We start from the raw sequence: 55,857 nt of genomic DNA, 5'->3' as shown, positions 1-55,857 counted from the left end.
CAGCGCGGCCCGGGCGCCGGGTGCGCCGCCGCCCGGATGCGGCGGGTTGCACCTGCGGGCGACGAATTCGGCCCGAACCCGATCGCGTGAAGTAAACTATGCGGCTACGACGCACAGACCCGCCTAAAGCGTCGCGTTCCACGCGACGCTTTTGCATTTCTGCGGCAACCTTATTGACGCTTCCAACCGCGAATCCAGACCGCGCCCGCGCGCGGCGATAGAGCCAACGATGTCCCGAATTTCCTTGTTTCCGCGTCAGTCCCGTCTGTCACGCGCCGTGTGTGGTGCGCTGACGATCCTGGCGCTCGGCGCAACCGCATCGACCTGGGCGGCCGGCGCCGGCGAGCAGCCGGCGTCCGCCGCGGGCGGCGCCGCGCCGCTTACCGTGACGGTCCAGCCGGGCCAGTCGCTGAACGACATCGCGAAAGCGGTCACGCAATCGCACGATCCGGTCGTGCTTGCACGCGCCGGCCGCGCGCTGTTCGACGCCAATCCGCAGGCGTTCATGAAGCGCGACGCGAGTCGCCTGAGGGTCGGCGCGACGCTGGCCGTGCCCGCGCTCGACGCGACGGGCGCGGCGCTCGTGCCGGTGGCGGCGTCCGGCGCGTCGGGTACGGCGGCCGCCGCCGCACCCGCTGCCGCGTCGGGCGGTGCGGCGAGCGCGCAGCATGGCGCATCCGCCGCACACCCGGGGTCGGCCGTGCAAGCCGCGCCGGTGGCGCCGGCCGCGCATGCGGCGCCGGTGAGCGGGGCGAGCGTTGCACAGGTCGCCGGTGCGATGGCGCCGGTCGGCGCGTCGGCCGCGCATGGCGCGTCGGTTGTCGAAAGCGGGCAGCCGGCGGCGTCCGTCGGCGGGGCAAGCGGTCCGCACGTGTGGAGCGGCGCGATCCAGTCGGGGCCGTCGTCCGCGAGCGAGGCCGCGATCGCGCCCGCGGCGGGCAGCCCGGTCCCGGGCGCACACGAACCGGCGACCGCGGCCCCCGTCGCGGGTGCGTCGCAGCCGCGGCCTTCGAGCCTGCAGCAACTGCTGGCGCTGAAGAACCGCGTGCTGATGGAGTTGCAGGCGCACGGCATCGGCAAGCCGGCCGCGAAGAACGACGTCGCGCCGACGCCCGTCGCGCCGCGTCCGGCCGGGAGCGACGCGGGTGCGTCCGCCGTCGCGCCGACGCCGGGCGAAGCCGCATCCGGCGTGGCGGCCAGCGCGGTGCAGCCGGCGCCGGCGCCCGCGCAGACGGTCGCGCCTGCACGCAGTGCCGGGCAGATGGACTGGCGTCCGGTCGCGGTCGCCGGCGCGGCCGTGATCGCGCTTGCGGCCGGTTTTGCATGGCGCAGGCGCCGGAATGGCCGGCGCACGGACGATACGGGTACGACGGCCGCCGCAGGGGCGGCGGGCGGTGACGCGGCGGCTGAAACCGAGGCGGCGCCGTCCGTCGAGCAGGATCTGCCGATCCGGCCCGAAATGCCGGTCGCACGCGACGCGGCTTCCGACATGAACCTTGCTGCGGCGACTGCCGCGGCGGCGGAGACGGTCGAGACGCACGATGCGGATACGGCGCGGACGCCGGAAGTGACGAAGCCGCATGACGCGCAGCCGGAATTGCCGCCCGTTCACGCCGCAGCGTCGCGCGCGATGGGGGCGGCTCCGGTGCAGCTCGAAGCCGAGTCGACCGAGGAAGCGGCAACCGGAAAGCCGGGTGATACGCAGGCAGGGATGTCGATCGAAACGCCGGTCGAGGCGCGGGCTGAAGCTCAGGCTGAAGCCGTGGCCAAAGCTTCGGGCGAGACGTCGACCAAGGCGCCGATCGAAGCCCTGACCGAGACCCCGACTGAGATCCCGGTCGAGACGTCGACCAAGATCTCGACCGAAGCCTCGACCGAAGCCTCGACCGAAGCCTCGACCGAAGCCTCGACCGACACCCCGGCCGACACCCCGGCTGACACCTTGGCCAAGGCGCCGACCGAGACTCTGGCCGAGACTCCGACTGAAACCTCGGCCGATATCTCGACCACGATCCCGGCCGAAGCCTCGACCGAGCCCCTGACTGCGGCACCGGCCGCAGCACCAGCCGCACCAGCCGCACCGGCCGCAACCGAAGCGCAGCACGCGGCGTTGATGCAGAACGCGATCAGCGCGCTTAGCAGCCTCGACATGCCGTTGCCGCCGCGCACGGCGGATGAGCCGTTGTCGGCGGCGGGCGAGCCGGTCGCGCAGGCCGCACAGTCGGGCGCGGATAAATTCGCAACTAACGGTCAAGTCGCCTCGCACCCGCCGATGGGCGCGCCGGACCTGGCCCCGGAACATCCGGCCGGCCAGGGCGACGAGTTCGACTGGGACCCGGACCTGGATCTGGACGCGGCGCCTCCCGCCGGCCGCGCCGGCGGCCCGTTTGCGACGTCGTCGCTGCCGCCGCTCGGCGGCGCGCAGTTCGGCGCATTGAAGCTCGATTTCGATCTCGACCTGCCGGCCGCGCCGGGCGCCGAGCTGCCCGCGCTGACGCCGGGCGAGCTGGCCCGCATCGCGCGCAACAAGCTCGATCTCGCGTCCGAGTATGTCGAGCTGGGCGACCTGTCCGGCGCGCGGACGCTGCTGCAGGAAGTGGTCGACGCGAACGACGCCGCGACGCGCGACCCTGCGCGCGCGCTGCTCGCGAAACTGGCGGAAGAGGCGTGATGCGGATCGCGCTGGGCGTCCAGTACGACGGCGCCGCGTTCTGCGGCTGGCAGGCGCAGCCGCACGGCAAGACCGTGCAGGACAGGCTCGAGCGTGCGCTGGCCGAGTTCGCGCGGGTGCCGCTGCACACGACGGTCGCCGGCCGGACCGATACGGGCGTGCACGGGCTCGGGCAGGTCGTGCACTTCGACACCGGGCTCGAACGCGAGGTATTCTCGTGGGTGCGCGGCACCAACGCGTTCCTGCCGCCGACCGTGTCGGTGCAGTGGGCGAAGCCGATGCCGGACACGTTCCATGCGCGCTTCTCGGCGTTCGAGCGCACCTATTACTACGCGCTGTACGTGCATCCCGTGCGTTCGCCGATGCTGGCCGGACGCGCGGGCTGGATCCACACGCCGCTCGACGACGACGCGATGCGCGCCGCCGCCGCGCACCTGATCGGCGAGCACGACTTCTCGTCGTTCCGGTCGTCGGAATGCCAGTCGAAGACGCCGGTCAAGCACCTGTACCAGATCGACGTGCGGCGCGCGGGGCATTTCATCCATTTCCGCTTCCGCGCGAACGCGTTCCTGCACCACATGGTGCGCAACCTGATGGGCTGCCTCGTCGCGGTCGGGCGCGGCCGCTACCCGGCCGACTGGCTGGCCGACGTGCTGGCCGGGCGCGACCGCAACCTCGCGGCGCCCACGTTCATGGCCGACGGGCTGTATCTCGCCCATGTCGGCTACCCGGCGGAATTCGCCGTCCCGCCCGCGCAGCTCGGCAGCGTGCCGTGGAGCAGCGTCTGGGCCGATCTGGACCCTCAATCATGACGGATCACGCCGTGTCTTCCCCGACTTCCGCCGCCGGCCTGTCGCCGCGCACGCGCGTCAAGCTGTGCGGGCTGTCGCGTCCCGAGGACGTGCTGCACGCGGCGGCGCTCGGCGCCGATGCGATCGGCCTGGTGTTCTACCCGAAAAGCCCGCGCGCGGTGACGATCGCGCAGGCGGCCGAGCTGGCAAGCCTGGCCCCGCCGTTCGTGTCGGTGGTCGGGCTGTTCGTGAATGCGTCCGAAGCCGAGATCGAGGCCGTCGCGCGGGAGGTGCCGCTCACGCTGCTGCAGTTCCACGGCGACGAGACGCCCGAACAGTGCGAGTCGCTCGGTCGCGCGGCGCGTCTGCCGTGGCTGCGCGCGCTGCGCGTCGGCCCCTCGACGCAATCGGCCGATTTGGTAGAATCGGGTCTTCATTATTCGAAAGCGCGCGGCCTCCTGTTCGACACCCTGGTGCCGGACTACGGCGGTAGCGGCAAGGTCTTCGATTGGTCTCTTATTCCCGCAGAGCTCGCGCATCGGGCCGTTTTGAGTGGTGGCTTGAGCGCGCAAAACGTCGGTGATGCGATCCGCCAGTTGCGCCCGTTTGCTGTCGATGTCTCGAGTGGCATCGAAGTGGAGGGCGCGAAGGGCGTGAAGGATCACGCCCGGATGGCGGCGTTCGTACGCGCGGTGCGCGAGGCGGACGCCGGGTGATGCAAGCCGGTGCGGCTCCGAAAGCGGGGCGCATCGACCGATCGAGAGAGACACCATGTACAACCTTCCTGATGATCGCGGCCACTTCGGCCCTTACGGCGGCCTGTTCGTCGCCGAGACGCTGATTCACGCGCTCGACGAGCTGCGCGCGGCGTATGAAAAATTCCAGAACGAACCCGGCTTCGTCGCTGAATTCGAGCGCGAGCTGAAGCATTTCGTCGGCCGTCCGTCGCCGATCTACCACGCGCAGCGCTGGAGCGAGACGCTCGGCGGCGCGCAGATCTACCTGAAGCGCGAGGACCTGAACCACACCGGCGCGCACAAGATCAACAACGTGATCGGCCAGGCGCTGCTCGCGAAGCGGATGGGCAAGAAGCGCGTGATCGCGGAGACGGGCGCCGGCCAGCACGGCGTCGCGACCGCGACGATCTGCGCGCGCTTCGGGATGGAGTGCGTCGTCTACATGGGCTCCGAGGACGTGCGCCGCCAGGCCGCGAACGTCTACCGGATGAAGCTGCTCGGCGCGACGGTCGTGCCGGTCGAATCGGGTTCGCGCACGCTGAAGGACGCGCTGAACGAAGCGATGCGCGACTGGGTCACGAACATCGAGAACACGTTCTACATCATCGGCACGGTCGCGGGCCCGCACCCGTATCCGATGATGGTGCGCGACTTCCAGCGCGTGATCGGCGACGAGTGCAAGGTGCAGATGCCCGAGCTCGCGGGGCGGCAGCCCGACGCGGTGATCGCCTGCGTCGGCGGCGGCTCGAACGCGATGGGCATCTTCTACCCGTACATCGACGACGCGTCGGTCCAGCTGATCGGCGTCGAGGCGGCGGGCGACGGCCTCGATACGGGCCGTCACGCGGCGTCGCTGATCGCCGGCAGCCCGGGCGTGCTGCATGGCAACCGCACCTACCTGCTGCAGGACGACAACGGCCAGATCATCGAGACGCATTCGGTGTCGGCGGGGCTCGACTATCCGGGCGTCGGCCCCGAGCATGCATGGCTGAAGGACAGCGGCCGCGCGCAGTACGTCGGCATCACCGACGAGGAAGCGCTGAAGGCGTTCCACGACTGCTGCCGGATCGAGGGGATCATCCCCGCGCTCGAGTCGAGCCACGCGATCGCGTACGGCGTGAAGCTCGCGCCGACGTTGCCGAAGGACAGGATCCTGCTGGTCAACCTGTCGGGCCGAGGCGACAAGGACATGCACACGGTCGCCGAGCGATCGGGCATCGAGCTCTGACCCGACCGATGCGTGACCTGATCGAAGAGCCGGGCGGCGGTGCCGCGAGCGGGGCGGAGGCGGTTCAGCCCGCCGCCGCGCCGCGCGCGCTGCCGTCCGGTATCGAACTGCATAACCGCGATTTCCTGACCGATGCCGCTCATCTGCCGGATGCGTCGATCGACCTGATCGTCGCCGATCCGCCGTACGGGCTCGGCAAGGACTACGGCAACGACTCGGACAAGCGTTCGGGCGACGACTTCCTCGCGTGGACGCGCGAGTGGCTCGAGCTCGCGATTCCGAAGCTGAAGCCGAGCGGGTCGATGTACATCTTCTGCACCTGGCAGTACGCGCCCGAAATCTTCAGTTTCCTGAAGACGAAGCTCACGATGGTCAACGAGATCATCTGGGACCGGCGCGTGCCGAGCATGGGCGGCACGACGCGCCGTTTCACGTCGGTGCACGACAACATCGGCTTTTTCGCGGTTTCCAGGGCGTATTACTTCGATCTCGATCCGGTCCGCATCCCGTACGACGCCGATACGAAGAAGGCCCGCTCGCGCAAGCTGTTCGAAGGCAGCAAGTGGCTGGAGATGGGCTACAACCCGAAGGACGTCTGGTCGGTCTCGCGCCTGCACCGGCAGCACGCGGAGCGCGTCGATCATCCGACCCAGAAGCCGCTGGAAATCATCGAGCGGATGGTGCTCGCAAGCTGCCCGCCGGGCGGCCGCGTGCTCGATCCGTTCATGGGCAGCGGCACGACCGCGGTGGCCTGCGCACGGCAGGGGCGCGACTTCGTCGGCTACGAGATCAACGAAAGCTATTGTGCGATCGCGCACGAGCGCGTGAGCGCGCTCGCCGCGCCGGCGTGCGCGTGATTCGCGCCGCCGCATCGCCGAACGCATACTTTGTATGAGACCGGGGCGGGCACTGAAGCGCCCGCTCCGGATCGACACAGGAAAATTGCCATGTCCCGTATTCAGCAGACCTTCGCCGCGCTCGCCGAACAAGGCCGTAAGGGCCTGATCCCGTTCATCACGGCCGGCGATCCCGATCCCGCCCGGACCGTCGAATTCATGCACGCGCTCGCCGCCGGCGGCGCGGACGTGATCGAGCTCGGCGTGCCGTTCTCGGACCCGATGGCCGACGGCCCCGTGATCCAGCGCTCGTCGGAGCGCGCGCTGGCGCGCGGCGTCACGCTGAAAAGCGTGCTCGCCGACGTGAAGCGCTTTCGCGAAACCGACCCCAAAACCCCCGTCGTGCTGATGGGCTATGCGAACCCGATCGAACGGATGGGGGTCGACGCGTTCGCGGCCGAAGCCCGTGCGGCCGGCGTCGACGGCGTGCTCGTCGTCGACTATCCGCCGGAAGAGGCCGGCGTGTTCGCCGAGAAGATGCGCGCCGCGCAGATCGATCCGATCTTCCTGCTCGCGCCCACGTCGACCGACGAACGCATCGCCGACGTCGGCAAGATCGCGAGCGGCTACGTGTATTACGTGTCGCTCAAGGGCGTGACCGGCGCGGGAAATCTGGATGTTTCGAGCATTGCGGGTAAAATCCCGGCCATCAAGTCGCGCGTGCCGGTTCCGGTCGGCGTCGGCTTCGGTATCCGCGACGCCGAAACGGCGCGCGCGGTGGCCGAGGTGTCCGACGCCGTCGTGATCGGCAGCCGTCTCGTGCAACTGCTCGAAAGCGCTGCGCCGGAAGGCGCGGCCGCCGCGCTGAAGGCTTTCATCGCCGAGCTGCGCGCCGCCCTGGACGGCGCGGGCACGACGGCGCGATAAACCCAACACAGGAAGCGGGCGGGCCATGCGGCCCGGCCCGCCACGGAACAGGAAACCATACGATGAGCTGGCTCGACAAACTGTTGCCGCCGAAGATCAAGCAGACCGACCCGAAAAGCCGCAAGGGCATTCCGGAAGGCCTGTGGGTCAAGTGCCCGTCCTGCGAGGCCGTGCTGTACCGCAACGACGTGGATGCGAACCTGCACGTGTGCCCGAAGTGCGACCACCACATGCGCATCGGCGCGCGCGAGCGCCTCGACGGGCTGCTCGATCCGGAAGGCCGCTACGAAATCGGCCAGGAAATCGTGCCGGTCGACACGCTGAAGTTCAAGGACAGCCGCAAGTATCCCGATCGTCTGAAGGAAGCGATGGACGACACGGGCGAGACCGACGCGATGGTCGTGATGGGCGGTGCGATCCACACGCTGCCGGTGGTCGCGGCCTGCTTCGAGTTCTCGTTCATGGGCGGCTCGATGGGTTCGGTCGTCGGCGAGCGCTTCGCGCGCGGCGCGCAGAACGCGCTCGAGCAGCAGGTGCCGTTCATCTGCTTCACCGCCTCGGGCGGCGCGCGGATGCAGGAAAGCCTGCTGTCGCTGATGCAGATGGCGAAAACCACCGCGATGCTGACCAAGCTGGCCGAAGCGAAGCTGCCGTTCATCTCGGTGCTGACCGACCCGACGATGGGCGGCGTGTCGGCCAGCTTCGCGTTCCTCGGCGACGTCGTGATCGCCGAGCCGAAGGCGCTGATCGGCTTTGCCGGCCCGCGCGTGATCGAGCAGACGGTGCGCGAGAAGCTGCCGGAAGGCTTCCAGCGCGCCGAGTTCCTGCTGAAGACGGGCGCGATCGACATGATCGTCGACCGTCGCAAGCTGCGCGACGAGATCGCCCAGCTGCTCGCGCTGCTGCAGCGACAGCCGGCCGACGCGCTGGCCTGACCGGCGCGAGGGTAGGCGTACTGCGCGTCGCCCGGTGTCAGCGCCGGGCGGCGCGCTTCGTTTTTTTGGCGTAGTGGCGGTCCCGATCCAGATTTGATCCGATGAGCACTTTTCCCACTCTCGACGCGTGGCTTTCGCATCTCGAACGCGCGCACCCGGTCGGCATCGACATGGGCCTGACCCGCATCGGGCAGGTCAAGGCGGCGCTGCAGCTCGAATTCGCGTGCCCCGTCATCACGGTCGGCGGCACGAACGGCAAGGGCTCGACCTGCGCGTTCCTCGAGACGATCCTCGTGCGCGCCGGCTACAAGGTCGGCTGCCATACGTCGCCGCACCTGCTCGAATTCAACGAGCGCGCGCGCGTGAACGGGCAGAACGTCGCCGACGACGAACTGCTGCCGCACTTCGAGGCGGTCGAGGCCGCGCGCACGTCGCTGCCCCAGCCCGTGTCGCTCACGTATTTCGAATTCACGACGCTCGCGATCCTGCATCTGTTCGCGTCGCGCGGGCTCGACGCGGTGATCCTCGAAGTCGGCCTCGGCGGCCGGCTCGACGCGGTCAACATCATCGATACCGATTGCGCGATCGTCACGAGCATCGACATCGACCATACCGAGTATCTCGGCGACACCCGCGAGAAGATCGCGTTCGAGAAGGCCGGGATCTTCCGCGCCGGCAAGCCGGCGATCTGCGGCGATCCGGCCGCGCCGCAGACGTTGATCGACCACGCCGAAGCGATCGGCGCCGACCTGTGGCTCGTCGGCCGCGATTTCCGCTACGAGGCGCAGGCAGGCGCGGAGCGCCAGCAGTGGAGCTACCTCGGCCGCGAGAAACGCTATCCGGCGCTGGCCTATCCGGCGCTGCGCGGCGCGAACCAGCTGATCAATGCGTCGGCCGCGCTCGCCGCGCTCGAAGCGCTGCGCCCGGTGCTGCCGGTGTCCGCGCAGGACATCCGGCTCGGGCTCGCGAACGTCGAGCTGCCGGGGCGCTTCCAGGTGCTGCCGGGCAAGCCGGCGATCGTGCTCGACGTCGCGCACAACCCGCATGCGTCGGCCGTGCTCGAGCAGAACCTCGGCAACATGGGCTTCTTCCCGTACACGTACGCGGTGTTCGGCGCGATGCGCGACAAGGACATCGACGGCGTGCTGCAGCACCTGAAGGGCGAGATCGACCACTGGTGCGTGACCGACCTGCCGCTGCCGCGCGCGGCTTCCGCGGAGCAGCTCGAAGCGGCGCTGCGCAAGGCGGGCGTGGAGGACGGGCCCGATTCGAGCGTGACGCGCTACGCGTCGCCCGCCGAAGCGTTTCGCGATGCACTAAAAAGAGCATCCGAGAATGATAGAATCGTGGTTTTCGGCAGTTTCCATACGGTTGCCGGCGTGCTGGCCTACCGTAAATCGCAGCAACACTGACTGACGGGCAGTTTCGGACTCAGCCATTCATGGGAATTTTCTCGTTCGGCAAAAAAGACGACGACGCGCCCCCGCGGCGCGGCGGTCGTACCGGGGCCTCCCGGAACGTGCGCACGGAGCGCACTGAACGCGTCGAGCGACGCTCACGCCGCACCGAGCGTCCGGAATCGGACACACTGCTCCTCGATCCGACCCTTCCAGAAAAGCAACGCGCGCGCCGTCGCCTCGTCGGCGCGATCGCGCTCGTCGTCGCCGCCGTGATCGTGCTGCCGATGGTGCTCGATTCGCACCCGAAGCCGGTGACGGACGATATCGCGATCGACATTCCGAACCGGCCCGCGCATCAGGCGGCCGCACCGCGTGACGACGACGCGTCCGACGTGCAGGCAGGCGTCGCGCACGACGAGCCGCCGGCTTCCGACACCACCGTCGCGGCCGCTCCGGCGCCCGCGCCGCAGGACGCCGTCCAGCCGGCCGCGAAGCCCGATACGACGACCACGGCAAGCGTTGCGCCGCCGAAGCCCGCGGCGAAGCCGGCCGCACCCGCGGCAAAACCGGCCGCGCCGAAGCCGGCGCCCGCGACCGTCGCGAACGCCGACACCGCGAGCCCGGACGACGGCGATGCGTCGTCGCCGGCGTCGCCGGCCGGTGCGCGCTTCGCGGTGCAGCTCGGGTCGTTCAAGGACGACGCGACGGCCCGCTCGTGGGCCACCAAGTTGAAATCGGCGGGCGTGCCCGCATATGTCGAGCATCGCAAGCAGGCGGACGGCAGCACGGCTACACTGTTGCGGGCCGGCCCGTTCGCGGATCGCGCGGCGGCCTCCGCCGCGATCGCGAAGGTGCGCGAAGCCGGTCTGACGCAATAACGCACGATGCTGACGGCTTTCGACTACGCTGTATTGGCGGTGATTGCGTTGTCGGCGCTGCGCGGGGCGTGGCGCGGCTTCGTCTCGGAGATTTTCGGGCTGATCGGCTGGATCGCGGCGATCGTGATCGCGGGCCGCTACGTCGGGCTGGTCGTGCCGTACATTCCGGCGAACTGGCCGGGCGGCGCGCTGACGCAGTGGGTGATCGCCTTCGCGGTGCTCGTGATCGGCGTCGTGCTGGTCGCCGGCGTCGCAAACGCGCTGCTGTCGCGGATCGCGCAGGCGAGCGGCCTGGGCGGCGTCGACCGCTCGCTGGGCATGATGTTCGGGCTCGTCCGCGGCTGCGTGCTGGTAGTGCTGCTGGTCGCGGCGGCCGGGCTGACCGAGCTGCCCAAACAGGATTTCTGGCGCAATGCGCTATTGCGTCCTATTGCCGAGCAGGGCGTGCACGAGCTGAAGCAGCTCCTGCCCGACGGCATGGCCCAGTACGTACGCGTGTGACGACGCGGCCGGGCAGGACGGAACCGATTTTGTCATTCTGAAGGACATGCCATGTGCGGCATCGTAGGCGTTATCTCCCAATCCCCGGTCAACCAGCTGATCTATGACAGCCTGCTGCTGCTGCAGCATCGCGGTCAGGACGCGGCGGGCATCGCGACGGCGGACGGCAGCAATTTCCACATGTACAAGGCGAACGGCATGGTGCGCGACGTGTTCCGCACGCGCAACATGCGCAGCCTGCCCGGCACCTACGGCATCGGCCAGGTGCGCTACCCGACGGCCGGCTCGGCGTCGAGCGAGGCCGAGGCGCAGCCGTTCTACGTGAACGCGCCGTTCGGGATCATCCTTGCGCACAACGGCAACCTGACGAACTGGGAGCAACTGAAGGACGAGATGTTCCGGATCGACCGCCGGCACATCAACACCAATTCCGACAGCGAAGTGCTGCTCAACGTGTTCGCGCACGAGCTGCAACTGTCGACCACGGGCCTCGAACTCGATCCGGCCTCGGTGTTCAAGGCGGTGTCGGGCGTGCACCGCCGCCTGCAGGGCTCGTACGCGATCGTGTCGCTGATCGCCGGCTACGGCCTGCTCGCGTTCCGCGACCCGTTCGGCATCCGCCCGCTCTGCATCGGCAAGCTCGAGACCGAGCACGGCACCGAATGGATGGTCGCATCGGAATCGGTGGCCGTCGAAGGCATCGGCTTCGAGTTCGTCCGCGACGTGCAGCCGGGCGAGGCGATCTTCATCGACAAGGCCGGCAACTTCCACAGCCAGCAATGCGCGGAGCAGCCGACGCTGAACCCGTGCATGTTCGAATACGTGTATCTCGCGCGTCCGGATTCGTGCCTCGACGGCGTGCCGGTCTACAACGTGCGCCTGCGCATGGGCGACTATCTCGCCGAGAAGATCAAGCGCGAACTGCCGAACGTGCCGATCGACGTCGTGATGCCGATTCCCGATTCGTCGCGCCCGGCCGCGATGCAGGTCGCCGCGAAGCTCGGCGTCGAGTATCGCGAGGGCTTCTTCAAGAACCGCTACGTCGGCCGCACGTTCATCATGCCGGGGCAGGCCGTGCGCAAGAAGTCGGTGCGCCAGAAGCTCAACGCGATGAGCATCGAGTTCAAGGACAAGAACGTGCTGATCGTCGACGACTCGATCGTGCGCGGCACGACCTCGCATGAAATCGTGCAGATGGCGCGCGATGCGGGCGCGAAGTCGGTGATCTTCGCGTCGGCGGCGCCGCCCGTGAAGTTCCCGAACGTGTACGGCATCGACATGCCGACGCGCGGCGAACTCGTCGCGCACGGCCGCACCGACGACGAAGTCGCGAAGATCATCGGCGCCGACCACCTGATCTACCAGGACGTCGACGACCTGCGCCGCGCGGTGCGCGACATCAACCCGAAGCTCGAAGGCTTCGAGGCGTCGTGCTTCGACGGCAACTACATCACCGGCGCCGTGACGCCCGAGTATCTCGATGCGATCGAACGCGCGCGCCTCGCCCCGGCGTCGCAGGCCGATCGCGACACGGCAGGCGACACCGAGCGTTCGCAGATGAACCTGCAGCTGTCGGTCGAGTGACCCCGGCGCACGCGTTTGCCGAAGCGTGATAGGATGTGGCCTTGCGTCGATTTGATATCAGCTTGCGGACGCGGGGCGACTTCCCAAAACAGCTAAAGCGAAGGCCGGCGGCAGCCGGCCCGAGTCGATCGCTGTCGTACCGCACCGAAGCCCGCTGATGCCGACGCATAGCGGGCTTTTTGTTTTGGCCTGGTTTTGACCGGGTCCGCGCGAGATGCGCGGCCATCGCATACGGAAAACGGAACATGGACGACTCCCTCAACTTCGACACGCTTGCCGTGCGCGCGGGCACGCTGCGCAGCGACTTCAACGAACACTCGGAAGCGCTGTTCCTCACGTCGAGCTTCTGTTTCTCGAGCGCCGCCGAAGCGGCCGAGCGCTTCGCGAATTCGGAAGACTATTTCACCTATTCGCGCTTCACGAACCCGACCGTCACCATGTTCCAGGAGCGTCTCGCCGCGCTCGAGGGCGGCGAGGCGTGCATCGCGACGGCATCGGGGATGGCCGCGATCATGTCGGTCGTGATGGCCGCGCTGCAGGCGGGCGACCACCTCGTCAGCTCGCGCAGCCTGTTCGGCTCGACGCTCGGGATGTTCTCGCAGATCTTCAACAAGTTCGGAATCACGACGACCTTCGTCGATCCGACCGACCTGAATGCATGGCAGGAAGCCGTGCGGCCCGAGACGAAGATGTTCTTCCTCGAGACGCCGTCGAACCCGCTGACCGAACTCGCCGACATCGAGGCGATCGGCCGGATCGCAAAGGCCGCGAACGCGCTGTTCGTCGTCGACAACTGTTTCTGCAGCCCGGTGCTGCAGCAGCCGCTGAAGCTCGGCGCGGATGTCGTGATGCACTCGGCGACGAAATTCCTCGACGGGCAGGGCCGCGTGCTCGGCGGCGCGCTGGTCGGCTCGAAGGAATTCATCGTGGGCAAGGTGTTCCCGTTCGTGCGCAGCGCGGGCCCGACGCTGTCGGCGTTCAACGCGTGGGTGCTGCTGAAGGGGATGGAGACGCTGTCGCTGCGCGTCGAGAAGCAATCGGCGAACGCGCTGGAGATCGCGCGCTGGCTCGATGCGCATCCGGCGGTCGCGCGGGTGTTTCATCCGGGCCTCGAATCGCATCCGCAGCACGCGCTCGCGAAGCGCCAGCAGAAGGCGGGCGGTGCGATCCTGTCGTTCGAGCTGAAGGGCGACACGCCCGAACAGCAGCGTGCGAATGCGTGGCGCGTGATCGACAACACGAAGCTGATCTCGATCACCGGCAATCTCGGCGATACGCGTACGACCATTACGCATCCGGCAACGACCACGCACGGCCGCATCACGCCGGAAGCGCGCGCGGCAGCGGGAATCAGCGAAGGGCTGATCCGGCTGTCGGTCGGCCTGGAGGACGCGGGCGACCTGCGCAAGGATCTCGCGCGCGGCCTCGAGGGCTGAGCGGGACGACCGGTTTCAGCACCGGCATGACGACGGGCCGCTCGATGGAGCGGCCCGTTTTTCGTTCCGCGGCAGGGAAACCGTTCCGCGCCCGCCATCGTGCGCGCTGCCGGATTCAGCCGGCATGCCCGGGTGGCGCGTCGCGCATCGCGTCCATCATCCACCGCAGCGTTGCTTCGAGCGGCGTGACCGGCTGCTCGCCCACCACGTGCCGCAGCTTGTCGCGCGACCCGCTCAGGGTCCTGACTTCGTTGTGCCGCACGAAGCGCGGATCGACCGTCACGTCGATCACGTAGCCGGCGATGCGCGACAGCATCGCCAGCACCTCCTTCAGCGAATACGCGCGCTCCGAGCAGACGTTGAACGTCTCGCCGGCCGGCGCGGCCTCGAGCAGCTTCAGATACGCGGCAGTCACGTCGCGCACGTCGGAGAAATCGCGGCGCACGTCGAGGTTGCCGAGCGAGATCCGCGGTGCGTTGCGCGCATAGTGCGCGACGAGCTTCGGCAGCAGATACGCGTCGCCCTGGCCGACGCCCGTGTAGTTGAACGGTCGCGCGATCACGATCGGCAGCCGGTCGGCCCATAGCCGCGCCGCATATTCCATCGCGAGCTTGCTGACCGCATAGTCGTTCGCCGGGGCGGGCGCGGCGGTTTCGTCGAGCACGCCGGCCGTCGAGTTGCCGTAGACGTTCGCGCTGCTGGCGAGCAGCACGGCGGACGGGCGGCGGTCGAGGCCCGCGAGCGCGGCCAGCAGGTTGCGCGTGCCGACGATGTTGACCGCATAGGTCTGCGACGGCGCGTCCTGCGCGACATGCGCGCGCGCGGCCAGATGCACGACCGCGTCGGGCCGCGCATCGGCCACGGCGGCGCGCATCGTTTCGGCGTCGAGCAAGTCGACGGGCAGCAGCGTGCAGAGCGCGAACGCCGGATCGTCGGGGCGCGCGGCGCCGGGCGCGATCGTGCCCCAGACATCGTAGCCGGCCGCCTGCAGGCGTTCGGCCATGTAGCGGCCGGTGAAGCCCGTCAGGCCCGTGACGAACGCCCGGCGCGACGCGCGCCCGCTGTCAGAACGTGTCATGGCGCCGATTCCGCGTCAGGTCCGCCTCGACCATCATCTGGCAAAGCTGTTCGAGCGTCGTCTTCGGCACCCAGCCGAGCTTGGCCCTGGCCTTGTCCGCGCAGCCGATCAGCAGGTCGACCTCGGCAGGGCGGTAGAACTTCGGGTTCACTTCGACGAGCACGTTGCCGTTCGACGCGTCGAGGCCGCGCTCCTGCTCGCCCTTGCCGGTCCATTCGATCTGGTAGCCGGCGGCCGCGAACGCCATCCGCACGAAGTCGCGCACGGTCTCGGTGCGATGGGTCGCGAGCACGTAGGTGTCGGGCTCGTCGGCCTGCAGCATGCGCCACATGCCTTCGACGTATTCGAGCGCGAAACCCCAGTCGCGCTTCGCGTCGAGGTTGCCGAGTTCGAGGCGGGTCGCCTTGCCCAGCGCGATCTTCGCGACGGTGTCGGTGATCTTGCGCGTGACGAATTCGCGGCCGCGCAGCGGCGATTCATGGTTGAACAGGATCCCGCTGCTGCCGAACAGCCCGTACGACTCGCGGTAGTTCACCGTCATCCAGTGTGCGTACAGCTTCGCTACGCCGTACGGGCTGCGCGGATAGAACGAGGTCGCCTCCGTCTGCGGAACCGACTGCACCTTGCCGAACATCTCGGACGTCGACGCCTGGTAGAAGCGCGTCTTCGGGCTCACGACGCGGATCGCCTCGAGCAGGTTCAGCGGGCCGATGCCGGTCACGTCGGCAGTTGTCGCCGGCTGGTCGAACGACACGCCGACGAAGCTCTGCGCGGCCAGGTTGTACAGCTCGTCGGGCTGCGTGCGCTCGAGCAGGCGGAGGCTCGAGCCGGGGTCCGTCAGGTCGTGCTCGACGAGCGCGAGGTTCGGGTGCGTATCGCAGCCAAGCTCGGCGATGCGCCAGAAATTCACCGAGCTGGTGCGGCGATAGGTGCCCGTGACCTCGTAGCCCTTGTCGAGCAGCAGCTTGGTCAGGTACGCGCCGTCCTGTCCCGAGATCCCGGTAATGACGGCCTTCTTGCGTGTCTGGCTCATGGCGATGTCCTGGTCGAAACGATGGAGGGTGGAATTCAGGCGGCCGTCCCGGCGGCGGCCGGCAGCGCGCGGCGCGCGGGGCCGCGTGTCAGGCGCCGTTCGAAGCCGTACCAGCTCAGGGTTGCGTACGCGAGCGTGAGCGCGAGGGCGAGCGCGGCCGTGACGAGGCGGTTCAGGTGCAGCGGCCACAGCGCATACAGCACGCTCAGGTGGATCAGGTACACGGTGTAGCTCACGGTGCCCACGTAGACGAGCACCGGGTTGGCCAGCACGCGCTGCACGACGCCGCGGCCGCGCAGCGCGATCACGACGATCGACGTGCACAGCAGCAGCGAGAGGCTGTAGAGCGCCGCATTCGACAGCGGCGTGTTGGCGGCGCGAAAGCGCGGAAACGACAGGTGCAGCCAGCCGAGGATCGCGAGCGACACGAGCACGCCGGCGATCGCGAGCGGGTAGAGCGGCTCCAGCGCGCGGCGGTCGCGGCGCAGCACGATCGCGAGCAGCGCGCCGGCCGCGAGCAGGTCCATCCGGAACGGCGTCAGGTAGTAGATCGGCCAGAACGAGTCGAACCACGGTGTCGCGATCGCGCGCAGCACCGGCGCGGCGACGATCAGCGCGACGGCGACCCACGGCAGCGCGCGCTCGGAACACCACAGCACGACGAACGGCCAGAAGATGTAGAACTGCTCCTCGACCGCGAGCGACCACAGCACGTTCAGGCTGTCGTGTCCGATGCTGCCGAGCGACAGCCCGATATTGGTCGAGAAAAACGCGAACCACGGCCAGTGCGGCAGCCAGCCCGCGCCGAACAGGAGCGTCGACGCCGCCAGCAGCAGCACGTACGGCGGCAGGATGCGGCGCGCGCGGCGTGCGTAGAAGTGGCCGAAGTACGACTGCCCGCGCGCCTTGCGATCGAGCAGGATGCCGGTGATCAGCAGGCCGCTCAGCACGAAGAACAGGTCGACGCCCATCCACAGCGGCGCTTTCAGCGCGTGCTGCAGGAATACGGCGCCCACCGCGATCGCGCGCAGCCCGTCGAGCTGCACGATGCGGCCGGGTTGCGGCGGGGCGAGATGCCCGGGGCGCGGGACGGCCGTCATCGCGCCGCTCCGTGGCGACCCGCGGCGGGTCGCATGTCCGATGCGTGTACGTAATGCATGCGTTTAAATGAAATATCGAATCGGAATCGATTCTAGGGAAAAGAAATCGGCAAAAAAACGCGCGTCGTTTATCCGGCGGAAAACGGGCAAATGCCGGTTATTCCGGCCGTGGCGTGAAAGACCTGGCGTCCGGCCGGCCTTGAACGGCGGCGCGGAGCGGCATTTTCTACAGGGCGGCGAGAGAAAGACGGTCGTTGTTGCCGTATTCGAGTGCCGTTCGTCATTCGTTCCGGTTCGATATTTCGTGCGGAAACATCCGCAAATATTTCCAAATTTCTTGTGATTATTTTTGCTTGTAACCTGCATCGCGACGTTTGAAACCCATTTCGCGACCGGGTGCGCCGGCGGTAGTCTGCGGCAGCGCCGGTCGCGTCCGCATCGAGTCTGGAGAAGCGCATTGCGACGTCTGATTCTGGCAGGCATCACGGCAGGCGCGGCGCTGGTGGCGAGCACCGCGCCGGCCGAGACGGTGTTGCCGGCGACCACCTCGTGGATCGGCAACACGTTCGGCTATGGCGACGGCAGCTGGACGCAGATCGACATCCGCGCGATCGCGGTCACGCCGGAAGGCAAGGTGTATACGAATGCGCCGTGGGACGAGAGCGGGGCCGAGGCGAGCGTCTACCAGGACGGCAGGATGCTCGGCTTCGCGGGCGGCACGCATGGCTGGGGCAACCTCGGCGGCAGCGCGATCGCGGTAAATGCCAAGTACGCGTACGTCGCGATCGGCGTCGGCAACGAGCGCGGCCACCTGCAGTCGCCGGGCATCTGGCCGGACAAGGGCAAGCAGTGGTTCGGCATTTCGCGTCGCACGATCGGCGACATGAAGCAGCCCGCGCCGTTTCGCGCGGCGCCGCAGGCCGCGCCGGGCGGCCGCGCCGACGCCGGTCGCGCGCGGATGGCCGCGAGCTTCATGATGGTCAACGAGGTGCCGGCCCCCGCGCGGTCGGACGTGGGCGAGCAGCGGGCGGAGGTCGGCGGCCTCGCGGCCGACGACCGTACGCTGTTCGCGACGAATCCGGCGCGCGACGCGGTGGACGTCTACGACGCCGAGACGATGCAGCAGAAGGGCACGTGGAGCGCACACGAGCCGGGCCGCATCGCACTCGCGGGCGACGGCACGCTGTGGCTGCTGACGGACACGATTGGCGGGCCCGCACGCCTCGTGCACGTGCGCGCGGACGGCAGCAGGCTCGCCGACGCCCCTGCGCTGCCCGACGATACCGACGCGGTGGACGTGGCCGTCGACGCGAAAGGGCGCGTGTTCGTGGCGGACAACGGGCCGCGCCAGCAGATCCTGATCTTCTCGAAAGGCGGCAAGGGCTATGCGCAGTCGGGCACGCTCGGCGAGCGCGGCGGCATCTTCGCGGGCCCGGTGCCGGGGCGGCCGGGGCCGCGGCGTTTCAACGGGCTGACGGGCGTCGGCGTCGACCGCGCGGGCAACGTGTATGTCTCGATGAACGGCGTCGGGCCGCGTCACGACACGATCGGCGCGGGGCTCGGCGCGGTGCTCGAAAGCTACACGCCGGACGGCAAGCCGCGCTGGCAGGTGCAGGGGCTCTTGTTCGTCGACGGCGCGTGGCTCGACCCGGCGCGGCCGAACAGCGTGTACACGGGCAACAAACGCTTCGAGCTCGACCTGTCGAAGCCGCCGGGCCAGGACTGGAAATACGTCGGCTTCCTGTCGAACCGCTTCAGGTACCCGGACGATCCGGTGTTCCACACGGACCAGTGGCCGGGCCTGCCGATCGCGCGCCGCGTCGACGGCCGCACGTTCCTGTACCTGACCGACATGTACGCCGATCATCTGAAAATCTACCGCTTCGACGCGAAGCGCGACGGCGAAGTCGCGATTCCGTCCGGGCTGATCGCGGGCCGGGCGCGGCCGGTCGACAAGGTGCCGAACAAGCCGCCCGGCGGCGACTGGCTGTGGCGCGACGCGAACGGCAACGGCCGCCTCGACGCGGACGAGTTCGAGCTCAACACGACCGGCAACGCGAAGGCGGGCGGCTGGGGCTGGTGGGTCGACACGAAGGGCGACATCTGGCGCACGAGCGACGTGCGCGGCATCCACCGCTTCCGGTACGGCGGCGTCGACAAGGCCGGCAACCCGATCTACGCGTACGACAAGGTCACGACCTATCCGATGCCGCAGCCGTTCACGCAGCTGCGCCGCGCGATCTACGACGCGCAGGCGGACACGCTGTACGTGACCGGCTACACGGCCGACGCGCCGCCGCAGGCGGGCATCAACAAGGAAGTCGGCCGCGTGCTGGTGCGCTTCGACAAGTGGTCGACCGGCTCGCCGGCGGTGCGCTACCAGGTCGCGCTGCCGTGGCAGCTCGACGCGAAGCCGATCTTCGACCTGATCGGCATCACGGTCGAGGGCCGCTATCTCTTCGCGGTGGAGCCGGTCGGCAAGATCCACGTGTACGACAAGGAAACCGGCAAGGAAGCCGGCGTGATGAGCCCCGGCGCGGAAGTCGGCAAGGCGTCGGGCTGGGTCGACGTGCCGTTCGGCATCAGCGCGTTCCGGCGCGAGAACGGCGAGTACCTCGTGTTCGTCGAGGAAGACGCGCGCGGCAAGGTCTTGATGTATCGCTGGAAACCGTGACGGGCGGGCGCATGGACAAGGGCATTCTCAAGAACGTATCGATCAACTTCATCGGGCTGATCCTGCCGACCTTCGTGTCGCTGGTGACCGTGCCCGCGTATATCCACGCGCTCGGCGTCGAACGCTACGGCGTCGTCAGCCTCGTGTGGACGCTGATCGGCTATTTCGGAATCCTCGATCTCGGGATGAGCATGGCCGCGCAGAACCACATCTCGAAGGCGCTCGCGAGCGGCGACGCGGACGAAAGCGCGCGCGTGTTCTGGAGCGCGTTCTGGCTGAACCTCGGCACCGGCGTCGTGGGCGGGCTGCTGATCTATTTCGGCGCGTTCGTCTACACCGCGTATTTCACGAAGGTGTCGGTCGCGATGCAGCACGAGGTGTATCGCGCGCTGCCGTGGCTCGCGCTCGCGATTCCGCTGGCGAACGTGTCGTGGGTGTTCGCCGGCGCGATCAACGGCGCGGAGCGATTCGGCGTGTTCAACACCAACCAGACGATCGGCACGTTCCTGTTCCAGTTGCTGCCGCTCGGCGCCGCGTGGTGGATCGCGCCGAACCTGCAGACGGTGCTTGCCGCGGCGGTCGTCGCGCGCCTGATCGCGGCGGCGATGCTCGGCCACGCGAGCATCAGGGTGCTCGGGATCCGGCGCATCGATCCGCCGCAGTGGGGCACCGCGAAGGGGCTGTTCAACTTCGGCGGCTGGATGCTGATCGCGAGCACGACCGGCATGATCGCCGACACCCTCGACCGCGTGATGCTCGGCGCCGGCATGGGCGCGAAGTTCGTGACCTACTACACGGTGCCGCAGAACCTCGTCACGCGCCTGAACATGCTGCCGAATGCGCTCGTGCGCACGCTGTTCCCGCGCCTGTCGGCGGTCGGCCGCGATCATGCGGACACGCTTGCGCGCCAGTCGCTGGAGTTCCTGAACGGCGTCTTCACGCCGGTCGGCATCGTCGCGATCTTCGCGCTCGCGCCGTTCCTCACGCTGTGGGTCGGCGCCGATCTCGCCGCGCATTCGGCGCCGGTCGGCCGCGTGCTGGTGATCAGCGTCTGGCTCGTCGGCCAGGCGAGCGTCATGCGGATCCTGATCCAGTCGCAGGTCAACCCGGCCCGCGCGGCATTCGCCGGACTCGTCGAGATGCCGTTCTTCGTCGGCGGACTGTGGTTCGGCATCCATCACTTCGGGCTGACCGGCGCGGCCGTGGTCGTCGCGGCGCGCGCGCTCGTGGACTACGGCGTGCTGCTGGCCTTGTCGGCGATCCGGATGCGCGCGATCGTGCTCGACATGCTCGCGCACCTGGCCTTCCTGCTCGCGAGCCTGTTGCTGGCGCAGGCGTGGCCGGAGCTGGTCCGGTCGATCGGCCTGTGCGCGGTCGTGCTGGTGCTGAACGTCGCGTGGTCGCTTGCGATGACGCCGGGGCTGCGCGCGCTCGCGCTCGACCTGCTTGTCCGTCTCAATCCGAGGAAAACAGCATGAATCGCGATCTGGCGGAACACGCCGTATTGAATCTCGCCGCCGCCGACGCGGCCGTGGCCGAAGCGGGCGAGGCCGCCGCGCTGCGCCGTGCCGCGCCGGCCGGGCGGGCCGGCGCATATCAGCCGGCCCGCACGCCGCGCGTGGCGATCGTCCACGACTGGCTCGTCACCTATGCCGGCGCCGAGCGCGTGCTCGAACAGATCGTCGCGTGCTTTCCCGACGCCGACCTGTTCAGCCTCGTCGATTTCCTCGACGACCGTGCGTTCGTGCGCGGCAAGCCGGTCACGACGTCGTTCATCCAGAAGCTGCCGTTCGCGCGCACCCGGTACCGCAGCTACCTGCCGCTGATGCCGCTGGCGATCGAGCAGCTCGACGTGTCGGACTACGACCTGGTGATCTCGAGCAGCCACGCGGTCGCGAAGGGCGTGCTGACCGGGCCGGACCAGGTGCACATCAGCTACGTGCATTCGCCGATCCGCTATGCGTGGGACCTGCAGCATCAGTATCTGGCGCAGTCGAACCTCGCGCACGGGCCGAAATCGCTGCTCGCGCGGATGATCCTGCATTACATCCGCAACTGGGATACGCGCACCGCGAACGCGGTGGACGCCTTCGTCGCGAATTCCGCGTTCATCGCGCGGCGCATCAGGAAGGTCTATCACCGCGACGCGGCGGTGATCTTCCCGCCGGTCGACGTCGATGCGTTTTCGCTGAACGTCGAGAAGGAGGATTTCTACCTGACCGCGTCGCGGATGGTGCCGTACAAGAAGATCGACCTGATCGTCGACGCGTTCTCGCGCACGCCCGGGCGCCGGCTCGTCGTGATCGGCGACGGCCCCGAGATGCAGAAGATCCGCGCGAAGGCTGGCCCGAACGTCGAGATCATGGGCTACCAGCCGTTCGCGGTGCTGCACGACCGGATGCGGCGCGCCAGGGCGTTCGTGTTCGCCGCCGAGGAGGATTTCGGCATCTCGGTGGTCGAGGCGCAGGCGTGCGGCACGCCCGTGATCGCCTACGGCAAGGGCGGCGCGCTCGAAACCGTGCTCGATCCGCAATCGACCGCGGCCCCGACCGGGCTGTTCTTCGACGAACAGACGCCGCATGCGATCGTCGCGGCCGTCGACGATTTCGAGCGCGCGCCGCAACGTTTCACGCCGGCCGCGTGCCGGGCGAACGCCGAACGGTTTTCCGCCGATACGTTCCGGCAGCGCTTTCTCGACTATGTCGAAGCCGTGCTGCCCGGCTCGACCGCGCGGCGCGGTGCGGCCGCCGCGCCATTGCCGGCCCCGCGCGGACCGGCGACCCTCGTGCTCGACCAGAGCGGCGTGCTCGGCGGCGCCGAGCTGTCGTTGCTCGAGATCATGAAGCACATGCACGCGCACGCCGACGTGCTGCTGTTCGACGACGGCCCGTTCCGCGCGGCGCTCGACGAGATCGGCGCGCGGGTCGACGTGGTGGACCAGGGCGCGCTCGCGGGCGTGCGCAAGCAGGGCGGCGTGTCGGCCGGCGCGTTGCGGCAGCTCGTGCGGCTGGTGCGCGACGTCGCGCGGCGCGCGCGCCGCGCCGAGGTGATCTACGCGAACACGCAGCGTGCGATGGTGGTCGCCGCGCTGGCCGGGCGGCTCGCGCGCAAGCCGGTGGTCTGGCATCTGCGCGACATCGTCAGCACCGACCATTTCGGCGGCAAGCAACTGCTGGCGATCAAGTACTGCGCGCGACTGGGCGTCACGCGCGTGATCGCGAATTCCGACGCGTCCGCACAGGCGTTCCGCGCGCTGACGGGCTTCACGCCGCAGCATGTCGACGTCGTGTTCAACGGCATTTCGGCCGAGCCGTTCGATGCGCTGGACGGTGTCGGCCAGGCCGCGCTGCGCGCGCGCCTCGGGTTGCCCGCGGAGGCATGGCTCGTCGGCTCGTTCAGCCGTCTCGCGCGCTGGAAGGGGCAGCACGTGCTGCTGGAGGCCGCCGCGCGGCACCCCGACATGCACGTGGTGCTGGTCGGCGCACCCTTGTTCGGCGAGGACGCGTACGCGGCGCAACTGCATGAAATCGTCGCGCGGCACGGGATGGCCGCGCGCGTGCATTTCCTCGGCTTCCAGCGCGACGTGGCCGCCTGCATGACGGCGGTCGACGTCGTCGCGCACACGTCGATCACGCCCGAGCCGTTCGGGCGCGTGATCGTCGAGGGGATGCTCGCGCGCCGGCCGGTCGTCGCGGCCCGCGCGGGCGGCGTCGTCGAGATCGTCGAGCACGGGGACAACGGCCTGCTGTGCGAGCCGGGCGATGTCGCCGCGCTGGCCGATGCGCTGCATGCGCTGAAACGCGACGGCGCGCTGCGCGAGCGGCTCGTCGCGAGCGGGCGTGCGACGGCGGTGCGCCGGTTCGGAACCGAAACCTGCGTGGAGCGGGTCGGGAAGATCCTCGCGGATACGGCGAAGGCCGCGAAGGCGAGGAAGCGGTAGGCGGCGCGCACCGGCCGGCGTCGAGCCCCCATGCGGCGTTGCGCTGCATGGGGGCTGTGTCTTTTCGGCGCGTGAGTCCGTCCGGCGAGTGGCGGGCGGGTTGCCGCACGTCGTGTCGCGCCTTGACCGGCCGTCGCCGCGATCCGGCGCACACGCCGGTCGAGCGCGAAGGCGGCGCCCCTCGGCTTGTGCGTGAAGAAAAACGATCAGGAGCGGCCTGTGCGGGCCGTGGCGCGGCCGGGCACGGGCGGGATGCCCGTCTGCGTCAGCCGGGTGTCGCGGCGCGCTCACGGCGGCGGGAAGCCCCCGTGCGGCGGGATGCCGCCCGGAGGCGCCGCAGGCGGATCGGCCGGATCACGCGGCCCGCTCCGGTGCCGGCGCGACCGCGCGGGCGGAGCGCGTCGGCCTGAAGCTGGCCGACCACGTCATCGCGGGCCGCTCGAACAGCCGGTAGAACACGTACGCAACCGGGATCGCGGCGGCCATGAACGCGAACGACGGCCAGATCGACAACTGCAGCCGGGAATGGAACAGCACCGAGCCGAGGCAGACGAACAGCGGCAGGTGGATCAGGTAGAGCGAGTAGCTGAAGTCGCCGAACCAGCCGAGCACGCGCAACGGCGGCGTCGGGCGTGGCGGACGGGCAAGCGCGCGGTACAGGAAGCATGCGAAGCCGGCCGACCAGAGCTGGAACGCGCCGTACTGGCCGACATGGAACGCGCCGCAGCCGGCGGCCAGCAGCACGGCGGCCGCACCGTACCACGCGCGCGACGGCACGACGGCCGCGCCGCGCGCCTGCTGCGCGCGCACGTCGGCGATCCACGCGCCGATCGTCCAGGACAGCCAGTACGACGTGAAGAACTGCAGGTCGTGGCGTTCGAGCAGCCAGGCGGACGCGACGTTGACGAGCGCGACCGCGGCCACGACGGCCGGCATGCCGATGCGCCGGCGCAGCGCGAACAGCAGCGGGTAGATCGCGTAGAACTGCACCTCGAGCGACAGCGTCCACAGCGCGCCGTTCGATCCGTACGTGTAGCCGGCGACACCCTGCAGCGAGAACAGGTTCACGAGGAAGGCCGCGGCGCCGATGTCGCGGATCTTGTGGCTGACGGGCTCGATCTGCAGGCTGAGCGCGTCGAGCGCGAGCGTGAACAGCAACGCGGCGAGCAGCACCGGGTAGATGCGCGCGAACCGGCGCGCCCAGAAGTTCGGCGCGTCGAGCCGGTACGCGGGATCGGCCGCGAGCTTGAGCGCCGCGTTGCGATGGATGCAGTAACCGCTGATGACGAAGAAGATCGGCACGCCGGCGGAGCCCCACGCGAACGGGAAGGTCAGATAACCGGCGATCGCGCCCGGGCTCAGGGCATGGCCGTAGGCGTGATGGAAGCCCTGCATGCCGACCCAGACGACCTGGCGGCAATGGAAATAGGCGACGAGCAGCGCCGCGAAGCCGCGCATCGCGTCGATTACGTGTTCCTTGCGATCGGCGGCGGGCGGCGCGGCCAGGGACGATCCGCTGAAAGCGTGCATGCGATTCGATTCCTTGCGACGGATGAAATGGACGGTCAACGAACGGGAAACCCGATCCCATCCTAATGCGCAGGAATTCGATCAATGAATAAAAAAATATCGCCTGGAAATAACGGAATTCCGCATGGCGATTTCAGCTTGTCATGAAAGCGGTTCCGCGAACGGCATCAATTATTTACCGATTTTTTTCTGATAGTTTGAAGCCTCGGTTGATCGACGCAAGGAGCGGCAAGATGGACATGCACTGGATCGCGAGCGCTGCAGTACTGCTGGTCATGGTCGTGCTGTCGGCGTACCGTGAGGCGCTGAAGAACGAGCCGATTCGCCCGGGCTTCGAACGGGGCGGCGTGCCTTATATCGAGGAATTCGAATCGTGAGAATCGCCATTTCGAAATCGGTAACTTGTTTCTGATTCTGCAACCGGGCCGGCAATATCGCCCGGTCCGGGAGGAGCATGTTTTTCCCGGGATCGTTGCGTAATCAGTTCATATCGAAAGCGAGCGGAATGGAGTGGGCCGTGCCGTCGATTCTCGATATGCCGTTCGGAACACCATCGCGCCGGGTCGCGGGTCGACGCGGCGCAGTCAACGCAATCAGGATGCGAACATGTTGAAAGTCACCAAGGCTGTGTTCCCCGTTGCCGGTCTCGGCACGCGGTTCCTCCCGGCGACGAAGGCGAGCCCGAAGGAAATGCTGCCCGTCGTCGACAAGCCGCTGATCCAGTACGCGGTCGAGGAAGCGATCAACGCGGGCATGACCGAGATGATCTTCGTCACCGGGCGCAGCAAGCGCGCGATCGAGGATCACTTCGACAAGTCGTACGAGATCGAGGCCGAGCTCGAGGCGCGCGGCAAGGAGAAGCTGCTCGAACTCGTGCGCGGCATCAAGCCGAGCCACGTCGATTGCTTCTATGTGCGCCAGCCGGAAGCGCTCGGCCTCGGCCACGCGGTGCTGTGCGCCGAGAAGCTGGTGCACGGCGAGCCGTTCGCGGTGATCCTCGCCGACGACCTGCTGCATGGCGAACAGCCGGTGCTCAAGCAGCTCGTGGACGTGTTCGACCACTATCACAGCTCGGTGATCGGGGTCGAGACGATCGCGCGCGACGACAGCCGTTCGTACGGGGTCATCGAAGGCCGCGAATGGGAAGAGGACATCATCAAGCTGTCGGGCATCATCGAGAAGCCCGCGCCCGAGGACGCGCCGTCGAATCTCGGCGTGGTCGGGCGCTACGTGTTCATGCCGACGGTGTTCGATCATCTGCGCCGGCTCAAGCCGGGTGCGGGCGGCGAACTGCAGTTGACCGACGCGGTCCAGTCGCTGCTCGCGAACGAGCAGGTGCTCGCGTATCGCTACTACGGCACGCGCTTCGACTGCGGCAGCAAGATCGGCTATCTCAAGGCCACCGTCGAGCTTGCGCTCCGGCATCCGGAAGTGAGCCGCGAATTCGAGGCGTACCTGCGTACCTGTCTGCCCGCGCTGGCTGCTGTCGCCTGAGCAGTCGCGCCCGTCGTTGTTTCAGGTGGTGGTTGTTCCGTTGGCCCCGGTCGCTCGCGCGCCCGGGGCTTTTTTGTGTGCGGGTGTGCGATCGCCGTGTGTGCCGCGGGAGCGGACGCGGTGGCTCGGATCTGCTTCGAGAACGGTGCAGCATGCGCAGTGGGGCGGTGCGGCCAGCTAGCGTCCGTGTAACGCCTGAAGCCGATGCGGAAGCACGTGCCGGAGCGGCGCACGCGGTTGCGCGATGCATGTGGATGCGCGTGCCGGCACCGGTTCCGCCACTGCCGGAGGCTGGCGCGGAATCTCTCGCCGCGGGTCGGCTTGCGCGGGTGCCCGGCGCCGCGGCTTGCCGGGTCGGTCCGTTTCGCCTGCGACCGGCGTTCAACGCGCCGACGTGCCCGGCCGCACGGCGAAGTGCCGGGCCAGCATCGCGGCGAGCGGCTGCTTGAAATCGAGCAGCCGTTTTTCGAGATAGCGCCAGGACAGGTGCGCGAGCAGCACGGCGAGCGCGAATTGCAGTGTCTCGGGCAGCGTCGCGCGGACGATTTCCGGTACCGCCGCGTGCGCGAAGTGCGCGGGCGGCACGCCGAAGCGTGCCGGAATCAGGTTGTGGAACAGGTAGAAGCCGTAGCTGATCGTGCCGAGGTGGACGAGCGGCGCGCGGTCGAGCAGCGCCACGACCGGATGCCCGGGGACGCTGACGATCCACATCAGCAGCAGGCCGAGCGATACGGACAGGCCGAGATCCGCGAGTCCGGCGACGCCGCCCGGCAATGTCGTGCAGGCGGGCAGCACGAGGAAGAACACGACGCCCGCCATGCCGGGCCAGCCGGGCGGGGCGCGCCGTGCGGCGGTTGCGCCGTGCTCGGCGAGCAGCATCGCGCCGACGCCGCCGAGCGCGATCAGCGCGAAATTCCACGGGGAAAACGCGTAGATCAGCACCGGCGACGCGCCGGACAGGTGGAGCGCGAGATGCGCGATCGCGCATGCCACGACGGCCGCGACGCCGAGCGCGACGTGTCGCGCGGCGGGCACCGCGAGCAGCGCGAGCGGTGCGATCAGATAGAACTGCTGTTCAACCGCGAGGCTCCAGAAGTGCGACGTGGCGCCCGGCCAGCCGTCCTTGACGACGCCGATCCAGTAGTTCGACAGGAACACGGCGTGCCACGCGAGCCCGAGATCGACGCCGCGCTGGTAGAACAGCGCGTGCGCGATCGCGAGCGCGGCGAGCAGCAGGTAATACACCGGGAAGATCCGCAGCGCGCGTTTCGCGAGGAACAGCGCGAGTGCGTGCCGACGCGTCATGGTGCCGCACTCGACCGCCTGCCGGTTGCGATGCAGCTCGCCGACGATCAGGAATCCGCTGATCAGGAAAAACGTCCACACGCCGAGCTTGCCGACGTCGACGGCGACGACGTGAGCCTTGTGGGACAGGAAGACGAGCATGACGGCGAGGGCTCGCAGGCCGTCGAGTCCTTTGACGTATCGGGCTTCGCGCATGACGGCGTTCGGACGTTGAGCGAGGCCAGTGTAGGTGCGCAAATCTCGAACGTAATTCGCGTTTGGAGGCCTACGTGAAGGCGTTTTCTGACGCTCGAGCGTCGATGAAGCCGGCCGTACGCAAAAAAACCTGCGGGAAACCCCGCGAAAACGCATAAAAGTACTGCACGAAGCGTCAAGGCGCTTGTAGAATCCGGCGTTGAAGCGCGCGCGTTGCACGCTTCGTGTATCCAACGACCACACCTGGTAGGAGAAACATGGCGACTTCCGCAAAAAAGGTGGCCAAGAAGGCTGCCGCACCGGCCACCAAGAAAGTGGCTGCCAAAAAGGCTGCGCCCGCGAAGAAAGTAGTGGCCAAGAAGGTTGTCGCGAAGGCGGCACCGGCTGCTCCGACGCCGCTGAAGGACAAGTTCACGAAGGCATCGCTCGCAACGCACATCGCTGAGCGCGCAGCTGTCGAAGTGAAGGCTGTCAAGGCAGTGCTCGTCGCACTCGAGAACGTCGTGCTGGGCTCGGTCCACAAGAAGGGCGCAGGCGAATTCACGCTGCCGGGTCTGCTGAAGATCACGGCGCAAGTCGTGCCGGCGAAGAAGAAGCGCTTCGGCAAGGATCCGTTCACGGGCGAAGAGCGTTGGTTCCCGGCGAAGCCGGCCAGCGTGCGCGTGAAGGCACGTGCGCTGAAGAAGCTGAAGGACGCGGCAGCGTAATGCTGCGCAACGGTTGCCGACGGCACGTCGGCAGCCGCTGCGAGGTCCGACGATCCCCGTACGCGCAAGCGTGCGGGGATTTTTATTGCGCTGCGCAAATCGCGCGGCAGCGAAGAAGTGAAGTCGCGCGGATGCGAAACAGTGCAGATGCGAAACAGTGGAAGGCCTGGCTCGACGCGTGACGCACGCTGAATGACGTGTCGCGCGCACGCGATGACGAACGGCAATCGTCACCCGCGCTCGCGGTCGATCCGCAGCGGCCCGTCGCGCTCGCTGCGCCTGTTGCGTGCGCATCGCGAGACGCGCGTGTCGCGACTGAAACCCTTCCTGACGAAATCTCCGCGCCGATCGTCGCCGCGTGCGACACGATCGAGCGGCATCTTGGCGCGATGCCGAAGGCGACCCACCGGTTCGGATCGGCGCTCGACGGAAGACGGAAACCGCGCAGCGACATCGACTTGCTGACCATGGTTCGGGGCCTGACGCGACGAGCCGACGTGACGTGCGCTGATGCTCGACCTGCTCGCCGTGCCGACATCGCACGGAAGGCCCGCGCGCACTGGAAGTGACCGTCGTCGCGCACGACGAAGTCGTGCCGTGGCGTTATCCGGCGCGGCGCGCACTGCAGTTCGGCGAGTGGCTGCGTCACGACCTCGAAGCCGGCATCGTCGATCGCGATCCGGCGATCCTGTCGACGAAGGTGCGACAGCACGGTGTCGAGCTGACCGACCCGCCGGAGACTGCGCTGTTCGAGCCGGCGCCCGCTCGGGATCTTGTCGCCGCGCCATTGGCGACCGTTTCGCGGAGGCATGCCGAACCGGATCGGCGCGGCGACGCGTGCAACGTGGTGCTCGCGCTCGCGAGCACCTGGTACAGCGCCGTGACCGGCAGGATCGCGCCCAAGGACGTCGCCTGGAGTGTCTGCCGGAAACGTACCGGTCGGTTGTAGCGGCGGCTCGCGCGGCCTGTCTCGGCGGCGAGGAAGGCGTGGCGATCCTGTCGGGAAAACGCCTCGCTGCATTCATAGGCGACGCGCGGCGCACGGTCGAATCGATGCTGTCGACGTAGCGGCGGATGCCGCGAACGTGGCCGCCTTTCGAGCGCGATCTATCTCGGTGGCGAGGAATACGCGGCGATCCTGTCGGGGAAATGCCTCGCTGCATTCATAGGCGACGCGCGGCGCACGGTCGAATCGATGCTGTCGACGTAGCGACGGATGCCGCGAACGTGGCTGCCTTTCGAGCGCGATCTATCTCGGTGGCGAGGAAGACGCGGCGATCCCGTCGGGGAAATGCCTCGCGGCATTCATGGGTTATGCGCGGCGCACGGTCGAATCGGCGCTGCCGACGTAGCGGCGGATGCCGCGAACGTGGCCAGAGGATCACGATCATTCGCGCGGCGGCCGTATGCGCGTGCCGTCGAACCGGACGCCCCTCAGGCGCCCCGGCGCATGCGCGGCGCGACGTGTTCCGTCAGCCGGCCGTACCGGCATAGGCGGCCTTCAGCGCGGCGTCGTCGAGCCTGGTCATCTGCATCATCGCGGCGGCCACGCGCGCGGCCTTGACGGCGTCGCGGTCGGCCATCATCGGGATCAGCGCCTCGGGAACGATCTGCCACGAGACGCCGTAGCGGTCTCTCAGCCAGCCGCAGCCGTCGGCCGTGCCGCCGTTGTCGAGCAGGGCGTGCCAGTAGCGGTCGAGTTCCGCCTGGTCGGTGCAACTGACCAGCAGCGAGATTGCGTGGTTGAACGTCTCGGTGCGCGGGTGGCTCATCGCGAAGAACGGCTGTCCGAACAACTCGAACTCGACCATCCGCGTGCCGTCGGTGCCGGGCACCGCCGTGACGCGTACGATGCGCGAATCCGGAAAAATGCCTGCATAGAAGGTTGCGGCTTCCTCGGCTTCCGCCGCGTACCAGAGGAAGGGCGTGATCTTCTGAATCGTCATGGCGAATCTCCTGTTCGTCAGGGCGCACGGCGCAAACCGTGTGCCGGCCTCGATACGACGGACGAGCGCCGTCGGAATCGACAGGCCGGGGCGAGCGGTCGCCACGCCCGATCCGTGGCGCCGACAGTGCGGATGGTAGTCGCCCGGTGGAGAAACGACGAGGGGCTGCGATCCGGAAACCGTTCTTCCGGCGCATGGCAGCCGTCAGGCGCCGTTGCCGGACGGCGGACGGGCTCGGGTAGCCGGGCGGCGTTCGTCGGCCGCTGCGGGTCGCGCCGGCCCGCCGCCGACGGACGAAAAAAAAGCCAGCCACGGCCGAAACCGATGACTGGCTTTCCAGGCCGGCGACAAGGCGTCGGAGACGCCATGCACGCCGGGTACGTCGTTTTTAGAACTTGTGGCGCAGGCCGAGCGCGACGATTTCCTGCGAGCTCTTGCCGGCGATGCCGTACGAGCCGATCGATGCGGATGCGCTGGTGCCGTCCGCATTCTGGCCGCTGGCGTGCTGGTATGCGCCGACCAGGTAGACGTCCGTGCGCTTCGACAGCGAGTAGTCGGCGCCGACCGAAACCTGATGGTACTTGGCGTCGGTATCGCCGCTGCCCTTCGTGTAGATGTAGCCGAGGCCGAGCAGCAGCGGTGCCGTTGCCTGGTACGTGACGAACGCACGACCCGTGTTGTACTTCTGGTTCGTGCCGAACGCCGAGTTCGCGTCAGCCTTGTATTGCGAGTTGCTGTAGCCGAGGCCGAACGTCACCGGGCCGAACGCGTACTGGCCGGCCACTTGCGCGATGCCGATCGACGACGACGATTCGTATGCGTTGTTGATGAAGCTGCCCGAGCCGTCGAAGATCGCGTCCGACGAGCCGGTCCAGCCGCTGCGCACGCCGGCTGCGTTCAGCGGCGACGAGTTGTTTGCGTGGAAGTAGCCAGCTGCCAGGCCGAGCGGGCCGTTGTTGTAGGCTGCTGCCGCGGCCCACGTCTGGCCGCTGCCGGTTGCGCCGGCGACACCGCCGAATGCGTACAGGGCTTCGACTTGCAGGCCTGCCCAGACCGGCGACGTGTACTTCACTGCGTTGCTGACGCGCAGGCTGTTGTCGTTGTTGTCGACGTCGCCCGGCGTGGCGAACACGCTGCCGAAGTAGTTGTCGGCCGTGACTGCCTGAACCATGTCGACGAGCGGGTCATACTGACGGCCCAGCGTTACCGTACCGTACTGGTTGCTTTGCAGGCCGACGAATGCCTGGCGGCCGAACATGCGACCACCCTGGCCCAGTGCGCCCGATGCCGAGTTGAAACCGTTTTCCAACTGGAAGATTGCCTTCAGGCCGCCGCCGAGGTCTTCGGAACCCTTCAGGCCGAAACGGCTGCCTTGCAGGTTGCCGCTACCCATCGACCACGAATTGTTGCCTTGACCTGCGTTACCGTGAACATAGGTGATCGACGTGTCGATCACGCCGTACAGCGTCACGCTCGACTGAGCCTGAGCAGCACCGGCGGCGCCCAGCAGGGCGAGCGAGAGGGTCGAGAGAGCAAGTTTCTTCATCGTTGAGTTTCTCCACGCAAGTGATTCATCGTTATTTGTTGCGGAATGGAGAATAGCTCAGTGCCATACACGCAAGAAAGCTTAAAAAATAAAGTGTCTCGAAAAGGTGACAGCGCGAAAAAGTCCATATATATCAAGTACATCAACGACTGTTCCTATTTTTGAAATGGTTGACAGTTGCTGCGGTGCGATTGTTTCGATAGTCGAAGCACGGTACGGCAAGCAGGCCGTTTCGGGCGGTTCGGACACGGAATCGGAGGCTTGCAAACGTTTGCGATTGCGGCGGCGCATCCGCCCGCGTGCAAAGAACGCGTCAACGCCCGCGAATGCGCGGCGGGCAGCGTGATTGCAAGGGGGCGGGGGGATGTGCGGGGGGGCTTGGCGACGTGCGCGAGGCCGGTCAACCGCGAGAGGATCAGTCGTCGCGCAGGCGCTCGACGGCTTGCCCGGTCTGGGCGGACAAGGCCGGTTCGGCGCCGGCGCTCCGGTGCGCGTTGCCGCGCGCCGCCGCGAATTCCGCGCCGAGCAGCAGCACGACCGCGGAGAAGTACAGCCACATCAGCAGGACGGCGAACGATCCGGCCGCGCCGAACGCGCTCGCGGTGCCCGCATGCGCAAGGTACAGCGCGAACAGTTTCTTGCCGCCGGAGAACAGGATCGCGGACACCACGCCGCCGATCGCCGCGTCGCGCCACGCGACGCGCGCGTCGGGCAGGAACTTCATCAACGACGCGAATGCGCCGGCCAGCACCGCGATGCCGACGAAGAACTGCACGAGGTTCGTGACGACGACATACGGCGAATTGCCGAGCAGCCAGGTGCCGACGAACGTGATCGCGGTGTCGAGCACGAGCGACACGATCAGCAGGAACGCGACGCCGAGCACGAGCCCGAACGAGATCAGCCGGACGCGCACGAGCCCGAGCATGCTCGACCAGCGGTTTTCGGTGGCAGGCCAGATCACGCTCAGCGCGGCGCTGAGCGACGCGAAGGTGGCCGATGCGCCGATCGCGAGCGCGCCGAACGAGATCAGCGTCGCGAGGCCGCCGCGCTCGCCGGCGCGGTGCGCGTTCTGCACGATCGTCTGGATGCTGGCCGCGGCGTCGTTGCCGATCAACTGGTGCGCCTGTTCGAACACCTGGCCGCGCGCGGCGTCGTCGCCGTAGAACCAGCCGGCCACCGCGATCACCATCACGAGCATCGGCGCGAGCGAGAACGCGGAGAAAAACGCGATGCCCGCGGCCATCGCGGAGCAGCGGTCGGACGAGAAGCGCCGGAACGCGGTGAGGGCCCAGTTGGCCTGCTGCTGGGCGAGGCGGGTCGCCTCGGTGGTGATCTGTCGTTTCATGCGTGACCGGTAGCGGCCCGGCGTGCCGGCCGGGAATGTGGATCGGACGGATATCGGATGTTGCGTGCTTTTAGGCGCACATTACCGTATTGATGCGAGGAATCGAACATAGTTGCGCAGACTGTCTATAATTCCTTTCAGTTTCCTCACCCCCACAATAACGCCGAGACCGCCATGCTACAAATGTCCCGGCGCCAGTTCCTGAAGGTGACGGCCACGTCGCTTGCCGGATCGAGTCTTGCCCTGCTGGGCTTTTCTCCGTCCGAAGCGCTTGCCGAAGTCCGACAGTACAAGCTGGCGCGCACAGTCGAAACGCGCAACACCTGTCCTTATTGTTCAGTCGGTTGCGGCATCCTGATGTACAGCCTCGGAGACGGCGCGAAGAACGCGCAGCCGAGCATCATCCACATCGAGGGCGATCCCGACCACCCCGTCAATCGCGGCACGCTGTGCCCGAAGGGCGCGAGCCTGATCGACTTCATCCACAGCCCGAGCCGCCTGACGCATCCCGAGTATCGTGCGCCCGGCTCCGACAAGTGGGAACCGATCTCGTGGAACGACGCGCTCGACCGCATCGCGAAGCTGATGAAGGCCGACCGCGACGCGAACTTCGTCGAGACGGCGGAAGACGGCGCGAAGGTCAACCGCTGGCTGACGACCGGCATGCTGGCCGCGTCGGCGGGCAGCAACGAGGTCGGCTACCTGACGCACAAGACGATCCGCAGTCTCGGGATGCTCGCATTCGACAATCAGGCGCGTGTCTGACATGGCCCGACGGTGGCAGGTCTTGCCCCGACGTTTGGCCGTGGAGCGATGACGAACCATTGGGTCGACATCAAGAACGCGGACGTGATTCTCGTGATGGGCGGCAATGCAGCCGAGGCCCATCCGTGCGGTTTCAAGTGGGTAACGGAGGCGAAGGCGCACCGCAAGGCGCGGCTGATCGTCGTCGACCCGCGCTTTACGCGTACGGCCTCGGTGGCCGACTATTACGCGCCGATCCGCACCGGCACCGACATCGTCTTCCTGGGCGGCGTCATCAACTATCTGCTGACGAACGACAAGATCCAGCATGAGTACGTGAAGAACTACACGGACTTCTCGTTCATCGTGCGCGAGGATTTCGCGTTCAACGACGGCATCTATTCCGGCTACGACGCGGAGAAGCACGCGTACCCGGACAAATCGAGCTGGGACTACGAGCGCGGCGACGACGGTTTCGCGAAGGTCGACCCGACGCTGCAGCATCCGCGTTGCGTGTACAACCTGCTGAAGCAGCACTACGCGCGCTATACGCCGGAGCGGGTCCAGCAGGTCTGCGGCACGCCGAAGGAGAAATTCCTGAAGGTGTGCGAGATGCTCGCGACGACGGCCGTGCCCGGCCGCGCCGGCACGGTGCTGTACGCGCTCGGCTGGACGCACCACTCGATCGGCGCGCAGATCATCCGCACCGGCGCGATGGTGCAGCTGCTGCTCGGCAACATCGGCATCGCCGGCGGCGGAATGAACGCGCTGCGCGGCCACTCGAACATCCAGGGGCTGACCGACCTCGGGCTGATGTCGAACCTGTTGCCGGGCTACATGACGCTGCCGATGCAGGCCGAGCAGGATTTCGACGGCTATATCGCGAAGCGCGTGCAGCAGCCGCTGCGGCCGAACCAGCTGAGCTACTGGAAGAACTACAAGGCCTTCCACGTCAGCTTCATGAAGTCGTGGTGGGGCGACGCCGCAACGGCCGAGAACAACTGGGGCTACGACTACCTGCCGAAGCTGGACAAGCAGTACGACCTGCTGCAGGCGATCGAGCTGATGAATGCCGGCAAGATGAACGGCTACATCTGCCAGGGCTTCAACCCGCTCGCGGCGGCGCCGTCGAAGGTGAAGACGGCGGCAGGCCTCGCGAAGCTGAAGTGGCTCGTGATCATGGATCCGCTCGCGACCGAGACGTCCGAGTTCTGGAAGCATCACGGCGACTACAACGACGTCGACGCATCGCAGATCCAGACCGAGGTGTTCCGTCTGCCGACCACGTGCTTCGCCGAGGAAAACGGTTCGCTCGTGAGTTCGAGCCGCGTGCTGCAGTGGCACTGGAAGGGCGCGGAGCCGCCGGGCGAGGCGAGGAGCGATCTCGAGATCATGTCGGGGCTGTTCCTGCGCATGCGCAAGATGTACCAGGCGGACGGCGGCAAGTACCCGGATCCGATCGTGAACCTGACCTGGCCGTACGCGAACCCGGAAAGCCCGACGCCCGAAGAGCTGGCGATGGAGTTCAACGGCCGTGCGCTCGCGGATCTGCCCGACCCGAAGGATCCGGCCAAGACGCTCGTGAAGAAGGGCGAGCAACTGGCCGGCTTCGCGCAGCTGAAGGACGACGGCACGACCGCGAGCGGCTGCTGGATCTTCTGCGGCGCATGGACGCAGGCCGGCAACCAGATGGGGCGGCGCGACAACGCCGACCCGACCGGCATCGGCCAGACGCTGAACTGGGCGTGGGCGTGGCCGGCGAACCGGCGGATCCTGTACAACCGCGCATCGTGCGACGTGAACGGCAAGCCGTTCGACCCGACCCGCAAGCTGATCGGCTGGAACGGCAAGGCGTGGGCGGGGCCCGACATTCCCGATTTCAAGGCGGACGAACCGCCCGAAAACGGGATGGGGCCGTTCATCATGAACCCGGAAGGCGTCGCGCGCTTTTTCGCACGGGCGGGGATGAACGAAGGACCGTTCCCCGAGCACTACGAGCCGTTCGAGACGCCGCTCGACGCGAACCCGTTGCACCCGAACAACCCGCAGGCGCTGAACAACCCGGCTGCGCGCGTGTTCCCGGACGACCGCGCGTCGTTCGGCAAGGCATCGGAGTTCCCGCACGTCGCGACGACGTACCGGCTGACCGAGCACTTCCACTACTGGACCAAGCATGCGCGGCTGAATTCGATCATCCAGCCCCAGCAATTCGTCGAGATCGGCGAGGAGCTCGCGAAGGAGGTCGGCGTCGCGCATGGCGAACACGTGAAGGTGTCGTCCAAGCGCGGCTACATCATCGCGGTCGCGCTCGTCACGAAGCGGATCAAGCCGCTGACGATCGACGGCAAGACGGTCCAGACGGTCGGTGTCCCGTTGCACTGGGGCTTCAAGGGTCTGACGAAGCCCGGCTATCTCGCCAATACCCTGACTCCGTCCGTGGGCGACGGCAACTCCTATACACCGGAATTCAAGTCGTTCCTGGTGAAGGTCGAAAAGGCGTAAGGGGATAGAGATGGCATTGCAATCGCTGGATATCAAGCGCGTCTCGGCCACCACGACGCCACCGCCCACGGTGCGCGAACCGGTGACCGGGAGCGTCGCGAAGCTGATCGACGTATCGAAGTGCATCGGCTGCAAGGCATGCCAGACGGCATGCATGGAGTGGAACGACCTGCGCGACGAGGTCGGCACCAACGTCGGCGTGTACGACAACCCGGCCGACCTGTCGGAACACTCGTGGACGGTGATGCGGTTCTCCGAATACGAGAACCCGGCGGGCGACCTCGAATGGCTGATCCGCAAGGACGGCTGCATGCACTGCGAGGATCCGGGCTGCCTGAAGGCGTGCCCTTCGCCGGGCGCGATCGTGCAGTACAACAACGGGATCGTCGATTTCCACGAGGAGAACTGCATCGGTTGCGGCTATTGCGTGACCGGCTGCCCGTTCAACGTTCCGCGGATCTCGAAGAAGGATCATCGCGCGTACAAGTGCACGCTCTGTTCCGACCGCGTCGCGGTCGGCCAGGAACCGGCCTGCGTGAAGACCTGCCCGACGGGCGCGATCGTGTTCGGCACCAAGGAGGACATGAAGCAGCACGCGGCCGAGCGGATCGAGGACCTGAAGGAGCGCGGCTTCGAGCATGCGGGGCTGTACGACCCGCAGGGCGTCGGCGGCACGCACGTGATGTACGTGCTGCACCACGCGGACAAACCGTCGCTGTATCACGGGCTGCCCGACAACCCGTCGATCAGCCCGATGGTGAAGCTGTGGAAGGGCATCGCGAAACCGCTCGCGGTCGCCGGCATCGCGCTGACCGCGCTCGCCGGGTTCTTCCACTACGTCCGGGTCGGCCCGAACGAGGTGAGCGACGAGGAAGAATCGGCCGCGCGCGACGAGGCGCGACGCATCAAGGAGGACGCGAAATGAAGCACGACGACCCCAACCTGATCGTCCGCTACTCGGCGAACGAGCGCACGAACCACTGGATCACCGCGATCACGTTCGTGTTGCTCGCGCTGTCCGGGCTCGCGCTGTTCCATCCGTCGATGTTCTGGCTGACCGCGCTGTTCGGCGGCGGCCAGTGGACGCGGATCCTGCATCCGTTCGTCGGCCTCGTGATGTTCGTGTCGTTCGCGATCCTGGTCGTGCGCTTCTGGCACCACAACGCGCTCGACGCGGACGATCGCCAGTGGCTGAAGCAGATCGGCGACGTGCTGACCAACCAGGAGGACAAGCTGCCGCCCGTCGGCCGCTATAACGCCGGGCAGAAGCTGCTATTCTTTACGCTGGTGGCGTGCCTGCTGATGCTCCTGCTGTCGGGAGTCGTGATCTGGCGGCGCTACTTCTCGTTCTACTTCCCGATCGGGGTGATCCGCGCGGCCGCTGTCGTGCATGCCGCGGCGGCCTTCGTGCTGATCGCGAGCATCATCGTGCACATATACGCGGCGTTGTGGGTGAAGGGCTCGATCGGCGCGATGGTGCGCGGCACCGTCACGCTGGGCTGGGCTCGCAAGCATCACCCGAAGTGGTTCCGTGAAAGCGTGAAATGACGCACCGGAGCGGGGCGGCTCGCCGATCGCGGCGGGCTGGCCCGCCCGTCGCCGGAACCGCCCGAAAGCGCCGATGCGTCGGCGCTTGTTTTTTTGGAAGACATATCTGTGACTCAACGCATCCTCGAACCGACCGAGATCTCGGCACTCGATCATTCGGCCATCCCGCGCTTTCGCCTGCCGGAGCGCGCCACTGCGTTCTCGGCGCGCGCCGCGCGGCTGCGCAAGCTGGCCGACCTGAACCCGATCAGCGGTTACCTGCGCCTGATGGCCACCGTCGCCGATGCGCAGCACGCGACGCTGCAGACGCTCGACCTGCCGCTGCCGTCGCAGGAAGCGATCGCGCGTGCGCAGCAGCATTCGATGCCGCTCGTGCCGGCGCTCGACGGCGAGCGCGATCCGCGCTGGCGTGCCGTGCTGTACGAACTGCTCGACCGCGTCGAAGGCGCCGGGCTCGTCAACCCGCCGCTCGCGAAGTTGCTCGACCGGCTGCGCCTGATGGCGCCCGCCGAACTCGACGCGCAGGCCGATGCGATCCTCGCACTGCGCTTCGCCGAAGTCGACCCGGCCACCGCGCCGTTCCTGATGGCCGCGCTGCAGGTCATGTGGACCGACCTCGCGAGCCGCGTGAACCCGGCCGACGTCCCGTATCTCGACCAGCCGGGGCTGTGCCCCGTGTGCGGCACGCATCCGGTCGCGAGCGTCGTGCGGGTCGGCGGCTCGTTCCAGGGTTACCGTTTCCTGCAATGCGGGCTGTGCACGTCCGAATGGCACATGGTGCGCACGAAGTGCTCGCACTGCGATTCGACGAAGGGCATTGCCTATCACGGGATCGAGGGCGGCAGCGAAGCCATCAAGGCCGAATCGTGCGACGAGTGCAAGACGTATCGCAAGATCGGCTACCAGGAGAAGGATTACGAGTTCGAGCCGCTGGCGGACGATCTCGCGAGCCTCACGCTCGACCTGTTGATGAACGAGGCCGGTTACCAGCGCAGTTCGCCGAACCCGCTGCTGTGGCCGGATGTTTCGCGGGAAGCGGATTGACGGCGGGGGCCGGGGCGGTGCGCGAGCGCCGACGCCGGCCCCCAGCGAAGCATCAGACTGGAGCCCCCCAGACGTGACCGAACCCGGTGTGAATGAACTGAATGCCGTGCTGGCGCGCGTGCCGTCGGTCGAGCGTGTGCTGTCGTCGGCGCCGCTGCAACCGTTGCTCGCCGACTATGGCCGCACCCGCGTGCTGAACGCGGTGCGCGCCGAACTCGACCGCTGGCGCACGGCGGCGCAGCACGATCCGGCGGCGGCCGGGCCGCTCGACGAGCCACGCATCGCGACGGCGGTCGAGCGTACGCTGGCCGCGCAGCGCACGGGCGCCGTGCGCGCCGTTTTCAACCTGACCGGCACCGTGCTGCACACGAATCTCGGCCGCGCGCTGTTGCCGGACGATGCGGTGCGCGCGGTGGTCGACGTGCTCACGCGGCCCGTCAACCTCGAATTCGATCTCGCCACGGGCCGCCGCGGCGATCGCGACGACCTGATCGACGATCTGCTGTGCGAACTGACGGGCGCGGAAGCCGCGACCGTCGTCAACAACAATGCGGCGGCCGTGCTGCTGGCGCTGTCGGCGCTCGCGACGAAGCGTGAAGTCGTCGTGTCGCGCGGGGAACTGGTCGAGATCGGCGGCGCCTTCCGCATTCCCGACATCATGAGCCGTGCCGGCGCGAGGCTGCGCGAAGTCGGGACGACCAACCGTACCCATCTGCGCGACTACGCCGATGCGATCGGCCCGCGCACCGCGCTGCTGATGAAGGTGCACTGCAGCAACTACGCGATCAGCGGCTTCACGAAGGAGGCGACGCTCGCCGAACTCGCGCCGCTCGCGCGCGAGCACGGGCTGCCGGTCGCCGTCGATCTCGGCAGCGGCACGCTCGCCGACCTGTCGCAATGGGGCCTGCCGCACGAGACGACCGTGCAGGAAACCGTCGCCGCCGGCGCAAACGTTGTCACGTTCAGCGGCGACAAACTGCTCGGCGGGCCGCAGGCCGGCCTGATCGTCGGCGATCGCGCGCTGATCGCGAAGATCAAGAAGCATCCGCTCAAGCGCGCGCTGCGCGTCGGCAAGCTGACGCTCGCGGCGCTCGAGCCCGTGCTGGGTCTTTACCGGGCGCCCGAATTCCTGCGCGACCGGCTCACGACGCTGCGCCTGCTGACACGCCCGCAGCGCGAGATCGCCGATGCCGCCGAACGCGTGCGCCCGGTGCTGCAGGCCGCGCTCGGCAGCGGTTTCGACGTGACGGTCGAGCCGATGTTCAGCCAGATCGGCAGCGGCGCGCTGCCGGTCGACCAGTTGCCGAGCGCCGGGCTCGTCGTCCGCGCGCCGGACGGCAAGCGCAGCGGCCGCGCACTCATGCAGCTCGAGAAGCGGCTGCGTGAGTGGCCGCGCCCCGTGATCGGCCGCGTGGCCGACAATGCGCTGCGGCTCGACCTGCGCTGCCTCGAAGCCGCCGACGAAGCGGCGTTCGTCGCGCAATGCGCGCCGCCCGCGGGGCCCGCCGCATGATCGTCGGCACCGCGGGACACATCGACCACGGCAAGACGACGCTCGTACGCGCGCTGACGGGCGTCGACACCGATCGCCTGAAGGAAGAGAAGGCCCGCGGCATCTCGATCGAACTCGGCTACGCGTATGCGCCGCTCGACAACGGCGACGTGCTCGGCCTGATCGACGTGCCCGGCCACGAGAAGCTGATTCACACGATGGCGGCCGGCGCGTGCGGGATCGATTTCGCGCTGCTCGTGATTGCCGCCGACGACGGCGTGATGCCGCAAACGCGCGAGCATCTCGCGATCCTGCAACTGCTGGGCGTCACGCACGGCGCCGTCGCGCTCACGAAATGCGATCGCGTCGACGCTGCGCGCGCCGCCGAGGTGCGCGACGAAATCGCCGTCTGGCTGCACGACTCGGCGCTGGCCGGCGTGCCGGTTTTCGAAACGCGGGCCACGGCCGTGGACGATCCGGGTGTGGCCGCGTTGAAGCGTCATCTGTCCGACGCGGCGATCGCGTGGCGCGCCCGCCGCGACGACGGGCTGTTCCGGCTCGCGGTCGACCGCGTGTTTACGCTGGCCGGGCAGGGGACCGTCGTGACGGGCACCGCGTTCGCGGGCCGCGTTGCGACGGGCGACACGCTCGCGATCGTGCGCACGGGCGGCGCGGCCCGCGTGCGCGGCATCCATGCGCAGAACCGGCCGGTCGAGTCCGGGCGCGCGGGCCAGCGTTGCGCGCTGAATCTGGCAGCGGTCGACAAAGCCGACGTCGAGCGCGGCGATACCGTTGCCGACGCGCGGCTCGCCGCCACGTCGCCGCGACTCGACGTCGAACTGACGCTGCTCGCGGACGCGGGGCTGACGCTGTCGCACTGGACGCCGCTGCACGTGCATCTCGGCACGCTGCATCGCGTCGCGCACGCGGCGCTGCTCGACGGCGACACGCTTGCGGCCGGCCAGCGGATGCGCGTGCAACTGGTGTTCGACGAACCGGTGTTCGCGCTGCCGGGCGACCGCTTCATCGTTCGCAATCCGCAGGCGACGCGCACGGTCGGCGGCGGTCGCGTGCTCGATCCGTTCGGGCCGGCGCGCAAGCGCCGCACGCCCGAGCGCCGTGCGTGGCTCGACGCGCTTGCGACATGGCTCGACGAAGGACGTCTCGACGCGCTGCTCGCGCAGGCGCCGCTCGGTCTCCCGCGCGACGTGCTCACGCATCTGACGGGTTTCGCGCCGGACGCGCTGGCGCTGCCCGACGACGCGCTGGCGATCGGACAACGCGGTGCCGCGTCGAATGACGGTGCGGTGATTTCGCATGCGCACTGGCGTGCGCTGCAGACGCGGGCGATCGATACGTTGCACGCTTATCACGAGCGGGTGCCCGACGAGCAGGGGCTCGACGCCGCGCGCCTGCGGCGGATGGCTGCGCCGCTCGCCGGCGATGCGCTGTGGCGAGCGCTTGTCGACGCGCTGGTGGACGGCGGCGAAGTGGCGCGCAGCGGGCCGTGGCTGCACCTGCCGTCGCATTCGGTGAGCCTCGATCAGCGGGAGGAAGCGCTGGCGCGGCAATTGCTGCCGATGATTCATGCGGGGCGTTTCGATCCGCCGTGGGTGCGCGACCTGGCTCGCGACACGGGGGTGTCCGAGGATGCAGTGCGTACGCTGCTGCGCAAGCTCGCACGGCGCGGCGACGTGCAGCAGATGGTGCGCGACCTGTTCTATCATGCGGACGTCGTGCGCGAACTGGCTGAGCTGGTCGCGCATCTCGCGGCGTCGCGCAGCGGCGGCGGGCTCGATGCCGCGACGTTCCGCGACGCGACGGGGCTCGGCCGCAAGCGCGCGATCCAGATTCTCGAGTTCTTCGATCGGGTTGGGTATACTCGCTTTCACCTCGATCTTCACTTCCTGCGGCCTGACAGCGGTTGGGCGGGTATTCAGCCGTAGGCGCAGGTTGTTTTCGGGTTTTTTTCTCCACGGAAGGCATTCGTATCCGGTGGTACGGCCGGGCTTCAAACCCGGTTGGGGGTGTCAGACACTCCCGGGTCGGTTCGACTCCGGCTGCCTTCCGCCACAAGGGTCTCAGGCGATTTCTGGCGTTCCAATCGGAGCCCTCTTGCGCGAGGGGTGTGGGTTTTTCTGCCCGATTCGTGTTTGCGGCTTAGGATCGACCGATCTTCTTGACGGCCTCGGCGAGCCTATCAGTTACCAAGTGGGCATATCGTTTGGTAGACGTCGTCGTTTTATGCCCAAGCACTCCGGCGACCGTATAGAGGTCGATGCCAGCGTTGATCATTTCGGAGGCGGCGCTATGCCGCAAGTCGTGAAAGCGAGCATCCAAATGGCCGGACTTCCGTCGGGCCTTGATCCACTCGTCCTTGACCTTCCACGTCGGCACGGTGAATTTGATCCGTCTGGCGATGACGGCAATTCGTGGGTGAATCGGAATTAGTCGGGGACGCCCGTTCTTTGTTCGACCAAGGGAAAATCCGTCCTTTGTGGGGACGGCCCGGAGGATTTCGCTCATCCGCATTCCCGAATAGAACGCAACGCGGATAGCAGCTCTCGTTTCACGGTGCGTACACATCCTGGCAATTTCCAGCATTTCGCGACGGCCCTTGTAGATGTGACGCTCCTCGCTCTGCCTGGGGATGACCATCTTGGCAGTCTGGTCATATTCCAGTTTCCCGATCTTGTGGGCGTATTTGATCGCAGCTCGCAAGTAGCCGAGCGTGTTATGGATCGTTCCATCGCTGCTCGACTTCTTCGGGCTTCCTTGACGGTCGACGTTTGACCGCATGAAGCCCGCAAAACGGATTGACCAGTTGTAGAGATCCAGCGCGTCTTGGTCTTCGTATTCCGGTGCGTACTTCGTCAGAATTTGAAGCCTCGTCTTGAGGTCCTTCCATTCAGCCCCTTTGTCGGTGACGTGGATTTCGACGCATTCGCCGATCGTCACGGTAGGCTTTCGCGCTCCAGTCGCGACTGCATATATCTCGGCGTCCCACTGACGACCTAACTCGTCAGCTTCGCGCGCAGAAAGTCCCGCAGGGATGAGCTTTGTTTTACGGATACGCGCGCCTTCGATGACGCGTTCGAACGTCCACCGGAAGCGCCTGCGGCCATTTTTTGTGACGGTTTCGATTGGCATGATGTGAGATACCTGTATAGCGATTCGAGATCGTAGACGTGCGTTTTGTGCCCGAGTTTAAAGCGCTGTATCACGGCACATCCTCGATCTATGCGACTGATGTTCTGGTACGGAACGCCGAGGACCGCGGCGGCCTCCTTTGCGCTCACGCGCTTGCCTTTGGATAGGTCCATGCTAGGATTCCTCTTGTCTCAAACGGTACGTTGATGCAATGCAGAAGAAATTTGTGATGCGCGGGTACGAGATGAACTGCGAGCCGCGCGTGACGGAGGCCGGCAAGTTTGCCGCTCAGGTCGAAGTGACGAAGTTGGGGTACAGCAGAGAAGCTGCGTTCCGGAGCCTCGGTGAGTTCGATACCGAGGCCGAGGCTGTCGCCTACGCGAAGAAGTTTTCGGAAGAGTGGTTGACCCGGTACGCATGAGCCGGAGGTTCAATATGACAAAGACGGAGTTCCGCAACCTCGTATTCCAAATCGCGCGGGTGAAACGACTGCGTGTTGACGAGATGAAGGATGGCAAGGAGCGGATCTGGTTTAACGAGAAAAGCCAGAAATTCCTCCATGCTGGTCATATCGACGCGTTGTTTGATCAGCTGCGCCATCCCAATCTTTCTCCGCGCGACATCAACATAGAGATCCACAGAGTGGCTCCAGGGCGCCCCTGTACCCATAAAGGTATGCGCGAGATCTACGAGCAGATTCATCGCCCGTCGTGAGCTGAGTCGTCTGCGCGGGCGACGTCGACTGGCCCATGAGGTTTTTTCTTCCAGTATGTGTACTCGGGAAAACCGGGGCTTACGAAGCTCGCCTCTATGATCGTCGGGAATCCAGGATCGCTGTTCCATGCCATCACGTCGTCGTCCGGAGCGATCCCAGCCTCGGTTGGATACTGAACATTGACCTTGATCCAGGCATCCGTCACCTCGGAATGCGGCTCCGACAGGCCCGGATGGGCGGCAAGGGCGCGGAGCTTGGTGTAGGTCGGAAGCCCTTTGTCGGTCAGCCACGCGTCGGCACATTCGACGGTGCGTCGCTGCTCGTCCGTCAGCCCCTCCCGAGCGTCGGCTTGCTCGGGCGATTCCTTCACCCTAGTCGAAAATGCAGCGGCGAATCGAGAGAGGCGTTCGATTGCTGCTGCACGATCGCCGTTGAGGTCGACGTGCACACAATCGACAGTGCGGGCGATTACCTCGATGTCGGCCTGCGCGGGCTGCTGGGCGGCGTAGACGACACGGGCCAGTGTCGGATCGCTCTTGGTCCGGTCGTAAATCTTCTGGGGCACGTCGAGCCACGCGCCTTCTTCGGTAAGGATCTGATAGATTGCCACCGCTTCCGCCGCCATAGCGGGTGAGCGGGAACGCTCGGCGAGGGCCGGGACGATCGCACGGTCGATCAGGTCATCGACGTTGCGCGAGTCGTGGTAATCGAACAGGCACAGAATGCGATCGGGCGTATCGATTCCAATGGCAGAATCCAGCGCGACAAAATACTCGGTCAACGCTTCGCAGAGTGCTTGCCGTCGGTCGTCCGTTGGCGCATCAGCGCGGCTATTTTCGGTGGTCGTCATGGTGGTGTGGTCCTCAGGTGGTGAGCTGCTTCGCGTTCGCCGCGAACACCGCGCGTGCGAAGCCCATCGGCGTAGCCGAGCGGATGTCGCCGCGGTCATCGGATGGGGGGGCAGCGTGGATGCGGTTGTCGGGTGCGCCGAGCCCTTCAGCGCGATTCGGCGCCGGCATCTCGAATCCGGCGCCGGCCCAAATGCAGGTCTTCTTTGTGTAGTTGTCGGACAGCTCGAAGCCCGTGAACTCGTATGGATGGAACGTGTAATCCGGCTTGCGCCAGTGCGACGAGATCACGCTCACGGGGTTCTCGATGCCGTACGGCACGCCGAGCGCATGCAGGAACTCGTCGGCCACGGCCACCATCTCGATCGCCTGGGCGAGGCGACGCAGGCCCTTTTCTTTGAACCAGCGCGCGCCGCTGACCGCGAGATCCGTGCAGGGCGGAAACGCGAAGCCGAACACGACAGCTGAGTCGGCCGGGATGGTCGGGGCGCCGAGCAGCGCATCCCATTGCTGGAAGATGATCCCGTCGTGCACCGTGCGGCCGACGTGCTGGATGTCGTAGCAGATGCAGCGATAGCCGGCGTCCGCCCACGGCCGAGCCATGTTGCCCGTGCGGTCGAACAGGAAAATCACGGTCGGTACCATTCGCATCCTCTAAATCAGTAGATCAAGCCTCAATGGCGGGTGCTCGGCTGCACTGGGTAGTCGAGCGTCTGCCGTTGAGGTCGGGAAGTAAAAAAGAAGGGCGCCGAACAGGCCGCCCGCAAGAAGAAACCGCGCATCCGAGGCAACGGTAAGTGCGAGGTTTGGGGGTAGGGTGGTCGTGCTACGATTCTTGCGAACAAGAACAAATCTCGGGGTGTGCGTTGGATTCGCTTACATTTATTTCGAAGATCTTCGAAGTATCGGTGTCGTCTCTCGCCAAAATCGTATCGGCTGCGGCTTGGCCGATCGCCATCGTGCTATTGGCATTGAAGTTCCGTACTTCAGTCGGAGCATTGCTCTCGCGGCTGACCGAGGCGACTCTCCCGGGTGGGATTTCATGGAAGTTCCAACAGCCTTTGGATGACGCATTGCAGCTTGCTAAAGAATCAGGGCTGTTATCCACCGAAGATGAACGTTCGAACGTCGCCGATCCGATCGAAACCGATGCGAACCCTGCGGGCGTCATAATGGAATCGTGGGCGCGGTTGATGTCCGTCGCAGCGGATCTCATTCAGTCTTCGAATGTGTCGAATCGAGACAGAATGCTTATGTATATGCCTGAAAATCGAAACTCATCGCTTTCGTACCTCGCGGAGGAACGAGTGGTTCCCGGAGATGAAATCAAGCTCATAAGCGAACTTCAAACTATTCGTGACCGCGCCGCGAGAGCTACAACGAATCCCCCAACTCCAGCGGATGCGAGCAGGTTTGTTTCGATCGTTCGTGCACTAGAGGTTGCTTGGGTTGGGAGGATCTCAAATAGCGCCCCTCGGTAGCAGCACGACACTGAAGGCGGTCAGTCAGTCGTAGCCGCGGCCGGGGTACGACGTATCGATCTCGTCGACATCGGCGTCGATAACCAGCTTGGTTCCGGCTGCATAGAGCTGGAACAGCTTGCGTTCGAAACCGTACATAGGTCCGATGAAGATCGCTTTCTTCGGGTCAATCTCGTTGATCTTTACGCTGTAGACGCGGCCGTCCATTGTGTCGATGCGCCACGGGCACTTATACCGGTCGGAGCCGTCTTCCTTGTCGAGCGCGATATGGGTGAACGAGCCGTCGGTTTCAACCAACAGAGTGATGCGGTCGGGCAAGTCGCACGAACACGAATACGACTGCCGGTCAGCCTGGAACTTGATGAAGTCGGCGACGAGTTCGGACAGCGTGATTTCTTCCGGCGCCGGGGCGAGCAGTTCGTCAAGTTGCGATGTCACGTGCTTCTCGATCTGCTCGTTGAGGTTCGCGTCGACACGTTGCCGGATGATCTTGAGAATCAGGTCGTTGTAGCCGGGTAGGCCGAGATTCGAGAAATCGACCTGGACAGCTTTCTTGACGTGCTCGCTCAGTTGCTTGCCGAAATCCGAATAACTCTGAAGTTCGTCATTGATGATCGAGGTGATCGTTTTCGTCAGCTTCTCTTCGATCGCCTTTTCGATGGCGCCAGCTGTGACGATGTTCGAAAATGCATTCGCGACGACTTGTTCAAGCTCTTTCATGGGCTTCCCCGTGTGTGATGTGCGATTGGTTGTGACTGACTGTGCCCGTCAGGGGCGGATCACGTGCAGTAGGTCGACGCGCAGCGTGCTGATTCATCCCACTGCTGGGTGGCGGCGAGAACCAGCACGACGGCGATCAGGGCGGCGACGCTCAGCAACGCAAATATCAAGAAGGCTTTCACGACCATGCCCCCATCAGATACTCGATAGGCGGCGCGACGAAACCTGCCAGCAGCAAGAGCACACCGATCGCAGCAATCGGAAACCAGTCGCGCTGAGTGATCGATACAAACGATCGTCTGTTTTGCGGAAATACAGTCTGTAGGCTGTTCATTGGTCTCTCGGTATTGTTGTGATTGGCCGGTGCTTTAGAGGATCGCGGTGAGTGTTGCGCTGCCGTCGCTGTGCTCGGCGCGAAGCATCAGCGGAGTTCCGCCGAAAAGCTCCGGACGGAGTTCGCGCAATGCGTTTCCGAAATTCTTCGGTGCTTCGAAGCCGTTGCCGAGCAGGGCGGTCGTAACCGCGAGCTCGGGATCGTCGTCGCCAGGCGTGAAGAACGACGCGAGAATCGGAATCTTGTGTTCCTTGCAGATGGCGATGATCTGGGTCATGAGCGGCGAGATTTGCTCGTCATAGATCTGTTCCTTGGTGATGGTGGTCATGTACTTCTCTCCAAAGTGATTAGGAATCCGAAAGTACAACAACGCTCAACGAGCGACACTGATCCTCAATGTCGTCCGATCAACGCTGTCGAAACTCTCAAGAGCGCGCACTCGGCAGGGTGCTGCTGCGCTGGGTTGGTGGATGCGGAGGATCCGCGAGCCGAATGCGCGCTCTTGAAAGCTGAAAGGTGTCGGGCGCTACCCCGTTTCTCGGCTACACCATGAGCCGCCCGGTGGCTCCCATCAGGGTCCCGGGTCAAATACACCAATTTTTAGAGAGCGATCCCTCGGAGAGGCGGCGCAGCGATCTGTGCTGCGTTGGATTTAACTATACGCGAATGAATTGTTAAGGCAAGAGAAATCTAATCGTGAATGAATGGTTTGTTGCCGATTGACGAATTGGGGCGGCATCCTTACGGTGCGCCTACAGAAAGCTTGCTCGGGTAGCGCCGGCGTAGCCCGTGCCGGAGAGAGTCGGGTGTATTCGAGGGGCCAGACAATGAATAAGTGCAGGATCGCGGTAACGATCGTCGCTGGGACTATGCTTGCCGCGTGTGGGAAAAAGGAAGACGACCTGATGGCAAGGGCGCTGCGCGAGCGAGACGCGCGGGCAATTTCGGTTTGTCAGGATTACGCGAAGTCACAGGCCAACCATCCAAGCACTGTGGAGTTTTCTATGTGGGGCGCGCGAGTGGTCGAGCAGCCAGACGGTAGCGTGATCGCGCGCTCAACATTCACTGCGAAGAATGGTTTTGGTGCTGAGCTAAAGTTTGAGGTCGCCTGTCAGGTCAACGGAACCGGCTTGGTCCGCGGGGCGGTTCGCGAGGCGGAGTGAGCGCGGTGGTGTGAGTTCACGCTAGAAATGAAAAGCCCCGCTTGGGGCGGGGCTCAGGTTCCTTCAGTGTCTGCGTCCGAGGAGGCGTCGGAATCCTTCACTTCAACAGCCTTCTTTTTTTCGTCCGCAGGGCGTTTCGTCGTGAGAAACGCCGTAACAATACTTCCCACTAACGATATGGCAACGGCAATTGCTACGCGTTCATGATCGTGAGTCGCGAGTTGCCAGATCAAAAAGAAACTAACCAGAACAAGAATGAAGGCCATCCACTGTGCGCGGGTGTCCTTGTTGACCATCCCGCTCAATCCCATGATCTCAAGCTGTCGGCCGTGTCGGCTGTTTGCCTGAAACTCATCCATGATCATCCGTGCGCAACCAGGTACGAGTTTATCGTAGCGCGCAAGATGATCTGGATGTGGCATCGGGCCGTTGAATCGCTCCATACGGAGCTCGATTTTTTGCTCGACGATTCTTTCGATCTGGGGTTCGATCACCTCAAGGTCAGTGACCTCATGGTGCGATACCTCTTTGCCATGGTTAGCTGGCAATATTTCCCGATCAGCCGATGATTCCATACTTGCGTTTTACTCGGTCAGCGGCAATTTTCATGCTGCGGCCAGTGCGTTCCCAAGCGGCATCCATCCGACAGGTAGCGGTGCGCTTAGGAAAAGCGTTTAGGTAGTTTGTGTTGGGGAATATGCTGAAGGTCGCTGCCAAGGCGCCGGCGAACAACATCAGCCCCTTATGACGGTTCTTCATACCATCTCCAGATAAAAGATGCCGACCCATGTCTGGCATCTTGCTTTCGATCACCGGTTCGCACTTGCGAAGTGTTCGATTGCGTGTTGCGACACTGTTCAACAGTGCCAATGCATTGTACATGGCGTAGGAAATTTCGTCACTGCTATTGACATCGCGCACGCGTAGCTGTGACAAGGCTTCCGGGCCGGATGATATTACTTTTTTGATGTATCTACGGTGCATTCGGCCACTCAACCTGCGCACCATCCATCCAACCGTTGGGACCACCGTGCTTACGAACGTAGTTGAAAGCTCCCCAATTCTGACGCTAAACTACTGTACATGCATACAGTATTTTGAGCAGGTAAGCGGGGGCTAGGGTGGATCGAGAGACGAGCACGAGCGGGCTGCGGTGCAGACCGGGGGATTTGGCAAAGGTGAAAGAGGCATGGAATCCGGCCCTAGTTGGCCGGATCGTGTTGATCAAGGCGGCCCACTCAAGGACGGAATGGGTTGTGACGCTGCTTGGGGAGCCAGGGCTGACGCTAACGAAAAATAGAAAGCGAATTGCCGCTGGCAATTGTGCACTTGCCTACGACTCAGCGCTTGAGCCCATCAGGACCGATGGGCTAGGTGAGCGCGGAGATTTTACGGCTGCAGGTGAGGAAGATCGCCGTCGTCAGCGGAGCTCTGCTGCGCCGGTATCAACTTAAGCAACGTCATGACTGCGGCAAAAGCATCTTCAGAAACGCCTGCCTCGCTGGCCCGCTTGATTTCCGAAATCAGTTTTTGCGCGATTGGCGGAAGAGTGCGGGTAGTCTCGGCCACACGCTCATGAGGCTGCGAGGCGTATAGCTCGGCAACAAACTTCGGGCCACGTTCGGTTAGAAGCCATTCGCAGGTGACGCCGAACGGAATTGCAAGGGCCGCCAAAGTCTCCAACTCTGGAACCGACCCGCCGCGGAGGATCCGGCTGATCGTGGGCTGCGGAACCCCAGTGTCCCGTGAAAGCTTGCTCTGCCCGCGTTCCCCATAGTTGGGGTGCGCAAGAAGCAGTTCTCTCAATCGGTCGCTGACGTTTTTCATGGCGAGACTATGCGTCAATGAATAGGCCATATCAACAAATCACTCGATCGCGCATTGACAATTAGTCGTTCGCGTATAGAATGGCCGCATGGACATGCCAACTACCGCCTCTGCGCTACTCAGCGCCATTAAGACTCAACAGAGTCTCAGCGAAGTTGCGATTGCTCGTCGCCTCAACATTTCTCAACCGACGGTAAATCGGATCCTGCGGGGGAAGTCGGACTGCAAGGGCAGCACGCTCGTCGCGATACAGACATGGTGGGGCGAACTAGCTCAACAAGGCGAAGTTGTGTGACACCGGCGTCCCATTGCTGTCTGCATCGAAATTCGATGCTTGAAGTTTAGAAAATTCGACCTTCAAGGTCATTCAATCAGTTTTGAAAGGAGTTGAGTTGCTATGAGCACGATTGAGGTCATCCGGAGGCCAAGCATCGAACGGGCGTTCCGGGAAGCGCTGAGCGATCCGCGCAGTCGCGGGCCGGTGGCGGATGCGCTCGGCTGGGACGATTCGCAGGTGAGCCGTTTCCTTTCGGGGAATCTCGGTGTTCCGATCAACAAGATCGACGTGGGGCTGAATGCACTGGAACTGCGCGTCGTTTCGCGGGAGTACCTGGACGGGCTGTCGACGATGAGCAAGGTGGGTGTGAACTGCCATTGCGCGCGGGAAGGGTTCGGGGAGTGCGGCGGCCGATTCTGATGTAAGCGACTGGCCCCGCCAAAAGCGTTTTCGACGGAGAGCGTTTCTGTCTGGGTTTAGTAATCCTAAAAATTTCAAATTTATGGAAGCGAAACAGACCAACCAAACGACCGATGCGCGACAGCGCCATCCGACTCTGTCCGACGAGCTGACACGCATCGTGCGCGACACCAACCAACACCCGACGTATCCGCGCAAGTGCCTGTCGTGCGGTGCAGTCGAATTGCTCGACGGCTCGGTGCCGTGCGGTCACTGAAATGGCTCGCTTCCATTGCCGCTGCCGGCACTGCGAGACGCGCCGGGTGCTGAAGAAGCGTCCCGACGAGTACGTACGGCAGCCGCAATGCAACGTCTGCGGCCGGCGCGATTTTCGAGTTGATACGTGGATGCAGAAGCGCAATACGCGCCTGATGGCATGCACGTGCGCCGGCTACTGGTTCTGGCATCGGCGAGGTTCGCTGTATTGCTGGCATCGAGCGGACGGCTCGACCCGATCACCTGGCGATCCCGATTTTGCGGATCGCAATCCGCCGCCCGACGCGTTGGCGGCCTGAATCTCTCCTGGAGGAAACGTGGCAAAAAGCTCCGTTGAAGCATATGGCGCGAAGAGCAAGGTAACCGCACTCGCGATGGACCCGAATGACCTCGAGCTCGTTGTCGACCCTTCGCACCCGCTGTACGACCGTCGCGTGCATCAAGAGCCGAACCCGAAGACGGTACTGAACTACCGTGCGATCGGTGTGCGCGAGCCGGTGCTGTTCTACAAGGATCCGGAAACCGGCAAGAACCTGGTGATCGATGGACGTGGGCGGGTAATCAACGCTCGCGAGCTGAACCGACAACTGGTCGCCGCGGGCGAACCGCCGATCACGATTCCGGCCATTCCGCAGAAGGTCATCAACGACGGTGGGAAGTCATTCACTGCCGTGATGGTCAGCGCGAATGAGATCCGCCATGAGGACTCGCCGATCAATCGTGCCGAGAAGATGGCGCGCATGCTCGACGTCGGACATACGGAAGAAACCGTCGCCATCCACTTCGGCGTCGAGGTGCCAACTGTCCGCCAGCAGCTGAAGCTGCTCGATTGCACGGCTGCGGTGCGTGATGCGCTCGAAGCGGACCAGATCACCGTGTCGAATGCGCTGAAGCTCGCGAAGCTGACGCCGGAGCAGCAGCGCGAGAAGGTAAAGGCGGTCATCGCCGCCGCCGACGGCAAGGAAGGACACGATCGCTCCCGCGCACAGAAAGCTGCGCTGACTGGCGACTCGACCCCGCGAATGCGTACCCGCAAGCAGATCGCGGCCGAATTGACGAACGCCACTGGCGAGCGTGCAGAGGCTCTGCGGTGGGTTCTCAATCTGGCAGATGGTGAGCCGGGCGCGGAAGAGGCCGATCCGCGTCAGCTGTCGATCGACGAGGCTGCATGAGCATCAAGGTCCAAACGATGGTGTGGGACCGCTATCCGGGCGAGGACCATGAACTATTGCTCGCTCTGAAGCTGGCTGACTACTGCGACGACAACGGGGAGCACATTTTCCCGAGCATCGAGACCATGGCCGAGAAGACGCGCCGGTCGGCGCGCGCAGTGCAGTACCAGATCAAGAACATGGTCGAGCGCGGCTGGCTCATTCTCGTTGCGAACGCGAGCGGTGGCCGTGGTCGTGCCTGCGAATACCGCATCAATCCTGACTGGATAAACGGTGCAGAGATTGCACCCATTTCCGCTGGCTCAAAGGGTGCAACGGATGCACCCATCGGAAAGGGTGCAACGAGCAGCAAAAAGGGTGCAACGGACGACGGAAAGGGTGCAATGGGTTTCGCAAAAGGGTGCAATGGGTTGCACCCGATTCACCATGAACCACCACAGGAACCATCAGAGAACCACCAAGGCGCACGGCGTGCGCCAAAAGCTGCGTTGCATGCCGAGCTGCTTTCGATCGAATTGCCCGACTGGCTCACGTTCGAGGATTGGGACATGTGGTGTGAGCACCGCGAGGCGAAGCACAAGGACGCGCCGTGGACTCGCCCGGCGGCAACCGTGTCGATCCGGAAGCTGACGAAGCTGCGCTCGCTAGGGCAAGACCCGAAGGCATGCATCGAGGAGGCCGTGCTTCGCGGTTGGACTGGCCTCTTTCCGCTGAAAGGCGACGTGGTCGCTACGTCGTCGGGCTCCGATGCCACGATCACTCCGGACTGGTGGAAGACGGCGCCTGGCATTCGCAAGCTTGGTAAGCAGCTCGGCATCGAAGAGAAGCCGAACCAGGTCTTCGAACAGTACAAGGCGAAGGTGTTCAAGGCGGCCGGCCCGGGCGAATGGATGGAAGACATGCTGAGCACGGTCAGCCGCGAAAGCGAAGAGCGCTACGAAGCCCTGTACGCGTATTTCAACGATATTCCGCGCGATCAGGGTGCGCAGCAGGTGGGGGCATGACGAAACGAACATCGTGGCCGATGCGCATCGACGCAGATGCAACGACCGTTGGAACGGCGCGCATTCGAGATAGCTGGGCCGTGGGGCGCAGTTCGGCGGCTCGGCAGATCGCGCAACAAACCGGCGTGCAGCCGCCGTCGGAGTTTGACGACATCGCGAGCGGTTTTGATCCGGGCGCGCCGGTTCCGCTGTCGATGCAAAAGCCGAAACGGCCGCCGAAGTACCGAAACACGAAGTGCGAGCACGAAGGCATCCGATTCGACAGCGAGAAAGAGCGCGGGCGGTATTTCGATCTCGTTCGAATGCAGGCGGCCGGCCTGATCCGGGATTTGCGGCTTCAGGTGCCGTTCGTACTGACCGAGCGCATGCAGCGCGACGACGGGACATGGGAGCGCGCGTCGAAATATGTGGCGGATTTCGTCTACATCGACTGCGAGACGGGAAAACAGGTGGTCGAGGACGTGAAGTCGCCGATCACTCGGAAAAACGCAACGTACATCCAGAAGCGGAAAACCATGCTGGCTGTGTGCGGGGTCACGATCAAGGAGGTGTGATGGCGGACGGAAAGGCGGGGAAGGTTGGTCCGGTTTCGAAAAAAATTATCGAATGCGTGAAAGCGAACTCGGGAATCCATGCGGCTCAAGTCGCGCGGGTCTTGGGTCTCAACCAAGGAGGCGGTATGCGTGCGACTGTCCGGAAACTGATTTCGGATGGCTACCTCTCCCGTATCGAGGTGGAGGGCGTTCCGCCCGGCCTGTTTCACACGGCTCTGCCGCTCGAATACACCGGGAAGCCGTTCGATGTGAGCGGCGAAGGCACCGTCTCGAAGCGTTCGCGGCAGATTCAAGAGCGGATCGCAGCTCAGATCGAGAAAGAGCGGCGACTGGCTGAATCGGCTGTGTGGGCTGAAAAGGCAATTCGCGCAATGGTCGAGGTTGGCCGGGTTTCGGTATGAAGCGGTCAGGGTTCGCACCGCGAAAGAAGCCGATGGCGCGTGGTTCATGGTCGAGGAAAAACTCACCGCTTCCCGAGCAAGCGTCGCGAAAGACCGCGATGAAACGAGGCCCGAAGCGGCCGACAGTCGCCGAGGGCTCGAAGTATCTGGAGGCTTGCCGAGGCGAGCCATGTTACCTGCGCGTCCCTGGCCTTTGTCGGTTGAATCCAATCGATGAAACCGTGGTGCCGTGTCACTCGAATCAAGCCCGTCACGGCAAGGCCGGGAACTTGAAGGCAAAAAACGAATTTACGGTTCCGGGCTGCATGTGGTGTCACGCATGGATCGATCAGAACCGTGTCGGCACGCCGAAGCAGGTCAAGTTCGATGTGTGGGATCGGGCATAC

54 protein-coding genes, 1 tRNA gene and 1 pseudogene (1 of these 56 cut by a window edge) are annotated in these 55,857 nt (G+C 65.7%); 38 read left to right on the top strand and 18 right to left on the bottom strand.

Annotation, left to right across the window (positions count from 1 at the left end; translation table 11 throughout):
* The first annotated feature begins 229 nt into the window (after positions 1-229).
* The 12 genes from GQ57_RS15805 (at position 230) to GQ57_RS15750 (ending at position 13,924) form a co-directional block, all read left to right on the top strand.
* Positions 230-2,671 carry a FimV/HubP family polar landmark protein gene (locus tag GQ57_RS15805; RefSeq protein WP_034198343.1) on the top strand — a complete coding sequence of 814 codons (2,442 nt, stop codon included), beginning with the start codon at positions 230-232 and terminating at the stop codon, positions 2,669-2,671.
* Positions 2,671-3,483, top strand: a complete 813-nt coding sequence (truA, locus tag GQ57_RS15800) for a tRNA pseudouridine(38-40) synthase TruA (RefSeq protein WP_031402301.1) — start codon at positions 2,671-2,673, stop codon at positions 3,481-3,483. The genes GQ57_RS15805 and truA overlap by 1 nt, the downstream gene beginning before the upstream one ends.
* Positions 3,480-4,178 (top strand): phosphoribosylanthranilate isomerase, encoded by a 699-nt coding sequence (locus GQ57_RS15795; protein WP_034198342.1) that lies wholly within the window; start codon positions 3,480-3,482, stop codon positions 4,176-4,178. Before truA ends, GQ57_RS15795 begins: the two co-directional genes overlap by 4 nt.
* A gap of 55 nt (positions 4,179-4,233) precedes the next feature.
* On the top strand, positions 4,234-5,427 hold the full coding sequence (trpB, locus tag GQ57_RS15790) for a tryptophan synthase subunit beta (RefSeq protein ID WP_031402299.1): 1,194 nt from the start codon (positions 4,234-4,236) through the stop codon (positions 5,425-5,427).
* 8 nt (positions 5,428-5,435) lie between these two features.
* Positions 5,436-6,284 (top strand): DNA-methyltransferase, encoded by an 849-nt coding sequence (locus GQ57_RS15785; protein WP_031402298.1) that lies wholly within the window; start codon positions 5,436-5,438, stop codon positions 6,282-6,284.
* A 90-nt stretch (positions 6,285-6,374) separates the two neighbouring features.
* Positions 6,375-7,190 carry a tryptophan synthase subunit alpha gene (trpA, locus tag GQ57_RS15780; protein WP_034198341.1) on the top strand — a complete coding sequence of 272 codons (816 nt, stop codon included), beginning with the start codon at positions 6,375-6,377 and terminating at the stop codon, positions 7,188-7,190.
* Between the two features lie 62 nt (positions 7,191-7,252).
* Positions 7,253-8,125, top strand: a complete 873-nt coding sequence (gene accD / locus GQ57_RS15775; protein WP_011355716.1) for an acetyl-CoA carboxylase, carboxyltransferase subunit beta — start codon at positions 7,253-7,255, stop codon at positions 8,123-8,125.
* Between the two features lie 101 nt (positions 8,126-8,226).
* On the top strand, positions 8,227-9,537 hold the full coding sequence (gene folC, locus GQ57_RS15770) for a bifunctional tetrahydrofolate synthase/dihydrofolate synthase (protein WP_031402296.1): 1,311 nt from the start codon (positions 8,227-8,229) through the stop codon (positions 9,535-9,537).
* A 29-nt stretch (positions 9,538-9,566) separates the two neighbouring features.
* Positions 9,567-10,403, top strand: coding sequence for an SPOR domain-containing protein (locus GQ57_RS15765; protein ID WP_034198340.1), 837 nt, complete (start codon positions 9,567-9,569; stop codon positions 10,401-10,403).
* Between the two features lie 6 nt (positions 10,404-10,409).
* Positions 10,410-10,904: a CvpA family protein gene (locus GQ57_RS15760; RefSeq protein WP_031402294.1), complete on the top strand. Its 495-nt coding sequence runs from the start codon at positions 10,410-10,412 to the stop codon at positions 10,902-10,904.
* A gap of 51 nt (positions 10,905-10,955) precedes the next feature.
* Entirely contained in the window at positions 10,956-12,488 is a 1,533-nt protein-coding gene (gene purF / locus GQ57_RS15755; RefSeq protein WP_031402293.1) for an amidophosphoribosyltransferase, read from the top strand.
* A 245-nt stretch (positions 12,489-12,733) separates the two neighbouring features.
* A complete protein-coding gene (locus GQ57_RS15750; RefSeq protein ID WP_031402292.1) occupies positions 12,734-13,924 on the top strand; it encodes an O-succinylhomoserine sulfhydrylase in 1,191 nt (396 codons plus the stop codon).
* Between the two features lie 115 nt (positions 13,925-14,039).
* Here the strand turns inward: GQ57_RS15750 and GQ57_RS15745 are convergent, their stop codons facing one another.
* From GQ57_RS15745 to GQ57_RS15735, 3 genes are read right to left on the bottom strand one after another with little or no spacing between them, the layout of a single operon-like run.
* Positions 14,040-15,002, bottom strand: coding sequence for an NAD-dependent epimerase/dehydratase family protein (locus tag GQ57_RS15745; RefSeq protein ID WP_034198339.1), 963 nt, complete (start codon positions 15,000-15,002; stop codon positions 14,040-14,042).
* Positions 14,989-16,035 carry a GDP-mannose 4,6-dehydratase gene (gmd, locus tag GQ57_RS15740; RefSeq protein ID WP_034198338.1) on the bottom strand — a complete coding sequence of 349 codons (1,047 nt, stop codon included), beginning with the start codon at positions 16,033-16,035 and terminating at the stop codon, positions 14,989-14,991. Before gmd ends, GQ57_RS15745 begins: the two co-directional genes overlap by 14 nt.
* Before the next feature lie 35 nt (positions 16,036-16,070).
* A complete protein-coding gene (locus GQ57_RS15735) occupies positions 16,071-17,135 on the bottom strand; it encodes an acyltransferase family protein (RefSeq protein ID WP_034198337.1) in 1,065 nt (354 codons plus the stop codon).
* Positions 17,136-17,592: 457 nt separating this feature from the next.
* On the opposite strand from GQ57_RS15735, the gene GQ57_RS15730 reads away from it, so the two are divergent.
* The 3 genes from GQ57_RS15730 to GQ57_RS15720 are packed head-to-tail and all read left to right on the top strand — an operon-like array spanning position 17,593 to position 23,749.
* Positions 17,593-19,809, top strand: a complete 2,217-nt coding sequence (locus GQ57_RS15730; protein ID WP_031402288.1) for a hypothetical protein — start codon at positions 17,593-17,595, stop codon at positions 19,807-19,809.
* An 11-nt stretch (positions 19,810-19,820) separates the two neighbouring features.
* Complete coding sequence (locus GQ57_RS15725) at positions 19,821-21,287, top strand: flippase (RefSeq protein ID WP_034198336.1); 1,467 nt, start codon at positions 19,821-19,823, stop codon at positions 21,285-21,287.
* Positions 21,284-23,749 carry a glycosyltransferase family 4 protein gene (locus GQ57_RS15720; protein WP_034198335.1) on the top strand — a complete coding sequence of 822 codons (2,466 nt, stop codon included), beginning with the start codon at positions 21,284-21,286 and terminating at the stop codon, positions 23,747-23,749. The genes GQ57_RS15725 and GQ57_RS15720 overlap by 4 nt, the downstream gene beginning before the upstream one ends.
* A gap of 354 nt (positions 23,750-24,103) precedes the next feature.
* On the opposite strand, the gene GQ57_RS15715 is transcribed toward GQ57_RS15720, so the two are convergent.
* The gene (locus GQ57_RS15715) at positions 24,104-25,279 is read right to left on the bottom strand and encodes an acyltransferase family protein (protein WP_034198363.1); all 1,176 of its coding nucleotides are present in this window, start codon (positions 25,277-25,279) and stop codon (positions 24,104-24,106) included.
* Between the two features lie 233 nt (positions 25,280-25,512).
* On the opposite strand from GQ57_RS15715, the gene GQ57_RS43370 reads away from it, so the two are divergent.
* On the top strand, positions 25,513-25,656 hold the full coding sequence (locus GQ57_RS43370; RefSeq protein ID WP_162836110.1) for a hypothetical protein: 144 nt from the start codon (positions 25,513-25,515) through the stop codon (positions 25,654-25,656).
* Between the two features lie 229 nt (positions 25,657-25,885).
* Positions 25,886-26,773 (top strand): UTP--glucose-1-phosphate uridylyltransferase GalU, encoded by an 888-nt coding sequence (gene galU, locus GQ57_RS15710; protein WP_031402284.1) that lies wholly within the window; start codon positions 25,886-25,888, stop codon positions 26,771-26,773.
* A 381-nt stretch (positions 26,774-27,154) separates the two neighbouring features.
* Here galU and GQ57_RS15705 read toward each other — a convergent pair whose 3' ends face one another.
* On the bottom strand, positions 27,155-28,273 hold the full coding sequence (locus GQ57_RS15705) for an acyltransferase family protein (protein ID WP_034198334.1): 1,119 nt from the start codon (positions 28,271-28,273) through the stop codon (positions 27,155-27,157).
* A 257-nt stretch (positions 28,274-28,530) separates the two neighbouring features.
* On the opposite strand from GQ57_RS15705, the gene GQ57_RS15700 reads away from it, so the two are divergent.
* A complete protein-coding gene (locus tag GQ57_RS15700) occupies positions 28,531-28,980 on the top strand; it encodes an HU family DNA-binding protein (RefSeq protein WP_011355701.1) in 450 nt (149 codons plus the stop codon).
* 335 nt (positions 28,981-29,315) lie between these two features.
* Positions 29,316-30,048, top strand: a pseudogene (locus GQ57_RS44370) (aminoglycoside adenylyltransferase family protein).
* A gap of 404 nt (positions 30,049-30,452) precedes the next feature.
* Here GQ57_RS44370 and GQ57_RS15690 read toward each other — a convergent pair.
* The 3 genes from GQ57_RS15690 to GQ57_RS15680 form a co-directional block, all read right to left on the bottom strand.
* The gene (locus GQ57_RS15690; protein ID WP_034198333.1) at positions 30,453-30,926 is read right to left on the bottom strand and encodes a VOC family protein; all 474 of its coding nucleotides are present in this window, start codon (positions 30,924-30,926) and stop codon (positions 30,453-30,455) included.
* A 388-nt stretch (positions 30,927-31,314) separates the two neighbouring features.
* Entirely contained in the window at positions 31,315-32,472 is a 1,158-nt protein-coding gene (locus GQ57_RS15685) for a porin (protein WP_034198332.1), read from the bottom strand.
* 415 nt (positions 32,473-32,887) lie between these two features.
* Positions 32,888-33,820 carry a YihY/virulence factor BrkB family protein gene (locus tag GQ57_RS15680; RefSeq protein ID WP_031403147.1) on the bottom strand — a complete coding sequence of 311 codons (933 nt, stop codon included), beginning with the start codon at positions 33,818-33,820 and terminating at the stop codon, positions 32,888-32,890.
* 174 nt (positions 33,821-33,994) lie between these two features.
* On the opposite strand from GQ57_RS15680, the gene fdnG reads away from it, so the two are divergent.
* From fdnG to GQ57_RS15640, 7 genes are all read left to right on the top strand, one after another.
* Positions 33,995-37,066: a formate dehydrogenase-N subunit alpha gene (fdnG, locus tag GQ57_RS15670; RefSeq protein ID WP_081896669.1), complete on the top strand. Its 3,072-nt coding sequence runs from the start codon at positions 33,995-33,997 to the stop codon at positions 37,064-37,066.
* 10 nt (positions 37,067-37,076) lie between these two features.
* Positions 37,077-37,991 carry a formate dehydrogenase subunit beta gene (fdxH, locus tag GQ57_RS15665; RefSeq protein WP_034198330.1) on the top strand — a complete coding sequence of 305 codons (915 nt, stop codon included), beginning with the start codon at positions 37,077-37,079 and terminating at the stop codon, positions 37,989-37,991.
* On the top strand, positions 37,988-38,614 hold the full coding sequence (locus tag GQ57_RS15660; RefSeq protein WP_031403143.1) for a formate dehydrogenase subunit gamma: 627 nt from the start codon (positions 37,988-37,990) through the stop codon (positions 38,612-38,614). Before fdxH ends, GQ57_RS15660 begins: the two co-directional genes overlap by 4 nt.
* 108 nt (positions 38,615-38,722) lie before the next feature.
* A complete protein-coding gene (gene fdhE, locus GQ57_RS15655; RefSeq protein WP_174923024.1) occupies positions 38,723-39,658 on the top strand; it encodes a formate dehydrogenase accessory protein FdhE in 936 nt (311 codons plus the stop codon).
* A gap of 73 nt (positions 39,659-39,731) precedes the next feature.
* Positions 39,732-41,171 (top strand): L-seryl-tRNA(Sec) selenium transferase, encoded by a 1,440-nt coding sequence (gene selA, locus GQ57_RS15650; protein WP_034198328.1) that lies wholly within the window; start codon positions 39,732-39,734, stop codon positions 41,169-41,171.
* On the top strand, positions 41,168-43,096 hold the full coding sequence (gene selB / locus GQ57_RS15645) for a selenocysteine-specific translation elongation factor (protein ID WP_034198362.1): 1,929 nt from the start codon (positions 41,168-41,170) through the stop codon (positions 43,094-43,096). The genes selA and selB overlap by 4 nt, the downstream gene beginning before the upstream one ends.
* A gap of 31 nt (positions 43,097-43,127) precedes the next feature.
* Positions 43,128-43,223, top strand: a tRNA-Sec gene (locus GQ57_RS15640).
* A gap of 87 nt (positions 43,224-43,310) precedes the next feature.
* On the opposite strand, the gene GQ57_RS15635 is transcribed toward GQ57_RS15640, so the two are convergent.
* Complete coding sequence (locus GQ57_RS15635) at positions 43,311-44,300, bottom strand: tyrosine-type recombinase/integrase (RefSeq protein ID WP_034198327.1); 990 nt, start codon at positions 44,298-44,300, stop codon at positions 43,311-43,313.
* Positions 44,301-44,511: 211 nt separating this feature from the next.
* Between GQ57_RS15635 and GQ57_RS15630 the strand changes: the two genes are divergently transcribed.
* Complete coding sequence (locus GQ57_RS15630) at positions 44,512-44,721, top strand: hypothetical protein (RefSeq protein ID WP_034198326.1); 210 nt, start codon at positions 44,512-44,514, stop codon at positions 44,719-44,721.
* Positions 44,722-44,735: 14 nt separating this feature from the next.
* The gene (locus GQ57_RS15625; RefSeq protein ID WP_034198325.1) at positions 44,736-45,014 is read left to right on the top strand and encodes a hypothetical protein; all 279 of its coding nucleotides are present in this window, start codon (positions 44,736-44,738) and stop codon (positions 45,012-45,014) included.
* On the opposite strand, the gene GQ57_RS43365 is transcribed toward GQ57_RS15625, so the two are convergent.
* Together GQ57_RS43365 and GQ57_RS15615 are read right to left on the bottom strand one after the other, a co-directional pair.
* On the bottom strand, positions 44,999-45,865 hold the full coding sequence (locus tag GQ57_RS43365; protein ID WP_034198324.1) for a hypothetical protein: 867 nt from the start codon (positions 45,863-45,865) through the stop codon (positions 44,999-45,001). The two genes, GQ57_RS15625 and GQ57_RS43365, sit on opposite strands and share 16 nt — an antisense overlap.
* A 13-nt stretch (positions 45,866-45,878) precedes the next feature.
* A complete protein-coding gene (locus GQ57_RS15615) occupies positions 45,879-46,508 on the bottom strand; it encodes a hypothetical protein (protein WP_235215071.1) in 630 nt (209 codons plus the stop codon).
* Positions 46,509-46,729: 221 nt separating this feature from the next.
* Here GQ57_RS15615 and GQ57_RS41720 point away from each other — a divergent pair, with 221 nt between their 5' ends.
* Positions 46,730-47,344, top strand: coding sequence for a hypothetical protein (locus GQ57_RS41720; RefSeq protein ID WP_152603268.1), 615 nt, complete (start codon positions 46,730-46,732; stop codon positions 47,342-47,344).
* A 24-nt stretch (positions 47,345-47,368) separates the two neighbouring features.
* Here the strand turns inward: GQ57_RS41720 and GQ57_RS15610 are convergent, their stop codons facing one another.
* The 4 genes from GQ57_RS15610 to GQ57_RS15605 are packed head-to-tail and all read right to left on the bottom strand — an operon-like array spanning position 47,369 to position 48,726.
* On the bottom strand, positions 47,369-48,064 hold the full coding sequence (locus GQ57_RS15610) for a hypothetical protein (protein ID WP_034198322.1): 696 nt from the start codon (positions 48,062-48,064) through the stop codon (positions 47,369-47,371).
* Positions 48,065-48,123: 59 nt separating this feature from the next.
* Positions 48,124-48,252 carry a hypothetical protein gene (locus GQ57_RS44150; RefSeq protein WP_268810874.1) on the bottom strand — a complete coding sequence of 43 codons (129 nt, stop codon included), beginning with the start codon at positions 48,250-48,252 and terminating at the stop codon, positions 48,124-48,126.
* On the bottom strand, positions 48,243-48,398 hold the full coding sequence (locus tag GQ57_RS43360; RefSeq protein ID WP_174923026.1) for a hypothetical protein: 156 nt from the start codon (positions 48,396-48,398) through the stop codon (positions 48,243-48,245). The genes GQ57_RS44150 and GQ57_RS43360 overlap by 10 nt, the downstream gene beginning before the upstream one ends.
* 34 nt (positions 48,399-48,432) lie before the next feature.
* The gene (locus GQ57_RS15605) at positions 48,433-48,726 is read right to left on the bottom strand and encodes a hypothetical protein (RefSeq protein ID WP_034198321.1); all 294 of its coding nucleotides are present in this window, start codon (positions 48,724-48,726) and stop codon (positions 48,433-48,435) included.
* Between the two features lie 499 nt (positions 48,727-49,225).
* On the opposite strand from GQ57_RS15605, the gene GQ57_RS15600 reads away from it, so the two are divergent.
* Positions 49,226-49,561 carry a hypothetical protein gene (locus GQ57_RS15600; RefSeq protein WP_034198320.1) on the top strand — a complete coding sequence of 112 codons (336 nt, stop codon included), beginning with the start codon at positions 49,226-49,228 and terminating at the stop codon, positions 49,559-49,561.
* Between the two features lie 53 nt (positions 49,562-49,614).
* On the opposite strand, the gene GQ57_RS15595 is transcribed toward GQ57_RS15600, so the two are convergent.
* From GQ57_RS15595 to GQ57_RS15590, 3 genes are all read right to left on the bottom strand, one after another.
* Positions 49,615-50,136 (bottom strand): DUF2335 domain-containing protein, encoded by a 522-nt coding sequence (locus GQ57_RS15595; protein WP_235215070.1) that lies wholly within the window; start codon positions 50,134-50,136, stop codon positions 49,615-49,617.
* Complete coding sequence (locus GQ57_RS41715) at positions 50,120-50,545, bottom strand: hypothetical protein (protein WP_152603267.1); 426 nt, start codon at positions 50,543-50,545, stop codon at positions 50,120-50,122. The genes GQ57_RS15595 and GQ57_RS41715 overlap by 17 nt, the downstream gene beginning before the upstream one ends.
* Positions 50,546-50,950: 405 nt before the next feature.
* A complete protein-coding gene (locus tag GQ57_RS15590; protein ID WP_034198319.1) occupies positions 50,951-51,418 on the bottom strand; it encodes a helix-turn-helix domain-containing protein in 468 nt (155 codons plus the stop codon).
* 58 nt (positions 51,419-51,476) lie between these two features.
* Here GQ57_RS15590 and GQ57_RS44365 point away from each other — a divergent pair, with 58 nt between their 5' ends.
* From GQ57_RS44365 to GQ57_RS39475, 8 genes are all read left to right on the top strand, one after another.
* A complete protein-coding gene (locus GQ57_RS44365; RefSeq protein ID WP_152603266.1) occupies positions 51,477-51,683 on the top strand; it encodes a helix-turn-helix domain-containing protein in 207 nt (68 codons plus the stop codon).
* Between the two features lie 102 nt (positions 51,684-51,785).
* A complete protein-coding gene (locus tag GQ57_RS15580) occupies positions 51,786-52,085 on the top strand; it encodes a DNA-binding protein (RefSeq protein WP_081896666.1) in 300 nt (99 codons plus the stop codon).
* An 82-nt stretch (positions 52,086-52,167) separates the two neighbouring features.
* The gene (locus GQ57_RS43065; protein WP_160257525.1) at positions 52,168-52,341 is read left to right on the top strand and encodes a hypothetical protein; all 174 of its coding nucleotides are present in this window, start codon (positions 52,168-52,170) and stop codon (positions 52,339-52,341) included.
* 316 nt (positions 52,342-52,657) lie between these two features.
* Positions 52,658-53,512: a ParB/RepB/Spo0J family partition protein gene (locus GQ57_RS15570; RefSeq protein WP_034198317.1), complete on the top strand. Its 855-nt coding sequence runs from the start codon at positions 52,658-52,660 to the stop codon at positions 53,510-53,512.
* Entirely contained in the window at positions 53,509-54,516 is a 1,008-nt protein-coding gene (locus GQ57_RS15565) for a helix-turn-helix domain-containing protein (protein WP_034198316.1), read from the top strand. The genes GQ57_RS15570 and GQ57_RS15565 overlap by 4 nt, the downstream gene beginning before the upstream one ends.
* The gene (locus GQ57_RS15560; protein WP_034198315.1) at positions 54,513-55,070 is read left to right on the top strand and encodes a DUF1064 domain-containing protein; all 558 of its coding nucleotides are present in this window, start codon (positions 54,513-54,515) and stop codon (positions 55,068-55,070) included. The genes GQ57_RS15565 and GQ57_RS15560 overlap by 4 nt, the downstream gene beginning before the upstream one ends.
* Complete coding sequence (locus GQ57_RS15555; RefSeq protein ID WP_034198314.1) at positions 55,070-55,471, top strand: winged helix-turn-helix domain-containing protein; 402 nt, start codon at positions 55,070-55,072, stop codon at positions 55,469-55,471. Before GQ57_RS15560 ends, GQ57_RS15555 begins: the two co-directional genes overlap by 1 nt.
* Positions 55,468-55,857: the 5' portion of a nuclease domain-containing protein gene (locus GQ57_RS39475; RefSeq protein WP_034198313.1), read on the top strand. Its footprint extends 54 nt past the window's final position; 390 of the gene's 444 nt are visible here — the first part of the coding sequence; its start codon is at positions 55,468-55,470; the stop codon falls past the right edge of the window. The genes GQ57_RS15555 and GQ57_RS39475 overlap by 4 nt, the downstream gene beginning before the upstream one ends.

The sequence above is a fragment of the Burkholderia sp. MSh2 genome (assembly GCF_000731655.1).
Taxonomy (GTDB): Bacteria; Pseudomonadota; Gammaproteobacteria; order Burkholderiales; family Burkholderiaceae; genus Burkholderia; species Burkholderia paludis.
This window is presented reverse-complemented; position numbering and strand designations above follow the sequence as displayed.

Excerpts from the sequence above, each read along its gene's own strand:
- GQ57_RS15805 (WP_034198343.1), top strand. The coding sequence starts at position 230 with ATGTCCCGAATTTCCTTGTTTCCGCGTCAGTCCCGTCTGTCACGCGCC.
- truA (WP_031402301.1), top strand. The coding sequence starts at position 2,671 with ATGCGGATCGCGCTGGGCGTCCAGTACGACGGCGCCGCGTTCTGCGGC.
- GQ57_RS15795 (WP_034198342.1), top strand. The coding sequence starts at position 3,480 with ATGACGGATCACGCCGTGTCTTCCCCGACTTCCGCCGCCGGCCTGTCG.
- trpB (WP_031402299.1), top strand. The coding sequence starts at position 4,234 with ATGTACAACCTTCCTGATGATCGCGGCCACTTCGGCCCTTACGGCGGC.
- GQ57_RS15785 (WP_031402298.1), top strand. The coding sequence starts at position 5,436 with ATGCGTGACCTGATCGAAGAGCCGGGCGGCGGTGCCGCGAGCGGGGCG.
- trpA (WP_034198341.1), top strand. The coding sequence starts at position 6,375 with ATGTCCCGTATTCAGCAGACCTTCGCCGCGCTCGCCGAACAAGGCCGT.
- accD (WP_011355716.1), top strand. The coding sequence starts at position 7,253 with ATGAGCTGGCTCGACAAACTGTTGCCGCCGAAGATCAAGCAGACCGAC.
- folC (WP_031402296.1), top strand. The coding sequence starts at position 8,227 with ATGAGCACTTTTCCCACTCTCGACGCGTGGCTTTCGCATCTCGAACGC.
- GQ57_RS15765 (WP_034198340.1), top strand. The coding sequence starts at position 9,567 with ATGGGAATTTTCTCGTTCGGCAAAAAAGACGACGACGCGCCCCCGCGG.
- GQ57_RS15760 (WP_031402294.1), top strand. The coding sequence starts at position 10,410 with ATGCTGACGGCTTTCGACTACGCTGTATTGGCGGTGATTGCGTTGTCG.
- purF (WP_031402293.1), top strand. The coding sequence starts at position 10,956 with ATGTGCGGCATCGTAGGCGTTATCTCCCAATCCCCGGTCAACCAGCTG.
- GQ57_RS15750 (WP_031402292.1), top strand. The coding sequence starts at position 12,734 with ATGGACGACTCCCTCAACTTCGACACGCTTGCCGTGCGCGCGGGCACG.
- GQ57_RS15745 (WP_034198339.1), bottom strand. The coding sequence starts at position 15,002 with ATGACACGTTCTGACAGCGGGCGCGCGTCGCGCCGGGCGTTCGTCACG.
- gmd (WP_034198338.1), bottom strand. The coding sequence starts at position 16,035 with ATGAGCCAGACACGCAAGAAGGCCGTCATTACCGGGATCTCGGGACAG.
- GQ57_RS15735 (WP_034198337.1), bottom strand. The coding sequence starts at position 17,135 with ATGACGGCCGTCCCGCGCCCCGGGCATCTCGCCCCGCCGCAACCCGGC.
- GQ57_RS15725 (WP_034198336.1), top strand. The coding sequence starts at position 19,821 with ATGGACAAGGGCATTCTCAAGAACGTATCGATCAACTTCATCGGGCTG.
- GQ57_RS15720 (WP_034198335.1), top strand. The coding sequence starts at position 21,284 with ATGAATCGCGATCTGGCGGAACACGCCGTATTGAATCTCGCCGCCGCC.
- GQ57_RS15715 (WP_034198363.1), bottom strand. The coding sequence starts at position 25,279 with ATGCACGCTTTCAGCGGATCGTCCCTGGCCGCGCCGCCCGCCGCCGAT.
- GQ57_RS43370 (WP_162836110.1), top strand. The coding sequence starts at position 25,513 with ATGGACATGCACTGGATCGCGAGCGCTGCAGTACTGCTGGTCATGGTC.
- galU (WP_031402284.1), top strand. The coding sequence starts at position 25,886 with ATGTTGAAAGTCACCAAGGCTGTGTTCCCCGTTGCCGGTCTCGGCACG.
- GQ57_RS15705 (WP_034198334.1), bottom strand. The coding sequence starts at position 28,273 with ATGCGCGAAGCCCGATACGTCAAAGGACTCGACGGCCTGCGAGCCCTC.
- GQ57_RS15700 (WP_011355701.1), top strand. The coding sequence starts at position 28,531 with ATGGCGACTTCCGCAAAAAAGGTGGCCAAGAAGGCTGCCGCACCGGCC.
- GQ57_RS15690 (WP_034198333.1), bottom strand. The coding sequence starts at position 30,926 with ATGACGATTCAGAAGATCACGCCCTTCCTCTGGTACGCGGCGGAAGCC.
- GQ57_RS15685 (WP_034198332.1), bottom strand. The coding sequence starts at position 32,472 with ATGAAGAAACTTGCTCTCTCGACCCTCTCGCTCGCCCTGCTGGGCGCC.
- GQ57_RS15680 (WP_031403147.1), bottom strand. The coding sequence starts at position 33,820 with ATGAAACGACAGATCACCACCGAGGCGACCCGCCTCGCCCAGCAGCAG.
- fdxH (WP_034198330.1), top strand. The coding sequence starts at position 37,077 with ATGGCATTGCAATCGCTGGATATCAAGCGCGTCTCGGCCACCACGACG.
- GQ57_RS15660 (WP_031403143.1), top strand. The coding sequence starts at position 37,988 with ATGAAGCACGACGACCCCAACCTGATCGTCCGCTACTCGGCGAACGAG.
- selB (WP_034198362.1), top strand. The coding sequence starts at position 41,168 with ATGATCGTCGGCACCGCGGGACACATCGACCACGGCAAGACGACGCTC.
- GQ57_RS15635 (WP_034198327.1), bottom strand. The coding sequence starts at position 44,300 with ATGCCAATCGAAACCGTCACAAAAAATGGCCGCAGGCGCTTCCGGTGG.
- GQ57_RS15630 (WP_034198326.1), top strand. The coding sequence starts at position 44,512 with ATGCAGAAGAAATTTGTGATGCGCGGGTACGAGATGAACTGCGAGCCG.
- GQ57_RS15625 (WP_034198325.1), top strand. The coding sequence starts at position 44,736 with ATGACAAAGACGGAGTTCCGCAACCTCGTATTCCAAATCGCGCGGGTG.
- GQ57_RS43365 (WP_034198324.1), bottom strand. The coding sequence starts at position 45,865 with ATGACGACCACCGAAAATAGCCGCGCTGATGCGCCAACGGACGACCGA.
- GQ57_RS15615 (WP_235215071.1), bottom strand. The coding sequence starts at position 46,508 with ATGGTACCGACCGTGATTTTCCTGTTCGACCGCACGGGCAACATGGCT.
- GQ57_RS15610 (WP_034198322.1), bottom strand. The coding sequence starts at position 48,064 with ATGAAAGAGCTTGAACAAGTCGTCGCGAATGCATTTTCGAACATCGTC.
- GQ57_RS44150 (WP_268810874.1), bottom strand. The coding sequence starts at position 48,252 with ATGGTCGTGAAAGCCTTCTTGATATTTGCGTTGCTGAGCGTCGCCGCC.
- GQ57_RS43360 (WP_174923026.1), bottom strand. The coding sequence starts at position 48,398 with ATGAACAGCCTACAGACTGTATTTCCGCAAAACAGACGATCGTTTGTA.
- GQ57_RS15605 (WP_034198321.1), bottom strand. The coding sequence starts at position 48,726 with ATGACCACCATCACCAAGGAACAGATCTATGACGAGCAAATCTCGCCG.
- GQ57_RS15600 (WP_034198320.1), top strand. The coding sequence starts at position 49,226 with ATGAATAAGTGCAGGATCGCGGTAACGATCGTCGCTGGGACTATGCTT.
- GQ57_RS15595 (WP_235215070.1), bottom strand. The coding sequence starts at position 50,136 with ATGGAATCATCGGCTGATCGGGAAATATTGCCAGCTAACCATGGCAAA.
- GQ57_RS41715 (WP_152603267.1), bottom strand. The coding sequence starts at position 50,545 with ATGCACCGTAGATACATCAAAAAAGTAATATCATCCGGCCCGGAAGCC.
- GQ57_RS15590 (WP_034198319.1), bottom strand. The coding sequence starts at position 51,418 with ATGGCCTATTCATTGACGCATAGTCTCGCCATGAAAAACGTCAGCGAC.
- GQ57_RS44365 (WP_152603266.1), top strand. The coding sequence starts at position 51,477 with ATGGACATGCCAACTACCGCCTCTGCGCTACTCAGCGCCATTAAGACT.
- GQ57_RS15580 (WP_081896666.1), top strand. The coding sequence starts at position 51,786 with ATGAGCACGATTGAGGTCATCCGGAGGCCAAGCATCGAACGGGCGTTC.
- GQ57_RS43065 (WP_160257525.1), top strand. The coding sequence starts at position 52,168 with ATGGAAGCGAAACAGACCAACCAAACGACCGATGCGCGACAGCGCCAT.
- GQ57_RS15565 (WP_034198316.1), top strand. The coding sequence starts at position 53,509 with ATGAGCATCAAGGTCCAAACGATGGTGTGGGACCGCTATCCGGGCGAG.
- GQ57_RS15560 (WP_034198315.1), top strand. The coding sequence starts at position 54,513 with ATGACGAAACGAACATCGTGGCCGATGCGCATCGACGCAGATGCAACG.
- GQ57_RS15555 (WP_034198314.1), top strand. The coding sequence starts at position 55,070 with ATGGCGGACGGAAAGGCGGGGAAGGTTGGTCCGGTTTCGAAAAAAATT.